Origin of the sequence: Aeribacillus pallidus (assembly GCF_050478865.1) — a bacterium.
Classification (GTDB): Bacteria; Bacillota; Bacilli; order Bacillales; family JACDOC01; genus JACDOC01.
In genome coordinates this window covers 1-57,671 of record NZ_JBCNBW010000041.1, presented here as the reverse complement: position 1 = coordinate 57,671, position 57,671 = coordinate 1, and the positions used below count along the sequence as shown (strand labels likewise).

Annotated in this window: 56 protein-coding genes and 3 pseudogenes (1 of these 59 running past the window's edge); 9 read left to right on the top strand and 50 right to left on the bottom strand. The window is 38.6% G+C overall.

Translation table 11 applies throughout. The features are described 5' to 3' along the window. The 3 genes in view from ABES52_RS10450 to ABES52_RS10440 are tightly spaced (at most 42 nt apart) and all read right to left on the bottom strand, a layout consistent with a single transcriptional unit that may run on beyond the window. On the bottom strand, positions 1-709 hold the 5' portion of the coding sequence (locus ABES52_RS10450) for a class II aldolase/adducin family protein (protein WP_429651102.1). It extends 383 nt beyond the left edge of the window; only the first 709 of its 1,092 coding nucleotides appear in the window; it begins with the start codon at positions 707-709; its stop codon lies off the left edge, out of view. 42 nt (positions 710-751) lie between these two features. Continuing rightward, positions 752-1,978, bottom strand: a complete 1,227-nt coding sequence (locus ABES52_RS10445) for a zinc-dependent alcohol dehydrogenase (RefSeq protein ID WP_429651101.1) — start codon at positions 1,976-1,978, stop codon at positions 752-754. Between the two features lie 33 nt (positions 1,979-2,011). Then, complete coding sequence (locus ABES52_RS10440; protein ID WP_429651100.1) at positions 2,012-2,254, bottom strand: hypothetical protein; 243 nt, start codon at positions 2,252-2,254, stop codon at positions 2,012-2,014. Positions 2,255-2,601: 347 nt separating this feature from the next. Between ABES52_RS10440 and ABES52_RS10435 the strand changes: the two genes are divergently transcribed. The 5 genes from ABES52_RS10435 (at position 2,602) to ABES52_RS10415 (ending at position 8,904) form a co-directional block, all read left to right on the top strand. After that, positions 2,602-3,696, top strand: a complete 1,095-nt coding sequence (locus tag ABES52_RS10435; RefSeq protein ID WP_429651099.1) for a CotS family spore coat protein — start codon at positions 2,602-2,604, stop codon at positions 3,694-3,696. Positions 3,697-3,698: 2 nt separating this feature from the next. Then, on the top strand, positions 3,699-5,390 hold the full coding sequence (locus ABES52_RS10430; protein WP_429651098.1) for a glycosyltransferase family 4 protein: 1,692 nt from the start codon (positions 3,699-3,701) through the stop codon (positions 5,388-5,390). 59 nt (positions 5,391-5,449) lie between these two features. Beyond that, a complete protein-coding gene (galU, locus tag ABES52_RS10425; RefSeq protein WP_429651097.1) occupies positions 5,450-6,337 on the top strand; it encodes a UTP--glucose-1-phosphate uridylyltransferase GalU in 888 nt (295 codons plus the stop codon). A 131-nt stretch (positions 6,338-6,468) separates the two neighbouring features. Next, positions 6,469-7,788: a UDP-glucose dehydrogenase family protein gene (locus tag ABES52_RS10420; protein ID WP_429651096.1), complete on the top strand. Its 1,320-nt coding sequence runs from the start codon at positions 6,469-6,471 to the stop codon at positions 7,786-7,788. A gap of 231 nt (positions 7,789-8,019) precedes the next feature. After that, a complete protein-coding gene (locus ABES52_RS10415) occupies positions 8,020-8,904 on the top strand; it encodes a diacylglycerol/lipid kinase family protein (protein WP_429651095.1) in 885 nt (294 codons plus the stop codon). Between the two features lie 113 nt (positions 8,905-9,017). Here ABES52_RS10415 and ABES52_RS10410 read toward each other — a convergent pair whose 3' ends face one another. From ABES52_RS10410 to ABES52_RS10200, 43 genes and pseudogenes are all read right to left on the bottom strand, one after another. After that, entirely contained in the window at positions 9,018-10,268 is a 1,251-nt protein-coding gene (locus tag ABES52_RS10410) for a murein hydrolase activator EnvC family protein (RefSeq protein ID WP_429651094.1), read from the bottom strand. A gap of 57 nt (positions 10,269-10,325) precedes the next feature. Next, on the bottom strand, positions 10,326-11,219 hold the full coding sequence (gene ftsX, locus ABES52_RS10405) for a permease-like cell division protein FtsX (RefSeq protein WP_429651093.1): 894 nt from the start codon (positions 11,217-11,219) through the stop codon (positions 10,326-10,328). Beyond that, positions 11,209-11,895, bottom strand: coding sequence for a cell division ATP-binding protein FtsE (gene ftsE, locus ABES52_RS10400; protein ID WP_429651092.1), 687 nt, complete (start codon positions 11,893-11,895; stop codon positions 11,209-11,211). The genes ftsX and ftsE overlap by 11 nt, the downstream gene beginning before the upstream one ends. A gap of 309 nt (positions 11,896-12,204) precedes the next feature. After that, positions 12,205-12,540, bottom strand: a complete 336-nt coding sequence (gene cccB / locus ABES52_RS10395; protein ID WP_429651091.1) for a cytochrome c551 — start codon at positions 12,538-12,540, stop codon at positions 12,205-12,207. 52 nt (positions 12,541-12,592) lie between these two features. Beyond that, positions 12,593-13,459 carry a YitT family protein gene (locus ABES52_RS10390; RefSeq protein WP_429651090.1) on the bottom strand — a complete coding sequence of 289 codons (867 nt, stop codon included), beginning with the start codon at positions 13,457-13,459 and terminating at the stop codon, positions 12,593-12,595. 286 nt (positions 13,460-13,745) lie between these two features. Further along, positions 13,746-14,018 carry a hypothetical protein gene (locus ABES52_RS10385; protein WP_429651089.1) on the bottom strand — a complete coding sequence of 91 codons (273 nt, stop codon included), beginning with the start codon at positions 14,016-14,018 and terminating at the stop codon, positions 13,746-13,748. Between the two features lie 228 nt (positions 14,019-14,246). Then, positions 14,247-15,348 (bottom strand): peptide chain release factor 2 gene (gene prfB / locus ABES52_RS10380; RefSeq protein WP_429651105.1). Its coding sequence is split into 2 segments (ribosomal slippage): positions 14,247-15,275 and positions 15,277-15,348, totalling 1,101 coding nucleotides; the frame shifts between segments, so codons are not numbered across the junction. 70 nt (positions 15,349-15,418) lie between these two features. Beyond that, positions 15,419-17,923: a preprotein translocase subunit SecA gene (secA, locus tag ABES52_RS10375; protein ID WP_429651088.1), complete on the bottom strand. Its 2,505-nt coding sequence runs from the start codon at positions 17,921-17,923 to the stop codon at positions 15,419-15,421. A gap of 782 nt (positions 17,924-18,705) precedes the next feature. Beyond that, on the bottom strand, positions 18,706-19,752 hold the full coding sequence (locus tag ABES52_RS10370) for an SEC-C metal-binding domain-containing protein (RefSeq protein WP_429651087.1): 1,047 nt from the start codon (positions 19,750-19,752) through the stop codon (positions 18,706-18,708). Between the two features lie 313 nt (positions 19,753-20,065). Next, positions 20,066-20,623: a ribosome hibernation-promoting factor, HPF/YfiA family gene (gene hpf, locus ABES52_RS10365; RefSeq protein WP_429651086.1), complete on the bottom strand. Its 558-nt coding sequence runs from the start codon at positions 20,621-20,623 to the stop codon at positions 20,066-20,068. 207 nt (positions 20,624-20,830) lie between these two features. Further along, entirely contained in the window at positions 20,831-21,004 is a 174-nt protein-coding gene (locus ABES52_RS10360) for a hypothetical protein (protein ID WP_429651085.1), read from the bottom strand. Continuing rightward, positions 20,979-21,230, bottom strand: coding sequence for a DUF8042 domain-containing protein (locus tag ABES52_RS10355; protein ID WP_429651084.1), 252 nt, complete (start codon positions 21,228-21,230; stop codon positions 20,979-20,981). The genes ABES52_RS10360 and ABES52_RS10355 overlap by 26 nt, the downstream gene beginning before the upstream one ends. Positions 21,231-21,240: 10 nt before the next feature. Continuing rightward, positions 21,241-21,588, bottom strand: coding sequence for a flagellar protein FliT (gene fliT, locus ABES52_RS10350; RefSeq protein ID WP_429651083.1), 348 nt, complete (start codon positions 21,586-21,588; stop codon positions 21,241-21,243). After that, positions 21,588-21,989: a flagellar export chaperone FliS gene (fliS, locus tag ABES52_RS10345; RefSeq protein WP_429651082.1), complete on the bottom strand. Its 402-nt coding sequence runs from the start codon at positions 21,987-21,989 to the stop codon at positions 21,588-21,590. Before fliS ends, fliT begins: the two co-directional genes overlap by 1 nt. Positions 21,990-22,012: 23 nt before the next feature. Beyond that, entirely contained in the window at positions 22,013-23,572 is a 1,560-nt protein-coding gene (locus ABES52_RS10340) for a flagellar hook-associated protein 2 (RefSeq protein WP_429651104.1), read from the bottom strand. A 24-nt stretch (positions 23,573-23,596) separates the two neighbouring features. Next, entirely contained in the window at positions 23,597-23,965 is a 369-nt protein-coding gene (flaG, locus tag ABES52_RS10335; protein WP_429651081.1) for a flagellar protein FlaG, read from the bottom strand. Positions 23,966-24,302: 337 nt separating this feature from the next. Beyond that, positions 24,303-24,836, bottom strand: a complete 534-nt coding sequence (locus ABES52_RS10330) for a hypothetical protein (protein ID WP_429651080.1) — start codon at positions 24,834-24,836, stop codon at positions 24,303-24,305. Between the two features lie 27 nt (positions 24,837-24,863). Continuing rightward, entirely contained in the window at positions 24,864-25,373 is a 510-nt protein-coding gene (gene darG / locus ABES52_RS10325) for a type II toxin-antitoxin system antitoxin DNA ADP-ribosyl glycohydrolase DarG (protein ID WP_429651079.1), read from the bottom strand. Continuing rightward, positions 25,348-26,955 (bottom strand): DUF4046 domain-containing protein, encoded by a 1,608-nt coding sequence (locus tag ABES52_RS10320; RefSeq protein ID WP_429651078.1) that lies wholly within the window; start codon positions 26,953-26,955, stop codon positions 25,348-25,350. Before ABES52_RS10320 ends, darG begins: the two co-directional genes overlap by 26 nt. A gap of 185 nt (positions 26,956-27,140) precedes the next feature. Further along, a complete protein-coding gene (locus ABES52_RS10315; RefSeq protein WP_429651077.1) occupies positions 27,141-28,208 on the bottom strand; it encodes a glycosyltransferase family 2 protein in 1,068 nt (355 codons plus the stop codon). Beyond that, on the bottom strand, positions 28,196-29,065 hold the full coding sequence (gene rfbD / locus ABES52_RS10310) for a dTDP-4-dehydrorhamnose reductase (RefSeq protein WP_429651076.1): 870 nt from the start codon (positions 29,063-29,065) through the stop codon (positions 28,196-28,198). Before rfbD ends, ABES52_RS10315 begins: the two co-directional genes overlap by 13 nt. Then, positions 29,062-30,075, bottom strand: coding sequence for a dTDP-glucose 4,6-dehydratase (gene rfbB, locus ABES52_RS10305; RefSeq protein ID WP_429651075.1), 1,014 nt, complete (start codon positions 30,073-30,075; stop codon positions 29,062-29,064). Before rfbB ends, rfbD begins: the two co-directional genes overlap by 4 nt. Further along, the gene (gene rfbC / locus ABES52_RS10300) at positions 30,072-30,635 is read right to left on the bottom strand and encodes a dTDP-4-dehydrorhamnose 3,5-epimerase (RefSeq protein WP_429651074.1); all 564 of its coding nucleotides are present in this window, start codon (positions 30,633-30,635) and stop codon (positions 30,072-30,074) included. The genes rfbB and rfbC overlap by 4 nt, the downstream gene beginning before the upstream one ends. A gap of 16 nt (positions 30,636-30,651) precedes the next feature. Beyond that, on the bottom strand, positions 30,652-31,395 hold the full coding sequence (locus tag ABES52_RS10295) for a sugar phosphate nucleotidyltransferase (RefSeq protein ID WP_429651073.1): 744 nt from the start codon (positions 31,393-31,395) through the stop codon (positions 30,652-30,654). Positions 31,396-31,444: 49 nt separating this feature from the next. Then, positions 31,445-31,739, bottom strand: a pseudogene (locus ABES52_RS10290) (ISNCY family transposase); the annotation flags it as partial. 249 nt (positions 31,740-31,988) lie between these two features. Further along, positions 31,989-32,524 (bottom strand): annotated as a pseudogene (locus ABES52_RS10285) (transposase); the annotation flags it as partial. Between the two features lie 129 nt (positions 32,525-32,653). Further along, positions 32,654-34,003 carry a glycosyltransferase gene (locus ABES52_RS10280; RefSeq protein ID WP_429651072.1) on the bottom strand — a complete coding sequence of 450 codons (1,350 nt, stop codon included), beginning with the start codon at positions 34,001-34,003 and terminating at the stop codon, positions 32,654-32,656. Further along, complete coding sequence (locus ABES52_RS10275) at positions 34,003-36,075, bottom strand: glycosyltransferase (RefSeq protein ID WP_429651071.1); 2,073 nt, start codon at positions 36,073-36,075, stop codon at positions 34,003-34,005. The genes ABES52_RS10280 and ABES52_RS10275 overlap by 1 nt, the downstream gene beginning before the upstream one ends. A gap of 13 nt (positions 36,076-36,088) precedes the next feature. After that, complete coding sequence (locus ABES52_RS10270) at positions 36,089-37,501, bottom strand: tetratricopeptide repeat protein (protein WP_429651070.1); 1,413 nt, start codon at positions 37,499-37,501, stop codon at positions 36,089-36,091. A 41-nt stretch (positions 37,502-37,542) separates the two neighbouring features. Further along, entirely contained in the window at positions 37,543-38,016 is a 474-nt protein-coding gene (locus tag ABES52_RS10265; RefSeq protein WP_429651069.1) for a glycosyltransferase family 2 protein, read from the bottom strand. 115 nt (positions 38,017-38,131) lie between these two features. Further along, the gene (locus tag ABES52_RS10260; protein ID WP_429651068.1) at positions 38,132-38,941 is read right to left on the bottom strand and encodes a flagellin N-terminal helical domain-containing protein; all 810 of its coding nucleotides are present in this window, start codon (positions 38,939-38,941) and stop codon (positions 38,132-38,134) included. 153 nt (positions 38,942-39,094) lie between these two features. Continuing rightward, positions 39,095-39,279 (bottom strand): annotated as a pseudogene (locus ABES52_RS10255) (hypothetical protein). A gap of 14 nt (positions 39,280-39,293) precedes the next feature. Further along, on the bottom strand, positions 39,294-39,524 hold the full coding sequence (csrA, locus tag ABES52_RS10250) for a carbon storage regulator CsrA (protein WP_429651067.1): 231 nt from the start codon (positions 39,522-39,524) through the stop codon (positions 39,294-39,296). A 16-nt stretch (positions 39,525-39,540) separates the two neighbouring features. Further along, positions 39,541-39,978, bottom strand: coding sequence for a flagellar assembly protein FliW (gene fliW, locus ABES52_RS10245; protein ID WP_429651066.1), 438 nt, complete (start codon positions 39,976-39,978; stop codon positions 39,541-39,543). An 18-nt stretch (positions 39,979-39,996) separates the two neighbouring features. Further along, entirely contained in the window at positions 39,997-40,587 is a 591-nt protein-coding gene (locus ABES52_RS10240; RefSeq protein ID WP_429651065.1) for a DUF6470 family protein, read from the bottom strand. A gap of 46 nt (positions 40,588-40,633) precedes the next feature. Beyond that, complete coding sequence (gene flgL, locus ABES52_RS10235; RefSeq protein ID WP_429651064.1) at positions 40,634-41,536, bottom strand: flagellar hook-associated protein FlgL; 903 nt, start codon at positions 41,534-41,536, stop codon at positions 40,634-40,636. A 15-nt stretch (positions 41,537-41,551) separates the two neighbouring features. Further along, positions 41,552-43,099 carry a flagellar hook-associated protein FlgK gene (gene flgK / locus ABES52_RS10230; RefSeq protein ID WP_429651063.1) on the bottom strand — a complete coding sequence of 516 codons (1,548 nt, stop codon included), beginning with the start codon at positions 43,097-43,099 and terminating at the stop codon, positions 41,552-41,554. 33 nt (positions 43,100-43,132) lie between these two features. Continuing rightward, on the bottom strand, positions 43,133-43,621 hold the full coding sequence (locus ABES52_RS10225) for a flagellar protein FlgN (RefSeq protein ID WP_429651062.1): 489 nt from the start codon (positions 43,619-43,621) through the stop codon (positions 43,133-43,135). Between the two features lie 15 nt (positions 43,622-43,636). After that, positions 43,637-43,912, bottom strand: a complete 276-nt coding sequence (gene flgM / locus ABES52_RS10220; RefSeq protein WP_429651061.1) for a flagellar biosynthesis anti-sigma factor FlgM — start codon at positions 43,910-43,912, stop codon at positions 43,637-43,639. Positions 43,913-44,047: 135 nt separating this feature from the next. Then, on the bottom strand, positions 44,048-44,461 hold the full coding sequence (locus ABES52_RS10215; RefSeq protein WP_429651060.1) for a TIGR03826 family flagellar region protein: 414 nt from the start codon (positions 44,459-44,461) through the stop codon (positions 44,048-44,050). A gap of 73 nt (positions 44,462-44,534) precedes the next feature. Continuing rightward, on the bottom strand, positions 44,535-45,233 hold the full coding sequence (locus ABES52_RS10210) for a ComF family protein (RefSeq protein WP_429651059.1): 699 nt from the start codon (positions 45,231-45,233) through the stop codon (positions 44,535-44,537). After that, positions 45,226-46,725: an ATP-dependent helicase ComFA gene (locus ABES52_RS10205; RefSeq protein WP_429651058.1), complete on the bottom strand. Its 1,500-nt coding sequence runs from the start codon at positions 46,723-46,725 to the stop codon at positions 45,226-45,228. The genes ABES52_RS10210 and ABES52_RS10205 overlap by 8 nt, the downstream gene beginning before the upstream one ends. A gap of 84 nt (positions 46,726-46,809) precedes the next feature. Beyond that, positions 46,810-47,667: a DegV family protein gene (locus ABES52_RS10200; RefSeq protein WP_429651057.1), complete on the bottom strand. Its 858-nt coding sequence runs from the start codon at positions 47,665-47,667 to the stop codon at positions 46,810-46,812. A 267-nt stretch (positions 47,668-47,934) separates the two neighbouring features. Between ABES52_RS10200 and treP the strand changes: the two genes are divergently transcribed. Then, the gene (gene treP, locus ABES52_RS10195; protein WP_429651056.1) at positions 47,935-49,356 is read left to right on the top strand and encodes a PTS system trehalose-specific EIIBC component; all 1,422 of its coding nucleotides are present in this window, start codon (positions 47,935-47,937) and stop codon (positions 49,354-49,356) included. Between the two features lie 89 nt (positions 49,357-49,445). After that, complete coding sequence (gene treC / locus ABES52_RS10190; RefSeq protein ID WP_429651055.1) at positions 49,446-51,131, top strand: alpha,alpha-phosphotrehalase; 1,686 nt, start codon at positions 49,446-49,448, stop codon at positions 51,129-51,131. Between the two features lie 415 nt (positions 51,132-51,546). On the opposite strand, the gene ABES52_RS10185 is transcribed toward treC, so the two are convergent. Beyond that, positions 51,547-52,059, bottom strand: a complete 513-nt coding sequence (locus ABES52_RS10185) for a YybH family protein (RefSeq protein WP_429651054.1) — start codon at positions 52,057-52,059, stop codon at positions 51,547-51,549. Positions 52,060-52,137: 78 nt separating this feature from the next. Between ABES52_RS10185 and treR the strand changes: the two genes are divergently transcribed. Further along, positions 52,138-52,854: a trehalose operon repressor gene (gene treR, locus ABES52_RS10180; protein WP_429651053.1), complete on the top strand. Its 717-nt coding sequence runs from the start codon at positions 52,138-52,140 to the stop codon at positions 52,852-52,854. 55 nt (positions 52,855-52,909) lie between these two features. Here the strand turns inward: treR and ABES52_RS10175 are convergent, their stop codons facing one another. Both ABES52_RS10175 and ABES52_RS10170 read right to left on the bottom strand, forming a co-directional pair. After that, on the bottom strand, positions 52,910-53,602 hold the full coding sequence (locus ABES52_RS10175; RefSeq protein WP_429651052.1) for a response regulator: 693 nt from the start codon (positions 53,600-53,602) through the stop codon (positions 52,910-52,912). 30 nt (positions 53,603-53,632) lie between these two features. Then, positions 53,633-54,775, bottom strand: a complete 1,143-nt coding sequence (locus tag ABES52_RS10170) for a sensor histidine kinase (RefSeq protein WP_429651051.1) — start codon at positions 54,773-54,775, stop codon at positions 53,633-53,635. Positions 54,776-55,223: 448 nt separating this feature from the next. On the opposite strand from ABES52_RS10170, the gene ABES52_RS10165 reads away from it, so the two are divergent. Beyond that, on the top strand, positions 55,224-55,862 hold the full coding sequence (locus ABES52_RS10165; RefSeq protein ID WP_429651050.1) for a YigZ family protein: 639 nt from the start codon (positions 55,224-55,226) through the stop codon (positions 55,860-55,862). A gap of 50 nt (positions 55,863-55,912) precedes the next feature. Here the strand turns inward: ABES52_RS10165 and ABES52_RS10160 are convergent. Then, on the bottom strand, positions 55,913-57,671 hold a 1,759-nt coding region (locus ABES52_RS10160; protein ID WP_429651049.1), incomplete at its 5' end, for a hypothetical protein.

The window sequence follows — 57,671 nt, the reverse complement described above, 5'->3', positions numbered from 1 at the left end:
TTTTCATATCTGCTTTGTTAATTCCGCTTGCACTCATCCAAAAGCTTTCACCGTCCCGTCTGGCACTGAGGTTTCCATAGCTAAGTCCTCCTATTCCGTAAAGTTTATTTAGATGACGCATATCACGAGGTGTAAGATATTCCTCTAATGGAAATGGAGCTGGGAGTAAATTCATTCGATCAAGCTTTTTCCCGGATTCGCTTAATGATTTTGTAATCTCATCGCCGTTCCACATCTCTTCAGGAAGATCGTCATAAAAATCATTGTCAATCACTAACTGTGAAGCGGCCAGCGGTTCTAATCTTTCATAAATACGTTCAAAAAATTTTCCTTCTTCTCCTTTTCGATACGTCAATTTGTAAAACCCTTGTTCAGGAGTAAGAAAATATATATCTGTTGTTTCATCATCATTATGTAGGATATACATCAAATGATTGGCTAAAGACCTGACTAAATATGGATAGGCTGATTTGTGAATATTTTCTGATTTTTCTGATGTTTCCATAACAGAAACGACAAACGTTGCCTGAGCCTGTCTCCGGTAAGGCCGCGGTTTTTCAGGATCAATATAATGAAACACAAGTTTAACATTTTCTTCAGGAACGTTATAAAACGTATAACCTCTTGATAAAAACTCCTCTTTTATTCCTTCAGCAAGCCAATTTAAAAAAGGAGTTTGTATGTTTCCATTCATGGTAAAAGTTTTCATCATATTTCCCTCCTAACTTGTGTTTTCGTAGTGAAAAAGGATTTAAGGTTCGAATACCACTTTCATGATGGAACCTTTTCCTTTGTTAACAACCGTTTGTAAGGCTTCACGATAATTTTCCAAAGGAAAACGATGTGTGACCAATGGGGATAAATCCACCTTTTCATTACGCATTAATTCGATAGCAATTTGTAATGTACGCATTTTCTTTCCTTGATATTCATCTGTACTGTAAGCAAAGCTTCCTTTAATATCTAACTCATTAAGCCAAACCGTCGTCCAATCCACACCGTCAATGATCCCTGCTAATCCCAATAGAACAACTTTTCCTCCATGTCTAGCAAAACGGAGTGCATCGTTTATGCTTTGTTTATTGCCGACACATTCAAAAATAAGATCGGCTCCACCTTGTATAACCGGATCACCAAAGAGTGGCTCTAACACGCTTGCATGAAGAGATTTGGCTGTTTGGTAAATATAGTCTTTATTTTTTGTCAGATAAATAATTTCATCTGCACCATAGTGGGAAGCAAGCTGTGCTTGAAAGGCGTGTTTGGCTAAAACGACTAAACGGCAAGGTATTTCCAGCGCTCGAATAGCAGCGACAACGCAAATTCCAATGGCACCGGCTCCAATGACCAATACCGTATCATCCTTTTTCGGACGATTTCGCAAAACCGCATGCAAGGCACAGCTAAAAGGTTCTACCAACACACCGTTTAAATCATTTACATGATCAGGAAGCTTCAATACTTGACTTTTATGTGCCACAAGATAAGGTCCCCAGCTTCCACCGGTGTCACGGCAAGTCCCTATTAACATTCCTGGTGAAATTTCCCCTTCGGTCATAAAATGACAAAGACTGTAATCCCCCTGTCGGCAATTTGGACAAGGATCTGCTATTCCTCTTGTTATACATGATAATATCGGGTCAATAACTACCCGGTCTCCCACATGAATGTTCTCTACCTTTGAACCAACTTCTTCAATCGTTCCTACCACTTCATGTCCAATCGTAAATGGAAAAGACGCAAACGGGGAAGTTGCTGGACTATCATTTAAAAGGATCAAATTTAAGTCACTTCCACAGATTCCTCCATACTTTACCTTTACTTTTACCCATTCATCGTTTGGAAGTTTCGGGACTTCTACACGGCGTAATCGAATGCATGAGAATCTGGAATCCCAATAAAAGGATTTTGAAAATTTACCCATCATTTTACTCAAAACATACCGCGGTACACTGTAGTCAAATTGAATGGAATTCATTTTTGCATGACCCCCTGATATGGAATATTTTTGTTAATTTGACCAAAAAATATACACAAAAACAACATTTTTTCTAATTATGTAATATGTTAGGAAAACATGTTCTAATACAAGCTGGTCAGCTAGGTAAACAACAATTAATGACCAATCAACAGAAAGACATATACAATGCTTAGAAAATTTAAAAACGAAAACTTGTTCACCATTTCCAATATCCCTTTCAAACAGCATTCCTCCTAAGAATCCCCAAATCTCCCACTCAACTAACCAAATCATCCAAAATCCACCTAAAAAAATTTACATTTCCTTATTAATCTGGTTGAGTTGTCCTATACAAATCTTTTTATTAAACATAGTTTAGTAAAAGGATGGAGAAAGACGAATGCCGATTAACGCCAATTGTTTATAAGAAATAAACACCTAATTCGGCAGAATGTAAGACCCATGGATGCTAAAAAAGATTTCAAATTCATAGGTGATACACTTTACAAGATATTGATACTAAGTAAACGATGTGGTAACCGAAATGTCTAGATTAAAAGATAAATAGCCTTTCGATAATTTAAATCCTCGGCCAGTTTATTCGAGAGGAAGATTCTTTTTTATTTTTTAGGAGGGATAGTGTGGAGAAAATTTTAATAGAACCATGGGAAGTGGATGAGTCCACTCATGAGTTTTTTATACCTGACTATATCAACAAGCTAGCAGATGAAGTTCTAAAGCATTATGATTTTTCAGTAAAGAACATTCAGGTAGTTACAACAAAACCTGATAAAGGGGGCGCTATTTGGAAGCTTGAAACAAGCACTGGGCCGAAAAGCTTAAAGCTGTTACACCGAAGACCAACTAGGAGTTTATTTAGCTTGGGAGCTCAGGAATATTTAGTTGATGTTCGGCAGGCAAGAGTACCACCTATTGTAAAGACAAAGGATGGAACAAATTATGTTGAGGCTGGTGGAAAGCTATGGTTTGTCGCAGAGTGGATTGAATCATTAACACCTGTAACAAAAGATTTAGAGGGAGCCAAACTGCTTTGTTCCGCCCTCGGCGAATTTCATCGATTAAGTAAGGGCTATGTCCCCCCTCACCAAGCGGAAACAGCCTCAAGATTGCACAAATGGCGAAGAAATTATGAAAAAATCATTCTAAAAATGGATTGGTTTCGAAACATTGCCAAAGCTTATAACGAGCTGCCTGCAAGTTCTTACTTATTAAATGTGGTAGATGAATTTGAAGCGCAAGCTCGAAAAAGTCTAGAACGACTGGATCAATCTAGCTATTTTGAATTAATTAAACATGGCAATGCCTATTGGGGCTTAGTTCACCAGGATTATGGCTGGTCTAACGGTCAAATGGGTTCTAATGGGATGTGGATTATAGACCTTGATGGTGTAGCATTTGATCTACCGATTCGTGATTTAAGAAAGCTAATTACTGGAACTATGGCAGATTTATATAGGTGGGATGCAAAGTGGATCAGGGAGATGATTAAGGCCTACCATAAAACAAATCCAATTTCTCCTCAATTATATGAGATTCTTATGATTGATTTATCACTTCCAAACGAATTTTATAAAAATATAAAAGAAGTCGTGTATGAGCCAGAATTATTTCTCAATGAACAAACTACACAATTAATTCAAACGATTGTCGAAACCGATCAGTCAAAGTGGCCTGTATTGGAAGAAATCCAAGACGACTGGAAGGGGATGGAATAAACATGAAGATTTTAATGATTTGTACTGAAAAACTCCCTGTTCCTCCCGTATTAGGAGGGGCAATCCAAACTTATATTTCTGGCATTCTTCCAGATTTAAGCAAATTTCATGAAATTACGGTTTTAGGAACTAGTGATCCATCACTTCCAGATGAAGAAACGATAGATGGAATTCATTATGTACGTGTACCGGGAAAAATTTTCGAAATATATCGAGAAGGTGTTGTTCGCTATATTGAATCAAACAACTCATTTGACCTCATCCACATTTTTAACCGTCCACGCCTTGTCATTCCTGTCCGAAAGGTAGCGCCTCATTCTAAAATTACCTTAAGCATGCACAATGATATGTTCAATGTTGAAAAAATCGATCCAGAGGAAGCAACAGCAGCCTTAGAAGAAGTTTCAAGTATTGTAACAGTCAGTGATTATGTAGGTAATGTCATACGTCAACTATATCCACAGGCTGCGTCAAAAATACGCACGATTTATTCTGGTGTAGATACCGAAAGATTTTTACCTGGAAGTCATCCAAATATGCAAGAAATTCGCCATGAACTTCGAAAAGCATATGGTTTAGAGAACAAAACGGTGATTTTATATGCAGGAAGGCTTTCGCGTAATAAAGGGGTCGATAAGTTAGTTCAAGCGTTACCGGAGCTTTCAAAAAAATTTAAAGATTTAGCTCTAGTTATTGTAGGAAGTAACTGGTTTAGCCAAAATCACATCACCGATTATGTTGCTTACGTACGGGCATTAGCAAAAAAACTGCCAGTGCCAGTTATAACAACAGGCTTTGTTGTACCAGATAAAATACAATATTGGTTTGCTGCAGCTGATTTATTTGTATGTACTTCACAATGGCAAGAACCACTTGCTCGGGTACATTATGAAGCAATGGCAGCAGGTCTTCCAATCGTAACAACAGCACGGGGTGGTAATCCAGAAGTCATTCAGTTAGGAGAAAACGGTTTTGTTGTAGAAAACCCTGAAGATCCCCGTAATTTTGCGGAAAAAATCTCCCAAATTTTATCTGACAAATCCTTGATGAAAAGAATGGGGGAAAAAGGAAGAGAACTTGCGATTTCCCAATATCAATGGAATCGAGTCGCATCCGAACTACTAGAAGTTTGGACTCAAGCGATTAATACGACCTCAACATCAGTAATTGAACAAGATGGTACTGAACAAATAAGTACAGATGAAATAAATAACACAACAGTAGAGGTACCAGATAATGTAATAGCGATTCCAACGACACAAGTGGACGAAAAGGGAGTTATTCAACAAGATCGTACTGAACAAATGGGTACAGATGAAATAAATACCACAGAAGAAAAAGAACTGGAAAATGTAGTAGCGATTAATTCCCCAACGACAGAAGAGGACGAAATCGAAGTTATGGAACAAGATCGTACTGAACAAATGGGTACAGATGAAGTGAATACCACAGAAGTAAAAGAACTGGAAAATGTAGTAGCGATTAATTACTCAATGACAGAAGAGGACGAAATCGAAGTTATGGAACAAGATCGTAATGAACAAATGGGTACAGATGAAATGAATACCACAGAAGAAAAAGAACTGGAAAATGTAGTAGCGATTAAATACACAATGGTAGAAGTGGACGAAGAAGCAGTTAGAAGATGCATATGGTATTCCAACATTTATGATGGGTGGAAATATGCACGATAGGTTTCCAACCTAATAGTGTATGTTTTGGTAAATAGATTAGGTTAAGAGGGGAGGTCGGGGTGATGATTCGAAAAGCTATCATACCAGCAGCAGGGCTGGGTACAAGGTTTCTTCCTGCAACAAAGGCATTACCAAAAGAAATGCTTCCAATTGTAGATAAGCCAACCATTCAATATATTGTCGAAGAGGCAGTTGCCTCTGGGATTGAAGACATTATTGTGATAAGTGGCCGCAGTAAGCGTTCGATTGAAGATCACTTTGATAAATCGTATGAGTTAGAAGAAACTCTTTTTAAGAAAAACAAACAAATGTTACTAAAAGAAGTACAAAAGATTTCAAATCTGGCTAATATTCATTATATCCGTCAAAAAGAACCGAAAGGCCTTGGGGATGCAATTTATTGTGCGAAAAGTTTCGTAGGCAATGAGCCATTTGCTGTATTGCTTGGCGATGATATCGTCAAGTCTTCGAAGCCTTGTTTAAAACAATTAATTGAAGTATTTAATCATTATCATTCATCAATAGTAGGCGTTCAGCAGGTTGAAGAGGATGAAGTTTCGAAATATGGAATTATAAAACCAAAAGGCAATGAGATAGAAGAAAATCTCATCAATATTGAGACGTTAGTGGAAAAACCCAAAAAAGAAGAGGCTCCTTCTCGCTTTGCCATTATGGGACGCTATATTTTAAGACCTGAGATTTTTGATATTTTGAAAGATTTACCACCAGATTCCAGCGGAGAAATTCAATTAACAGATGCAATTAAAATAATGAATCAGTCTCAAGCAGTTTTAGCCTATCATTTTCACGGCAGGCGCTATGATATCGGGGATAAGGTCGGCTTTATTCGTGCAACTATTGATTTTGCTTTGCAACGCCCAGACTTACAAGAAGACATTTTAAAGTATTTAAAAGAAGTGATTGTCCAAAAAGAAGCAAGCAGTTAGAACATAAGCCAACGGACATGAGATGCCCCAAAGAGTGATATATATCTTTTCATTCGATATAGGTTATTATCATTTCGGTTGATAAGTGTACACCACCAGAGGTACCAATTAGTAGAAAGCGAGGTGATCTTATGAATATAGCAGTAATTGGGGCAGGCTATGTAGGAACCACCACCGGTGTAGCTTTTGCTAACTATGGACACAAAGTATTCGTTATCGAGCAGGACCAGGAAAAATTAAAAAAGTTAAGAAAGTCAATTCTCCCTTTCTATGAAGAGGGGATGGAGGAGTTATTAAAAAAACTTATTGCCAATGGAAATCTTTTGTTTTCCCATCATTTAGAGGAAATTATCGATCAATGCGAAATTTTATTTATTACAGTTGGTACTCCTTCCTTACCGAACGGAGAAGCAGATTTATCCTATGTAGAAGAGGCGGCAAGACAGATTGGAAGATGGATGAACGAATATAAAGGAATCGTCATCAAGAGTACTGTTCCAATAGGCACGGGTGAAAAAATAAATAAGATTATAAAAGCTGAACTAAAAAAAAGAAACGAGGAGATTTCTTTCGATCTCATTTCGAACCCAGAATTTTTACGAGAAGGAAAGGCATTACAAGATGCTCTGTATCCTGAACGAATTGTAATCGGCTGTGAAACAGAGAAAGCCCAAAAGGTTATGAAAGAGTTGTATAAAGAGTTCAACTCACCAATTGTGTTTACAACAATAAAAGATGCTGAAATGATTAAGTACGCATCAAACGCATTTTTAGCTACGAAAATTTCGTTCATTAATGAGCTAGCCCGACTTTGCGATAAGATTGGGGTAAATGTTATTCAAGTAGCAAAAGGTATGGGGTTAGATAGTAGGATTGGTCCTCAATTTCTTCAGGCAGGAATTGGGTATGGAGGATCATGCTTTCCTAAAGATATAAAAGCATTGCTAGCATTGGCTACTGCAGAGAAAACCCCCTTGCAAATCCTTCAAGCAGTATCGGATGTGAACCAAACACAAACACAATGGTTTATGGAAAAAGTGAAGAAAGCATTGGGCACTCTAACCGATAAGCGTATTGCGGTACTAGGACTTACGTTCAAACCACAAACTGACGATATAAGAGAAGCATCCTCACTAAAAATCATTCATTACCTCCTTCAAAATAATGCTTATATTACTGCATACGATCCACAAGGAACAGAACATGTTAAAAAGATTTATCCTACCATTAGCTATGCCAAAACCCCACTTGAAGCATTAAAAGAAGCAGACGCTGTATTAATTGTAACGGAGTGGAAAGAAATCATTGAAATCGACTGGCAAAAGGCAAAAAACATATTATCTCAACCATTTGTATTCGATGGCAGAAATTGTCTAAATTCATCTGCTATGCATAAATTAGGTTACCATTATGAGGGAGTTGGTATTCCAAGCATTGATGAAAGTACTTAATGGGAAATATCCTGAAGCCAAGGCTTGGCTACTCGTGTATCTCATGAATTGCTGAATCGATCCTTCATTTATACTAAAGATCTTTCCTTTAACTTCACAAATGAAGCTGTTAGAATATTTTCCTTATCATAGGGAAAAATTGTTATTAAATACAGACCATGTTATAACCATGCTCCATAAAACGTTCTGTAAAACTTTCACCATATCTAATAAAAAGGAAAGATCGATTATATGTATTATTTTATCGTCAATAAAACCTCGGGTAACGGTAAAGGACTAAGAGTTTGGAAAAAGATCGAAAAATTGCTTCAAGAGAAACAGGTAGATTATCAAGTGCGGTTTACCGAGCGTCCAAAACATGCAGTAGAAATCGCTAAAATGGTATCCTCTGAAAAATGTGATGCTGTTGTTGCTGTAGGCGGAGATGGTACAGTCCATGATGTTGCAAACGGGTTAATTGATTCCAATATTCCTTTAGGTGTTATTCCCGCAGGATCAGGAAATGATTTTGCAAGAGCCCTAGAGATACCAATGGACTATAATAAGGCATTAGAACGTATTTTAATGGGAAAGCAAAGAAAAATAGATATCGGAAGAATTGGTAGCGAATACTGCATCACTGTAACGGGGATTGGTTTTGACGGTAACGTCGCCCATGTAAATAATACTGCTAAATATAAAAAGTGGTTGAATTCCATTCGATTAGGTGAGCTTTCGTACGGTCTTAGTTTCTTGCATGTTTTATTAAAATATCGTCCTGTTAACATTGAATTAAAGATTGATGGGAAAAGCCTAGTATTTTTTAATGTATGGTTAATTGCCATTGCCAATATCCCTAATTACGGCGGAGGCATTAGAATATGCCCAGATGCTTGTTATCATGATGGGCTTTTTGACATTTGTATTGTACACAACATGACGAAATGGAATCTGTTACGTACTTTTCCAAGAGCGTTTAAAGGCAAACATGTTTTACATCCTGGTGTAACAATGATCAAAGGAAAACATGTAGAAGTTACGTCTAAATTACCGGTGATTGTACAAAGCGACGGAGAGCCCCTTACGGAAACACCAGTGAATATAACCATTCAGAAAGAGGCATTACTGATTATTTAAAATAGTCAAGGCCTTCTTTTAATTACTTTTTGATTGTCAAGCGTCCCATTAAAGTTAGCCATAAAAATACACAACTTGCAATGTTGGCAAGTTGTGTATTTTTCATTTTATGATTAGAAATTAATATATTTCCGCGGATCTACCGCATTTGATTTCGAAGCGTTCCATTCACCTTCGTGAAGCTCAAAGTGTAAGTGTTGGCCAAAGGAATGGCCGGAGTTACCCATGTACCCAATTTTTTGCCCTTTAGATACGACGGCTCCTGTTCCGACGAGACGGCTAGATAGGTGTGCATAGACCGTTGTATAAATTTTTCCATTAATCGAATGCGTGATAAAAATAACCTCTCCGTAGCTACTAGAATAATAGGAACGAAGCACAACCCCATCTGCTGCCGCTACAATTGGAACAGTACCACTTTTCGCAATATCAACCCCATAGTGGAAGCTTCCCCAACGGTGACCAAAGTTAGAAGAAACGTACCCTTCTGATGGACGCATAAACAAGCCAGGCGTAACTGGTGGTGTTCCACTGGTTCCACTAGATCCACTGGATTGCTGTTGTTGTTTAGCTAATTCTTCAAGGCGTTTCTTTTCTAACTCAATCGCTTTTTGGACAGCCGATTTTTGAGCAGCTAATATTTCTTTTTCTTCTTCAAGTTCCATTTTTTGATGCTCTAGTTGTTGTTCTTCTTTTTGAAGCTGTTTTACTAGCTTGTCCTTTTCGGCTTTTTGCGTCTCGAATTGAGCTTTCATATTTTCTAATTCGGCACGCATGTTTTCAAGTTCATTTAATTTGTTCGTTACTTCTGCTTTCTTCGCTTCTAAATCCGCTTTATCTTGTTTATGCTGTTCAATAATCTGATTGTCAGCTTCCATAATGGTAGCAATCGCACTAACGCGGTCAATAAAATCACTAAAGCTCTCTGCACCTAAAAGTACATCTATGTAACTAATTAAACCACCTGATTCTTGCATTGAACGAGCACGGTTTTTTAACAAGTCGTTTCGTTCATTTATCCGATTCTTTAATACTTCAATTTCTTGCTTTAACCGTTCAATTTCTGCTTTTGTTTCATCGATTTGAACTTCTTTTTCATGGATCTTTTTAGTCGTATCCGAGATTGCTAGGTCAATACGTTTAATTTCTGCTTCAAGCTGTTGTTGTTCTTGTTGAAGGTGGGAAATTTGAGCATCTTTTTCTTTAATATTTTTCTCGACTTCTGATTCTTTACTTTCGATTTGCTTCTTTTGAGATTTTAAGTCTGATAGTTTAGAGGCAAAAACCTCCTGATGACTAGCCATCATCGTTCCAAAAGCTAGAACTGTTGCTAAAGACACCGACAGAATTGAACGCTTCTTCAACGGTTAAACCCCTTTCTACTACTCTCCCTTTTTTCTAAAGCGAGAACTCGTTCGCTTCTATATTTTTAAGAATTTACGAATGGACATCATACTGCCCCATGCACCGATTAAAGCCCCCATTGCGATCAGTAAACCAGCAAGTTGGAACACAAATGGGGAGAATTCTAATATTTGAATAAAGTGATTTTCGAGTCGTGGTGATAAATAGTCATAGACGTAATGGTACGCCGTTGTAACGACCACGATTGGGATAATGGACCCTAATATTCCCAACCAAAGACCTTCAAGGAAAAATGGCCAACGAATAAACCAGTTCGTTGCCCCTACCAGTTTCATAATTTCAATTTCTTTACGACGCGCAAAAATCGTAATTTTAATGGTATTAGAAATTAAGAACATGGCAGTAAATAAGAGTCCGATAATTAACCCTAAGCCAACGTTACGACCGATTTTTAATGCGCTAAAAAGGCGTTCAATTTTTCCTTCGCCATATCGTGCTGAATCGACAAAATCGAACGTCTCTATTTGCTTGGCCACAACTGGTGTATCAGTCGGATTTTTCGTTTTAACGATAAATACATCGTAAAGAGGGTTTTCTTGTTCAAATAAACGGAAAATTTCTCCGTCTTCCCCAAGGTTTTTAATTAAGTTATTTAACTCGTCTTCTTTTGACGAGTAGGTCACCGATTTCACTTTTGGAATTTGTTCTATTTGATTTCGTAGCTTGGCTTGGTCTTCTTCCGTTGCGGTTAAATCAATGTGTACACGAATTTCAACATCTTTTTCAATATCGGAAGCGATTTTATTCATATTCATCATTAGGACGAAAAACACACCAACAAGTAAAAGCGTCACGGTTACGGCACTGATGGATGCGAACGTCATCCAAGCGTTTCGTCCTAAGCTTTTAAAGCTTTCTCGAAAATGGCGCTTAAACGTTCTAATTTTCATAGCCGTAATCCCCCCGCTGCTCATCGCGAACAATGCGCCCGTTTTCTATGGCAATAACCCGATGACGAATCGTGTTCACGATTTCTTTGTTGTGTGTGGCCATGACAATGGTTGTTCCGCGGTCATTAATTTCTTGAAAAATGTTCATGATTTCCCATGATGTTTCCGGGTCTAAGTTCCCGGTAGGCTCGTCCGCGATGACCACCTTCGGCATATTGACAATCGAACGAGCAATTGACACCCGTTGTTGCTCACCACCGGATAGCTCTGATGGCAACATACGCGCTTTATGCTTTAAACCGACTAAATCAAGAACTTCTAAGACACGTTTTTTAATATTCTTTGGATTTTCTTCAATAACTTCCATGGCAAACGCGACATTTTCAAACACCGTCAATGTCGGCAATAGTTTAAAGTCTTGGAAAACAACCCCTATATTCCGACGGAAAAATGGAACACGGTTTTCTTTTAGCTTGGTCAAATTGACACCATTCACCATAATGGTGCCTCTTGTTGGTTTTTCTTCACGATACATCATTTTGATAAACGTTGACTTTCCCGCACCACTGGGGCCAACGACATAAACAAATTCCCCTTGTTTAATGGATACATTAAAGCCATTTGCAGCCATAATTCCATTAGGGTATTGTTTATATACATCTTGCATTTCTATCATTGTTTAATCACCTTAATCTTTTCTATGTATCTATATAAAATGAATGGTTACGTCAAAATTCGTCAACTTTAGACGTCATTCTTATTATAACATTGGAATCGCGTATTTTAATGAAAATTTATATTACAGTTTCTTTTCAAATTTCATCATAAAATGAAATCTTTCGTACCGAAATTCCCTTATTACTCGGGAAATATCGACAGGAAGGAAAAAATGTGAAAATTAAAAAAATCGACACGAACCATCGTATCGATAGAAAAAAGCGGGCTGGTGTAATTTTTATCCAGCCCATCTTTATAAATCACGATATTATTTATTATTCGCTAACCATTCCGCCACAGCTTCAGCTTCATCGTCATTAATAATTCCTGGTGGCATAGACCCTTTACCGTTATTAATAACGTTTAAAATTTCATCTTTACTTAATTTTGCTCCAATTTTTTCAAGAGCTGGGCCGAAACCACCTTCTAGGTTTCCACCGTGACAGCTGGAACATTTTTGATTATAAATTTTTTGAGCATCCCCCACACTTGTAGTTTCAGTGGTTCCATCGGATGTTGTTCCTTCGTCTTGACCCCCACCACATGCAGCAAGACCGAAGACAAGGGATGTACCTAACATGAATCCTAGTAGCTTTTTCTTCATCACTTTCTCCCCCATTTTTTAAAGATAGTAGCTCATATAAATTATAGCAATTCTACGCCCGCTTGAAACCCTCGCCAAGAACCTCGGAAGCGTCCATAACTACAACAAATGCAGTCGAGTCAATGCTTTTCACCACTTGTTTCAATTTTGTGAATTCTGTTTGATCGACCACACAGAGTAATACTGGGCGTTCATGGTCCGTATATCCGCCGTATGCTGATAGTTTTGTCACACCTCGGTCAATTTTATGCAAAATTTCTTGGCGAACTTCCTTTTCTTTATTCGTAATAATCATCGCCATTTTGGATCGCCCGAAACCGACTTGAACAAAATCAATCGTTTTACTTGTCACGTATAAACCTATTAGTGCGTATAACCCACCTTCGATATCAAAGACGATAGCTGCTGAAAGGACAATTAATCCATCAATAATCGCCACCGATGTTCCTAAAGAGAGCCCTGTAAATTTTGTAATAATTTGGGCCGCTAAATCCGTTCCTCCAGTGGATGCTTTTCCACGAAACGTTATGCCTAAGCCAAGGCCAACACCGATGCCCCCAAACAAAGCACCAAGCAGCTGATTTGTTGTCCACGGTTCCCAATCGTTCGTTAAAAAGACGACAAACGGTAAAAAGAGCGTCCCTACAAGTGTTTTTACACCAAACTGCAAACCTAAAATAAGCAGGCCTGCAATAAACAACGGAATATTGAGCGACCATTGGACGAAAGCTGGCTCCCATCCAAATAACGCATCTAAAATCGTACTAATTCCACTTACTCCACCGGAAGCCACGCGGTTAGGAAGTAAAAAGACGTTAAACGCAATGGCTACAATAGCTGAACCAATAAGGACGTATATGTATTCAATCAATTTTTCCATCTTCGGTGATAATGTGATTGGTTCCCTTCTACGATTCATAGCTTCTCCTCTTTCCCTGTCAAATCATGCCGATTGAGAGTATAGCATGAGGGCTCTTGGTTGTAAATGACAGCTAGATAACGCATTAACGTGATGAACGGCTAAAAATGAAATTCGTTTTGGTCCCTTAGACGAAAATGTACTATTTATTATTATTGGTGATGTTCATACGGAACATGCGTGGGGAAGTCGGGGTTCATATTTTGGAGGTCCCATTGCGGTATTTATGTTTCTGTTGGACCGGTTTTACATTCATTTATCGTATTATACTTTCTGTTTCATCAATTTACTTTACGTTCCTGCTGATTACTTTCTGTTGGTTTGATTTTACTTTCCGTTCGGTGCCGAATACTTTCTGTTGAGCCGATTTTTCTTTACGTTCGGTGCTCAATACTTTCTGTTGAGCCAATTTTACTTTACGTTCGGTGCTCAATACTTTCTGTTGAGCCGATTTTTCTTTACGTTCGGTGCTCAATTCTTTCTGTTGAGCCGATTTTTCTTTACGGTCCGTGACGATTTCTTTCTGTTGAGCCAATTTTACTTTACGTTCAGTGCTCAATACTTTCTGTTGAGCCGATTTTTCTTTACGGTCCGTGACGATACTTTCTGTTTATCCATTCTACTTTACGTTCCGAACCGATTACTTTCTGTTGAGCCGATTTTTCTTTACGGTCCGAACTAATTACTTTCCGTTTAACCGATTTTACTTTCTGTTTAACTGAAATGATGTTCTGCTGCGAACAAAAATTAAAGCTACCTATCTCCTAACGATAGGTAGCTTCTTAGTTTACTTTAAGCGAGAACGTAAATAAGCATCAATAAAGATGTCGATTTCACCGTCCATCACGGCTTGAACGTTTCCGACTTCCGTATTCGTACGATGGTCTTTTACTAGAGAATACGGATGGAAGACGTACGAACGGATTTGGTTTCCCCAACCGATCTCTTTTTGTTCACCGCGAAGTTCAGCCAGTTCTTTTTCTTGCTCTTCAATTTTCTTTTGGTAAAGTTTCGCTTTTAACATATTCATCGCTTTTTCGCGGTTTTTAATTTGCGAACGTTCGGACTGACATGTCACGACAATACCCGTTGGAATGTGGGTAATTCGAACAGCAGAGTCCGTCGTGTTGACGTGCTGACCACCGGCACCAGAAGAACGATACGTATCGACTTTAATATCTTCCGCGCGAACTTCGATTTCGATCTCTTCGTTGAACTCTGGCATAACTTCACATGATACGAAAGATGTATGGCGACGGCCTGAAGCGTCAAACGGTGAAATGCGTACGAGGCGGTGTACCCCTTTTTCTGCTTTCAAATATCCGTACGCATTGTGCCCTTTAATTAAAAGCGTCACGCTTTTAATACCCGCTTCCTCACCAGGTAAATAATCGAGCGTTTCGACTTTGAATCCTTTTTTCTCCGCCCAACGCGTATACATCCGAAGCAGCATGGAGGCCCAGTCTTGTGACTCCGTACCACCCGCACCTGGATGAAGCTCTAAAATCGCGTTATTTTTATCATACGGTTCGCTTAATAAAAGCTGTAGCTCAAATTTATTCAAACGTTTGATTAATTCTTTTAATTCGCTTTCAAGCTCCGCTTTTAACTCTTCATCGCTTTCTTCTTTTACTAATTCGTACGTGAGCTCTAAGTTTTCTTGTGTTTCCGATAAGTCTTTGTATTCGTTCACTAAATCTTTTAATCCATTCGCTTCACTAATAATGGATTGCGCTTTTTGTTGATCGTTCCAAAAGTCCGGAGCGACCATGATTTGCTCGAGTTCAGCTATTCGAGCTTCTTTTGTATCGAGGTCAAAGAGACCCCCTAAAATCCGCTAATCGCTTAGCTGTTTTCTCAAGTTCGTTCTTAATTTCGAACAGTTCCATGCTGATCACCTCTAAAAAATGTATTTTCATCATAAAGAGAGGCTGACCCCTGAGGAGTCAGTCCTCTCCATTACGCTAGTTTACCATGACAATGTTTGTACTTTTTCCCGCTTCCGCACGGGCAAGGGTCGTTGCGTCCAACGTTCGTTTGTTTTCGAATTGGCTTCCGTTTCACATTACCGTCTTCTTTCGGATTCACCGCATGCCCTTTCGCGACTTCTTGGCGTTTTAAGTTATTTTGGATTTCAGCTTTCATTACGTATTTTGCCACATCTTCTTCAATAGCAGCAACCATATTTTCGAACATGGCAAAACCTTCGTTTTGGTATTCACGAAGCGGATCGATTTGACCGTACGCGCGCAGGTGAATACCTTGACGTAAGTGATCCATCGCATCGATATGGTCAATCCATTTCGTATCGACCGCTCGAAGAACGATGACTTTTTCAAACTCGCGCATTCTTTCGCCTAAAATTTCTTCTTTTTCATCGTAACGAACTTTTACTTTTTCTAAAATGAGGTCAATGATTTCCTCCGCATCTTTTCCTTCAAGGTCTTGGACGGTAATGTCTCCTTCAGGAAGTAGGTTCGCGTTGACGTAATCGATAATTCCTTGAAGATTTACTTCCTCATCGTCTTGCGTCGCCATATGCGAATGAACCGTACGCTCCACGACCGATTTAATCATATTTTCTACGATGTCGCGAAGGTTTTCCGCTTCTAATACTTCGTCGCGCTGTTTATAAATGATTTCACGCTGCTGACGAAGGACATCGTCGTATTGGAGCAGCTGCTTCCGGGCGTCGAAGTTGTTACCTTCTACCCGTTTTTGCGCTGATTCCACCGCGCGTGTTACCATTTTACTTTGGATTGGCTGGGAGTCATCCATACCAAGACGTTGCATCATCGCTTTCATATTGTCAGAACCGAAGCGGCGCATTAACTCGTCTTCCATGGACAAGTAAAATTGTGTCACACCCGGATCTCCTTGACGACCCGAACGACCGCGCAACTGATTATCAATACGGCGAGACTCGTGGCGTTCCGTACCAATGACGGCTAATCCGCCGAGTTCTTTTACACCTTCACCTAATTTAATATCCGTACCACGACCAGCCATGTTAGTTGCAATGGTCACCGCACCTTTTTGACCAGCTTGGGCGATAATTTCCGCCTCACGCTCGTGGTTTTTCGCATTTAATACATTATGCCGGATACCACGTTTCGTTAACATTTTCGAGAGTAATTCCGACGTTTCAATCGAAACCGTACCAACGAGCACCGGTTGTCCTTTTTTATGACGCTCAACGATATCTTCCACGACCGCTTTAAACTTACCTTCCATTGTCGCGTATATTAAATCCGGACGGTCGTCACGAATGACTGGTTTGTTAGTTGGAATGACGACAACTTTCATGTTGTAAATGTTCCGGAACTCTTCTTCTTCCGTTTTGGCCGTACCTGTCATACCGGCTAGTTTTTCATACATACGGAAGTAGTTTTGGAACGTAATCGTCGCCATCGTCATGCTTTCGTTTTGGATTTCTAATCCTTCTTTAGCTTCAATCGCTTGATGAAGACCGTCGCTATAACGACGCCCTTTCATTAAGCGACCTGTAAATTGGTCAACAATGACGATTTCGCCGTCTTGGACAACGTAATCGACATCGCGATGCATACTTACATGGGCTTTTAACGCTTGGTTAATATGATGGTTGATCGTAACATGCGTGATGTCAAACAAGTTGTCGATACCGAAGTATTTTTCTGCTTTATTAATCCCTTCTTCGGTCAGCTGAACACCTTTTGTTTTCTCATCGTACGTGTAATCGACGTCTTTTTTCAGCGTGCGTACAAACGCATTTGCCTGTAGATAAAGCTGTGTCGATTTTTGCGCCGTACCAGAAATAATGAGCGGTGTACGCGCTTCGTCGATAAGGATGGAGTCAACCTCGTCAATGATAGCAAAATGAAGCGGACGCTGTACTTTATGTTCTTTATAAAGCACCATGTTGTCCCGTAAATAGTCGAAGCCAAATTCGTTATTCGTTCCGTAGGTAATATCCGCTTCGTATGCTTTTTTCTTTTCTTCTTTAGATAAGCCACTAGCATTGAGGCCAACGGTTAAGCCTAAAAATTCGTACAGACGGCCCATTTCAGTTGCGTCACGGCTCGCTAAGTATTCGTTCACCGTCACGACGTGAACCCCTTTTCCAGTAAGGGCGTTCAAGTACACCGGCATCGTCGCTGTAAGAGTTTTACCTTCACCCGTTTTCATTTCGGCGATATTTCCTTCATGAAGGGCAATACCACCCATCAGCTGCACTTTATATGGATACAAGCCTAACACCCGACGAGACGCTTCCCGAACAACAGCAAACGCTTCAACGAGCAAATCATCAAGCGATTCACCTTGCTCGTAACGCTTTTTAAATTCTGTCGTTTTTTCGCGAAGCTGCTCATCCGTCAAGCGTTCCATGTCGGACGATAACGCATCGATTTGATTCGCAATTTTTTCTAAACGATTGATTTCCCGCTTATTGGGGTCAAACACTTTATTTAATATACCAAGCATGAAAGACGCTCCTTTATTCCTTCTTCGTACGAACTATTCGTAAAAATATCGATTCCTTACCTATTTAATAATACCACTTCTCACGGAAAAGTGACAACTTATGGGATATCCGGGCTAGAGATAAGGTGCGAGCAAAAAAAATGAATTCTATAACGTGAAATAACTAAAGGAGCAGCAGCTTACTTGGTAGGCCGTTTTCTGAAATAGGTCCTGTTTTGCAGTTGTGATAATACCTTTTGCAGTTTACAATTGTTCTTTTGCACTTAATATAAAATCTTTTGCAGTTTGCATCAGTTGTTTTGCACTTGTCATAATATCTTTTGCAGTTTACGCCGATTGTTTTGCACTTGTCACATTCTTTTGCACTTTCCGCCACTTGGTTTGCACTTGGCACAACATCTTTTACAGTTTACGCCGATTGTTTTGAACTTGTCATATTATCTTTTGCAGTTTACGCCGACTGTTTTGCACTTGTCATAATATCTTTTGCAGTTTACGCCGATTGTTTTGCACTTGTCACAATATCTTTTGCAGTTTGCGCCGATTGTTTTGCACTTGTCACAATTTCTTTTGTACTTTCCGCTACTTGTTTTGAACTTGGCGCAACATCTTTTACAGTTTACGCCGACTGTTTTGCACTTGTCACAATTTCTTTTGCACTTTCCGCCACTTGGTTTGCACTTGTCACAATTTCTTTTGCACTTTCCGCCACTTGGTTTGCACTTGTCACAATTTTTATTAAAAAAACAGCCTTTCATCATGAAAAGCTGTTTACCAATTGATTATGAAGATAACGAAGCGACTTGTTCCGCAACAGCTGCGTCCATTTCTTTACGACGCTGTGAGATACTATTCGGTGATACCCCAAATCGTTCCGCGAGTTCTTTTTGCGTAAAGGTAGGCAAGTCAAATGCTAATGATTGCAGGAGATAGTACGTGGCTGCGACATACAGTTTCGGGTTGCGAATAGTTGGTTGAACTTTTTTACTGAACACGTTCCATAAAAGCACACCGAAATCGGACGCATCTTTGGAGCCACCTACTTCTTGTATGAATGCTTGCAGGTCGTCCCCAATTTCTCTATAAATCTCTTTTTCCCACTCGTACGTTGGCTGCTCTTCTTCTTGAGAAGCATTTTCTTTTTCTGCTAATTTCGTAAACACATCGTCGATAAACGTTAAATAATGCTCACGGAAATACGATTGAACGTCTCCTTCATACGCAGAGATCTGTTCTTTTAAGTATGGCACCGCCACATCAGCCACTTCTTTAGGGAAGTCGTAGCCGAAGATATAGAATTTATATGTCTCTTCGTACGGTAAAAGTACCCCTGTTACAAACGTATGTGGCTGGAACGAACGATTTTTATATTGTACTTGATACGTTTCGTTCGATAACTCATCTACCATCGTAATATGAGTATCGGTCACTTCTTGAATCATCCCGGCTACAAAGAGCGCTTCTTTCCACGATTCGACAATCGCCTTCGTGCGCGGACGGTGGATCGTTGGAAGTTGATGCTCGACAAAGGATTCCAAAATCGTCGTTCCCTTAGATTCATACGCCGTTGTAAACCAAATATCAAACAACATCACCGAGTTCATTTCGTTTTCGCGAAAGACACTCGTTTTTCCTTCCACTTCCCGGAACAGTTTCTCCCGCTCGTTACGGTAATGGGTGTACATGTAACGATATAACTGTTCCTCTTGCTTTTCGATTTCTTCATAAATGACGTCCATGATCGAAACGACGCCGTTTTTCCCACAACATTTTTTATATTTTTTTCCGCTCCCACAAGGGCACGATTCATTCCGACCAATTTTTGACATATATATCCCTCCTCATCGTTCACTCTGTATGTAAACTCCAACGGTTTGGGGCATACAGGAAAACTTCCATCAGTGGTCTTCAACGGATGGTTAGTTGAACCAATCGGACCTTTATGGACTTTTTTCCCCACCTTGAGGTGAGGGTTATTGCCCGTTAAGTATGGGATAAAAAAAGACCATTTTCCATCTTAACACGAAATGGCCAGGACGAATAGTACGGAATTTTTTAACGGTACAAAAAAGACCCCATAGCCAATAGCTACGGGGCCAACGAGAGGATATGGTGATTCGTAAAGTTAGACTTGGTTAAAGGTTAATTTGTTTCAATTAACCCATATTTTCCATCTTTACGACGGTAAACGATGTTCGTTTGGTTCGTTTCCGCATCCGTGTAAACAAAGAAGTTATGGCCAAGGAGGTTCATTTGTAAAATTGCTTCTTCGCTATCCATCGGCTTCAAATCAAATTGTTTCGTACGAACGACTTCTAGCTTGTCTTCTTCCTTCTCCTGATGGTTGGCGGAAACATCATCGACATTGGTAAATAGTTCTTTCGGACTGCCTTTTTCACGAAACTTACGATTCACTTTTGTTTTATGCTTACGAATTTGACGTTCTAATTTATCCGTAATTAAATCAACCGCTGCATACATATCTTCATGTCGCTCTTCCGCCCGTAAAACGAGGTGAGGAAGAGGAATTGTAACTTCCACTTTAGATGTTTTATCTGGATACACTTTCAAGTTCACGTGTACGTTGGCATCTGGAGCATGAGAGAAATAGCGTTCTAACTTTTTGATCTTCTTCTCTACGTAATCACGAATAGCTGGAGTTACTTCAAGGTTTTCACCACGAATGTTGTTATTCATCATGCGAACTCCCCCTTTTGTAAAAGCTATGTTATTATATTTCTCTTTTTCTTAAAATAATCCTGCTTAATCTTTCAAAAAATTTTGTCAATTTTTTGACCAATTTGTGGAGAAATGGTGAAACCCGTTATATTAACTGCACTTTAGAAGGGGATACTTAAGAAAGGAATAATAAAAGAGGCTACTGAATCAGTCAGTAGCCGTGAAGGATTAATGTTGAATATACGGTTGAAAGGATTCTTTGATTTGGTTGGACCATTGTTGAAACGTCGGAACCAGTTTCTGTTGAAAGTAGTCTTGTTTGAAACGGGAATCTCCTACAAGTTCATTAAATAAAATCGTTTCTTTTAACACCGTATCAAACGCTTGGAACGGCTTGAACAACGGCCTCGTCTTTGTCGGAAAAAATTTGACGGAGCACGCCATTCGTTTCGCCAATTTGTACAAACGCCTTAAAAATGTCCGCTTTTAGTCGTTCTGCTTCGGTTTTTTTTAGGTTCGTGAAGCTTTCATCAATATATAGAAGGGCTTCTTCAATTGAATGAAGAAGTTCCACATACTGTTGGCAAAGGGTTACATGTTGCTCGGTTAATGAGAACGTTGATTTCATAGTGCGTCACCTATTTTCTTTTATCGTAAAACATTCCATCAAATTGGAGCGATTCGTACGGATTCCGATATTTTTTGACGGATTGTTTTCGTTTTTCAAACGAATTCCGGTCTTTTTGAATGTCCATTTGCAATTGTTTCAGGAGTGGTTCGATTTGTTGATTGATACGAACTAACTCTTGCCCAAGCTCTATTTCCTCTTCGGAAAAAGGCGGTTGAATGGACGGAAGGAGTGCTTGCCGCTTGTTCAACAACTTTTGTATCGACTGGATGACTTCATCACGGTCCTTTCCTTCCATCGTTTGGAGCACGTGTAAAAGCTGTTTCGTCACCTCTAGGCTTTGCTGAACGACCGACATTACACGTGACCACCTTGTCCGTGCTGTTGCTGACGGTTCAGTTGAATCACTTGTTTCCACGTATCGCGGAATTCTGTAACATAGCCTTCGACTTCGTCTAAAATCGCAACATCGTTTTTAATATTCGCCTCGACAAGGCGGTGGTAAATGTAATCGTACATGACCATCATATTTTTGGCGACTTCATAGTCCATATTCAGCGTGACCATTAATTCTTGGATAATTTTTTGTGCTTTTAAGAGATTCGTATTTTTCTCCTCAATATTTTTTTCTTCCATTGCTTTGCAAGCGAGTTTAATAAACTTTAAGCATCCGTTATATAACATCAACGTCAACTCACCAGGCGACGCTGTTTGCACGGCATTTGCCTGATAAGATTGATACGGATTGTTCGTTGCCATTCGTTAAAACACTCCTTTAGGAATTATTGCATACCGCCACCAAAGGCATTCATAAGATACATGGCTTGAGAATTATATTGGTTAATCGCCTTTTCCATCGCTGTAAATTGACGCCAATAGCGGTCTTCGATTTCAACGAGACGGTCTTCAAAACGATCGATTTGATCGTCAATTTGATTTAAGTTTCGACCGATCGCAAATTGTTGGTTTGTCCAAAGTGTCTTACCCGCTTTTTGTTCAATTTTGCCGATGGTGTCTTTAATCGTATCTCTTAATCGACGGGCAATGCCTTTTTCTGAGTAATTGGTGCTATCGTTATTAAACAAACGATAAATCGCATCTGGGTTTTCTTGGATTTTCTCGCGCAGCTTTATCTCATCAATAATGAGTCTACCACCATCTAAATAGTTGGAGGAAGTCGTAATACCGATTTCTGCCAACTGAGAAAATCCGCTCGTAATATTAGAACCTTCTACTTTCATATAAAGAGCCATCCGCATCTTACTTAGACCGCTCGATAAAATCGAATCGTTTCGCAACATCCCGCTCCGCGCTTTTTCCTCCCAAAGCTCCACTTGCTTTTCCGTCATCGCTTCTTTTTGCTCATCAGTGAGTGGTGGGTAATCTCGGTAGCGTTCTTCTTTAAGCTCGGCGTTAATTTTGCTGATGACTTCGTTGTATTTATCAACGAATGCTTTGATAGAGTTGAAAATTGAGTCCGTATCTGTTGCAGTAGAAATCGTTACAGTTCCTGTTGTTTTTGTGTTCTTTAACGTATAAGTCATTCCATTAATTGTAAATGTATTGGTCGTACGCTCTGTCGCTAATCCGTTAATAGTAAACTTAGCATTTTGTCCATTTGTTTTTCCTGTTAATTCTGCCCCGTCAGAAGCGGACGTAAATCCAAGCTCTTTTAAAAAGTTAGCACCTGATACAACTTTAATCGATGCCCCGCTGCCTGTTTCATTTTTCGTAATAACAAGTTTTTGTGTTACTTCGTCATAAAACGCGCTAACACCTAATTTTGTGTTTTGATTAATTTTAGTAATGACAGAGTTTAACGTATCGGTAGACGGGTCAATTGTAATCTCGGCTGTTTCTACTGTTGTGCTTCCAGGATTCATTATATCAAACTTTAATGTCACGGAGCCCGCAAACTGAACGCTACCGCCGCTTGTCGTAAACGTAACCGTGTTTAACTTTGCGTTTGGATCAATTTTATTATCTGCCGCTGTTGTTTTAATCGCTGTCTCAGATGTCCATCTTGCTGCTGAAGCCAGCTGCGTAATATCCTTTAACTCAACAGTTTGATTAGCAGTCACGTTTGTCGCTACGGCAGTAACAACACTCTCATCCGAACTTGTAACCGCTTTTTTCAAAAATGTACTTTGCTTGAATACACCATCGAAAATAAACGTATCCAGTTCTTGTAATAATTTATTCATCTCACGATAATCATCACGCTGCCATTCAAGAATTTGCTTTTTTTGATATAGTTTATCCAATGGCATACGCTCTGCTCTCATTAAATCTTTTACAAGCTGATCAATATCCATACCACTCGCCAAACCGCCAATGCGCATCGTGCTCACCGAAACTCACCATCCTTAAATTTTTTTATCAACAATTAAGCCGACAAACTGCATCATCGTCGCATACATGTCAAGAAGTTTTTTCGGAGGAATTTCACGAACCACTTCATTCGTCCGTTCGTCAATGATTTTCACGTAATATTCCTTTAACTTATCGTGAAGTTCAAATTTTAATGATGTATGGCTCGGCTGAAGGAACTCATTCATTCCCTTCACAATTTCCTCAAGTTGTTCTTTTGATACTCCTTGTGTTTCTTTTTTCTCTTCTATTACGCTAGAGATATCCATTTTTTGCGAATCTACAATACTTGCTGTTTTTTCATTAAGAACATTTTCATACAAGTAAGAGGAAGAAGATAGTGAAGAAATACGCTCAATCGTCATAATCCGCCCGCTCCTTTGTATAAACGCTATCTATTATTTATATCGGTTAGGAAAGAGAAAATGTGAAGTCATTTTGCACATAAACAAACGATATTATTATGAATAAAATAGAGGAATAAAAAGGTTAATACTCTATTAACTGGCATAAAAAGAGGCGCTAGCCAAGCTAATGCCTTGTTTTTTCTGTTGCGCTTGAGCATACAGTTATTAACGATATGTGTAGGTCTTTTGAACTGAAGCAGGTGAGTAAATATCCTTTCATTTAATCTAAGATTTATACTGACAATAAAAGCCCCACTCCCTGAATTGAGTGAGGCATGATCTACAAGCATTTTTATTAATTAAGCATTCCTATTCCTTTCAAATGCTGCCAAACTTTTGTAATATGCTTCTCTTTAAATATCTTCTGCTTCCGTTCGTTCCAGTTATGAACTTCTTCAACGATTGATTGAATATCATCCTTTATATCTGGATTTTCTTTAACAATCCAATGTACGGTTGAAAGCAATTCTAGCCCGTATGGAGTTTCAAACCCTTGAATAATATCCCGTACTCTTCCTAAATGTTCATGGGCTTCGGAATCTCCCTTCAAATACTGCTCAGCTTTTTGGGCTACATCCGATATTAAGTAAATTTCCGCATCTCTGCTACGGTCAACAAAACCACGAATAAAATGACCATCAAGACGTAATAACACATGGTTTAAGTTTTCAGCATATGGACCGTATTTACTTTTTTCAAATCTTAGTTTAAGAGGTTCCCCTACTGCTTGAAGAAAATACGCTAACTTTTGCACTTCAAGCAAAGATAGACGATAACCTGGAATTGTGTAATCATACATTAGCAGAAATAATGTTCTTGCTCTTGTCATTTTCAGTTGTTCCGTACGTATTTTTATTTAGTCAGGCTTCGGGCTTCCTACCAGCTCGTATAAATGCACTTCTACATCTTTTAAATTTTCAAAAGCCGCTTCAATTTTAGGGCGTACTTCATCCCAGCTAAGTCCGCCATTTCCACAGCCAAGCGGTGGGATAGCAATAGATTTTATATCAAGATCCTTAACGACCTTTACCAAATCGATCAACCCTGATTCGATATCTTCCATTCGGGATTTATTTTTCCAATGGCGTTTTGTCGGAAAATTGATAATATACTTCGGATTAAAAAGTGATTCTCTAGAAACAACATGCATTTTACCCGGTCGAACTTCTTCACGACGACAAGCTTTTTCATATTCAGAAAACACTTCTGGGTAAGCTTGGTTAAATTGCAACGCAATTCCTTTCCCCATCACACCAACACAATTGACCGTATTCACTAAGGCTTCTGCTTCATCTTCCAAGAGATTGCCTTGTTTTAGAATGATCATTGTATCACCTTCTTCAGTAACAATGAGAACAGCTAACATTAAGCTGTATCCCATTACTAATCAAAAGGGACGCAATTGTGCGAAACCCTTTTTCCTTAAAATCATCAGGCATAATTGCGATTAACTTATAGTCCTTTAATGATTGAAAAAATTCAATTTTTCTATCCGCTTTTTCGGTATATGCTTTATAACGACTCGAACCATACAAACCAAAATACTCTATTATGAATTTTCGGTCATTTTGATAAATAATCCAATCGGGGATATACACTTCCTCGTATCGATAGTTCACAAAGCGCTGACTTTCTCTAATTACTTTTGTAGATACGAATGTCTGAATTAAAAAATTATGGATGGTCAGTTCCTCTTTTGAATCACACAATTGTCCGTCAATCCCGACTAACAAATTAAATTCCTCAGGCTGAAATGTATATTCGGGGAATGACTCAATAATCCAACGGTAAAATTTACTATCATAATGCCGATCGACCATACTGATAAATCTGGGGAAATGTTTTTGGAAGTATGCACGATTTAAAAGCGGCAACGACTCTCTACTAATCTTTCTCTTTTCACAAAAAGTTCTTAATGCTTGCACTCTATTTTTTTGAGAATACCAATATTGATTAGGTACCCGCTGGAACTCTGTAATCTCATATTTTCCCGGAAAGACAGCGTTCACAATTTCAATTGGAGAGCCGTTATATTCATGTAACAGTCCACCTAATCCCTCTTGCATTAACCTTTTTTTCGTAAAAAACTTTGGAACATCCTCTTCCGCTATTCCTTCCTTTTCAATCAAGTCCATGATAGCACGTTTCACATTCGAAATATCTTTCCAGTAACCATTTGGTTTCATATGAAAGCTATCAGCAGAAAATAAGCCTGGAAAAAGATATGACATCAATTTCGATGGGGAACCTTGATGCTTTTTTAAAACACCACTAAAGCGGTATTTAATCAGCATCTGTTGAGTTACTTTCTTTGAGGCATCTTCAAGGGAGATGTTTTCTTTCGTCAACATATCTAGGAATTGTTCCCTCAAAAAATTGCTATTGTTTGCATAGCGATGGGGAATTTTTTTAAAATCTGTTTCTTTAAATACACCGGGGTATAAAGTATCGATCAAGCGAAACGGAGAATCACCATATCGCTTTAGCGGGTTAGAAATTCCCCATTTAATTAACAAATCATAATTCACTTTTTGCGGTATCTCCTCTATCCTTACCCCCTCTCTTCGCAAATACCATTCCAATCGATCTCGTATATTTTGAGTATCGCTCCAGTAATTAATTGGCACTCGACTGAAATCAAACTCATTATATCGGCCGGGATATACAAATTGAATTAATTTAGGAATAGATTTAAAACGGTTTAAAGCTCCCCAAAGCTTCTGTTCCTTTATGATGGCTCTGTTGATCTTGGGGATTTGTTCCTTCTTCAAACCAAGATTCACTTCTAATGCATAACGAACAAGAATGATCACATTTTCGTCTTTTTCCCACGTGCCTGAAGGAAGGACCTTTCTTTTTCCAATGCTAACTTCCTTATAGAGATTCACAAGCGGTAGTTGAGATAACTCGGAATGGCAAATGCTTCTATAATAATTTAGATCATCCATATGATCACCTCTATTTCATTATAACATAAATACGAATATATGTTCTGTTCAATCCTAAAAAATAGAGCCTACTAATGGTAGACTCTCTGATTGGTTATTCGTTATTTTCTAAGAACCAAATTAGCAAAAGTAACTTTGAAGCTGCTTGTGGCATTATAATTAGATTAAGCCAATCTCTATAAGAACTACCTTAAAAGTTCTAAGCGTTTTATAGCTCTTTCATATTGTTCTTTGGCTGCTTGTTGATAGAATGAAATGGCTTTATCAGTATTACCAAGAACCTCATGGAATACTCCTAAATTGTAAGAAGCAAGGAAACTTCCTGTACCTTTCACACTGTCATACTTATCCGTATCCCCTATTTCTAAACAGCGAAGAAAAGATTTTTCAATGAACGGAAATAAATGAATATATTTATTAACATTGCTAAAAATTAAGTCCATATAAAATAAACCACATGCGAAATAGAAATCTGGAGAATCGGCAAATCTGTCACGCTCGTTTTCAATCAATTTTAAGCCTTTCTCGAACGATTTATTTCCTATACTCGTATATAAATAATCAATAACTAGACTATGGCGGTACCATGATTGGAATGGAGCAAGATGATAACTCTTTTCAAAATATAATTCCGCTTGTTGCAGTTGTTGCTGCAACTTATATTGTTTTCCTACTTGATACAAAATATAATCATCAAGCGGTCGTCTCTCAGCTTCTAGCAACAACAACTTGAGGTTTCGATCCGTTTTATCTGTATGAATATATCCGTCATGATACACTTCTATATCCAAGTTTTTCCTTGGTAAATCAGACTCTACCTGTTCGTGAATGCTTCCGACATATTTTACCCCTTTAGGCAGTAATCGAGATAGATAAGACTGTGCATACCTCTTCTCGCCATCTTGAATAAATTCATCAATCCTTTTAATCCGACCAATTACTCTGTCGTTTTTTTCTATAAAGTTACGTATAATGCTTCCGCAATCATTAATAATATATTCATCTGCATCCAATACTAAGTTCCAATCACTTGTAGATTTTTCAAGTGCGTAATTCCGAGCAGCGGAAAAATCATTAATCCATTCAAAATCGAATACTTTAGCACCAAATGAATAAGCTATTTCCTTTGTGCGATCCGTAGATCCTGTATCGACAATAACTATCTCATCGACAATATCTTTGACACTTTGCAAACAACGGCTAAGATGCCGTTCTTCATTCTTTACAATCATGACTAATGCTAATGTTGACAAGGTTTCACCCCATAAATTTTAATAAATTCCTTTAATGCCTCTCGCCAATGCCTTAATTCCTTAAAGCCATTTAATCGTAAAGCCACATGATCCAATACAGAATACGCAGGGCGTTGAGCCGATCTTGGATAATCTTTTGTTTTACATGGATTAACTACTATGTTAACATTAGCCTCTTCGAAAATAGCTTTTGCAAATTCATACCAAGAGCAATGGCCTGAATTAGAAATATGGTAGACTCCATATTTTTCAGTCTGAATAAGTTGAAAAATGCAGCTAACTAAATCAACTGCATAAGTTGGACATCCAATCTGGTCATCAACCACGAACAATTCTTTTTGTTCCTGTGCAAGCTTTAACATTGTTTTCACAAAATTATTTCCGTGTTCTCCGTAAACCCAAGATGTTCGAATAATAAAAAATTTAGAGTGAAGGTCTCTTACAAACTGTTCACCGGCTAGTTTACTTTTTCCATATACGCTTATCGGATTCGTAAAAGCAAACTCGTTATAAGGCACATTCGCGGTGCCGTCAAACACATAATCGGTGCTTATATAAACAAACTTAGCGCCTATATGTTCTGACGCTACGACTATGTTTCTTGTTCCGTATGCATTAACTAAAAATGCTTGATCTGGTTCGGATTCTGCTGTATCTACTTTTGTATAAGCAGCAGCGTGGATAACGACATTAGGTTGGATATGGTCAATAACATTTTTAACTTGCTTAAAATCAGTTATATCGAGTTCTTCTCGGCCATATCCATATACTTCATATTCCATGTCTTTTAGCAATTTGACCGTATCTGTACCGAGTTGTCCTTTGGCGCCAGTAACTAATATTTTTTGTTTACTCATTCTCTTTCACCATATTGCTTTTGATAATAAGTCATGTACTCTCCGGATTTAATACGTTTCCACCAATCTGGATTATTGATGTACCATTGAATAGTTTCCTCAATTCCCTTGTCAAACGTATATTGTGGTTTCCAACCAAGTTCTGTCATAATTTTCGTAGGATCGATTGCATAGCGGCGATCATGCCCTGGACGATCCGCTACATATTTAATTAACGACTTTGAAACTCCAAGTTTTTCAACAATTAAATGGACTATTTCGTTATTTGTCCGTTCATTATGTCCGCCGATATTATATACTTCTCCTGACTTGCCCTTATGAATAACTAAATCAATAGCGGCACAGTGATCTTTAACATGAAGCCAATCGCGAATATTTTGACCATCACCATAAATAGGAAGATCTTTACCTTCTAATGCATTTGTTATCATTAATGGAATTAGCTTTTCTGGAAAATGATATGGTCCATAGTTATTCGAGCAACGTGTAATATTCACGTTTAATCCATATGTTTCATGATATGCTCTTACAAGTAAATCCGCACTGGCCTTACTTGCTGAGTAAGGGCTATTTGGAGCAAGCGGAGTTTCTTCCGTAAAATACCCTGTATCTCCTAAACTGCCGTACACTTCATCCGTAGAAATTTGGACATACTTTTGAATATTGTTCGCCTTCGCTACATCTAACAATACCTGAGTCCCCAATACGTTTGTTTTAACAAAAACACTTGGGTCAGAAATACTGCGGTCAACATGCGATTCAGCAGCGAAATTAACAATTACATCAATATGATGAGACTTTATAATATAATCAACAAGTTGATAATTTCTAATATCACCTTTAACAAAGACATACTGTGGATTTTCTTGAATATCTTTTAAATTTTCTAAATTACCAGCATAAGTTAATAAGTCGTAATTAACGATTTTATATTGAGGATATTTATTCAACATATAACGCACAAAATTGCTACCGATAAAGCCTGCTCCACCGGTTACTAGAAGATTCATAGAGTTCTCTCCCACACAAAATTAATTTCTGCATCCGCTAACAGTGGATGATTTGCATCTTTTTCCGAAAGAACAGGATCAGTTACTGGCCAATCAATCCCTAACGCTGGATCATTCCAAAGAATCCCTCGATCATGCTCAGGTGAATAATATTCGTCAACTTTATATTGAACTTCTGTGTTCTCTACCAATGTACAAAAACCATGTGCGAACCCTTTAGGAACTAACAATTGTCGTTTATTGTCCGTACTCAAAATAAAGCCTTGCCATTTCCCAAACGTCGGTGAACCTTTACGAATATCAACGATCACATCATAAATAGCACCGCGAGTAACACGAACTAGTTTTGTTTGGGCTTTTGGATTTAGTTGATAGTGTAACCCACGAATCGTTCCTGTTTTTACGGAAAGAGAATGGTTATCTTGCACAAATCGAAGGTCGAAACCTAATTTACGAAATGTTTGTTCATTATAACTTTCCATAAAAAAACCACGCTCATCTTTGTAAACGGTAGGCTCAAATACAAACACACCGTCAAATTTTGTTTGAATAACTCTCATCCCATTCATCCTTCGATTATTTCATGTTTTTATTAAACAAACCACCAAAATTTACATCTTTCGCAAGTTCATTAGCCCGCAAATAGGATGTATGCGTACCGGCATCCGTCCACCATCCATCCAAAATATCATACATCAGTTCATTCCGTTCAATGTAAGCGTTATTCACATCGGTAATTTCTAACTCGCCTCGTGCAGACGGCTTTAACGTTTTAATAATGTCAAATACTTTAGCATCATACATATAAATTCCTGTAACCGCATAACGGCTTTTCGGCTTCTTTGGTTTTTCTTCAATACTCTTAATTCGATCACCTTCAAGTTCAGGTACCCCAAATCGCTCAGGGTCCTCAACTTCTTTAATTAAAATTTTCGCTCCCGTTCCTTGTTCTTTAAAATCTTTAACATATTGAACAATACTATCGGAAAATACATTATCTCCCAAAATAACCGTCATTAAATCATTGCCTACAAACGCTTCGCATAATCCTAGCGCTTGCGCAATTCCACCAGCTTGATCCTGTACTTTATATGTAAACTGAACATCAAATTCAGAACCGCTGCCTAACAGATTAACAACGTCCCCCATATGTTCGCGTCCAGTCACAATTAAAATGTCAGTAATATCAGCCTCTTTCAATTTATAAATTGCATGGTAAATCATCGGATATTTGCCGACTGGCAGCAAGTGTTTGTTTGTTACTTTCGTAAGTGGATAAAGGCGAGAACCTGTTCCACCTGCGAGGATGATGCCTTTCATTTAGTAATCCTCCTGCAAATGATTTAAGAAATTAATAGATGTTGCAAAACTAGAGTAAAAACTCAAAATTGTGCATGAGTATGCATAATTGTACATTCAACAGATAGCGATGAAACCCATACCACCATGGTTGTTCTAACTCCTTGATCATCAATTAGTTCAATACTTGTTCGATGACACTGCGAAGACCAAACAGCCACTTCCAAAGTCTTGTTTTCAAAAAAACAGGAATGAACCGACCATAGGCATCTTTTCGCTCATCACCAATTGCGGCGGTTAATCGGAGAGACGAAAAAGATTTCGACTTGTTCCGCCGTTTTACGGATGTGCTCGCTGTCATACATGTTTTTGGCAATTAAAAAATGTATTAAATAGCAAATAAGTATATACAATTATCTGTATAAAATTTCATACCTCTTGTCGCTTGACATGGAGCCTCTGCGGGCATGCTTTCTGGCAAAGGAGGCAAGCCACAGGACTTTGCAAGGCATACCAGCCTATCATGCCCGCCACTCCATGTAAAGCGGTAAATATGCAATAATTCATGCATATGCTTAATTGCCAAACACTACAATTCTTAATTGCCATCAACAATACACGACATCACCAAGCGCAATCTCGATGTTCCATTCTTACAAAGACTACAAAGACTAAAATAATTCCGATGCCACTGTTGCATCAGATTAGCAGTCGTGAAGACATGAGATAAAATGATTCCTTCTGCTGTTGTACGAAGATGTAATTTAAAACCATTGATATCGAATCGATATTTCCCATCTTACTTGAGAACCACAAAGACTGCTTAGGGGTACCATACTGTAAATGATAACCACTTTTGGATGTCAATTTCCTAAATCTTTCAGAAGTTGGGTGTTAAAACAGAAAAAAATTCCTGTTCTTGAAACCACTTGCCTGCACGTGAAAACGTAGAAAGCTACGGAACCTCTTTGAGTCCACAAATACGCTGAAAGTAGCCAAATCTATCGAGTGTTTCAACCAACTGACGTAAAGAATCAATGGAAAAATAGCTTTTTAAAAAGAAACATTTTAACAATGATTTTTTCGGAATCAGTGGTCAACCTGTCGCATAAGGATCTGTTTCGCTATCGATTGCATGTCCATAACAAAATTGGAAATCATGAAAGTGTCCACCTTTTGGGATTAAGTATTTGGTCACTGTATATTATTTCTAAAAAAAGTGGGTTTTTTGCGTACATTTATGCATAGGTTATGTGTTTTGCAACACGTTCAAATAGAACTAAAAATTTTTTAATTTTTTGTCGAGAAACTCTCTTACTTTATCAATATTTTCCAAACTTGGATTTCCTAATCTTTTATTAATTTCTGAAACAAACCTTTCAGGTTTTTCAATAAGCTCTTCAAAATTAACGCTAATTACATCTTCATTATTTTTGGTAAGAGTTTCTTTATATTCATAATAATTTTGTAAATAAGGTGCCAGAATCTTTACTGCATCACTCAAACTAATGTTCTCTCTTTTTGCAAGAGAACGAACACATTGTTCGAATGGACGTGAAACGAATACATAGGTGATATCAGAAATTTCTTTTAAATAAGGAAGCCATAGATCCAATGTTAATAATGTTCTTGGATCTTTTAATCCCCAAAAAGGTTTTACTTGTTTGGATAAAAAATACCTTATTTCCTGTGGATTAATCATAACAGCTAATAATCTTTTTTTATTTGGAGGATTATACCAACTTGCACCAATACTATTAAGAATTTGCTCGTTTTTAATGACAAAATCTCTATTTTCAAAGTGCCCTTTCTTATTAGATTCACTTGCAGGAAGCAAATTTTTGCCCATATCTATCCCTAGTAAATTCATAACACCAGCTGTTGCACTAGAACCAGAGCGATGTAAGGTTAAAACTAGAAAAAGTTTGTTGTTTTTTGTGGGGGAAAATTTCTTGTTTAAACTCTGAACATTTTCCCCATAAACATCAATAAATTTTTTTCGATAATCATCAAATCCATTTTTCACATTCACTATACCACAGTCATGAACACACCACGGCTCGTTTTGGCGCACAACTCCTACATCATAACCGGCTAATAAAAATTCTTGACATTGGGAGAGATCATAAAAATGCCAACCCGTAAACAAATCTTCTCTCCACGGGGTATCATACTGGGTAATCATTATTAATCCATCGATAGCTTGAACGGGTTCATAATCTAGTTCGGTATCCTTAAAGCTTAATAACTTCATTTCTCCTGTATGACTGTCATAAACCTTTCCAAATCGTTGAGTGCTCTCCCACCAAACTCCATTTTTCGGAACTGTTTTAGCTCCTGCTACTCCAATCATCCCTAATTTAGGATACTTTTCAAAAAGAGCAATAATATCATATAAGAAATTTTTATTAACTATAAACACATCCTGATGCAAATACACTTTATACTTTGCATCTGTCTGCCTCATTCCTTGGTTGTACCCTGAAGCAATACTTGAAGCACTCTCGATAGCAATAAATTCAATTTCATATCCCTCTGGAACATGAAGAGATTTCACATACCGTACAGATTCTTCATATAAAGCTCGATTATTAACACAATAAATAAACGCAATTTTTTTGTCATTCATCACAAAGACTCTCCTCTTGCAGCCCTTAATAAATCTAATACTGCTTCGTCAGGCTGCTGAATTTGCTGTAAAAATTGTTCTGCCAATTCGTTTTCTCCATAATAGAGCAACACATAACCGAGGTTATAGAGAGTGTCCTCGTTCGTTTGATCAAGTTCATAAGCCGTTTGTAAATACGGTAATACTTGTTCATGAAGTCCCTGTTCAAAACAGATAATAGCTATCGATTGTAATACATTGATTTTGTCAATGATACTTGTATTTATCACTTCTTTAACTAATGGTTCATCTATTTGCCCCTGTTCAAATTTTTGTATGACGCTTTGTTTAGTTTCTTCTACATCTATACCAAACTCTAATCGACGCAATAAAAATGTTAACTCTTGAATTCTTTTTAAAGGCTCTTCATTCATTTCTTCGAATAATTTCCGAACTTCCTCATCTGGATTTTTAATACGAGATAAATAATCGTTCGCTAACTCTTTCTCCCCATATGAATGTAACACGAACGCTAAGTTATAAAGAGTATCCGTATTATCTGGTTCTTTCTCAAAAGCAGTTTGCAGATAAGGAAGAACGTGTTCATGATATCCTGCCGCAAAATTTTCAATAGCAATTTGGTTAAGTATCGTAACAGATGAATGATAATTTTCTTTAATCGTTGCGATAATACTTTCAGTTGGATAATGATTTAACTCTTCTAATACTTTTTGTCCCGAAACGAATTTATCTAATAAATCCAAAAGTTGTCCGTTCTCTAATTGACCAGAGACTAAAAAGTAGCTTGATTCTAACATCGGGCGAATACCATCTCCTCGCACAGCAATGATTTGATTAATAACTTGCTTTTGATTATCACTAATAAAAGGTTTTAATCCAGATATTGAAATTTTAAAGCCAGCATCCTTTAGTAAATGTTCAATTTGTGAAAAACTATACATGTTACGATTTACAACAGGATTACCGCCATTTAGTAGCTCTTGTATCACTAGATAATGACCAATATTAGGAATTTTGGCAATAAAGATTCCATTTTTATTAAGGTGTTCTGCAACAAATTTTAATAACGATTCATCTAACTTAAAGTTGCCATCACTAAATAAAATGACATCAAACTTTCTTTCTTGTATTTCTTCGTCCTCAAAACTGTTCATAACATTAGCAAATCGGCTTGCTTCTTCAACTGAAAATGAATTGTTCTCTATACCGTATAATTGTGCCAAAGGATACTCATGTTTCACTTTCAGCAAAGTTCCACCAGACCCGCAACCAATGTGAAGAACTTGAATGGCTTTTTCTTTAGAAGCAGTAATCAATTCAACCATTTCATAATCAATTCTGTATGAATTTGAATCTGTCCCCCATTTTTCCTTAAATTTCTTTTCATTTTCAGTCAAAACCCTAGAATATGTATTTACGTCTTTTTTCCAAGATATACTCCCATAATGATGAATAAACGTATCTTTACAAAGTAGCAAACGGTATCCTGCTTTACGCAATCGGACAGAGTAGTCATCATCTTCAAAATTCCCCGGTGTAAACCGCTCATCGAGCAAACCGACTTTATCAAATGCTTCCTTTTTAATTAGCATACAAAAACCTATGAGTTTTAGCCGTTCTTCCCATTTATCAGGATTTGGTACATTATAGCTTGCAGCAAATTGGTGCATTTCATCAATAGAAGTATAGTTTACAGGAATGGTTGAATAATAAGCCGCTGAATTCGTTACTGGGCCAACTGCTCCAATATCATCAGAGCTATATAAACATGTCAATAAATTATCCAACCAATTTTTCGTTACTATCGTATCATTGTTTAAAAGAAGAATGTTTTCCCCCGTTGCCATCTCAATTCCTTGATTACATCCTTTTGGAAAACCTAGATTTTCATTATTAAAGATTACCTTTATGTTATTTTGTTGTTTTAACCACTCTACCGTACCATCAGTAGAGTGGTTATCAACAATAATAATTTCGTAACTGCCTTCTTTTGTATATTTAGTAATACTTTCTATACACTGTTTTGTATAATCCAATTGATTATGAGTGAGAATGATAATACTAGTTTTCATGTAAGTCTCCCTCTTAATTTCCCTGTTGCATCAACCATTTACTATCAGGGTAAATATTTCTTGCTTTTTTCAATATATTATCTCTTTCTGCTGACAATCCGTTTAGTTTCATTAACTCTAATACATATTTATATAATCGGAAATCGTTATGACCGAGTTTGATTCCTAATAGTCCGTATTGAATTGCCTCTGTAATTTGATTTCTGATTGCTAGTCCTTCAATAATATTGGCAAAACCTTGTACGTCTAAATCATTAAAATCCTCAATGCTTTGATAAAAATCTAGAGCGACCTCAATAAATTCGTAACGATGGAGCAGATGACCGAGATAAAGATTGATTTTATTTTCAAACTTATCTCTTAGAGATATTAATTGTTCAAATAAGTCATATTTTTTAAGCTGGATCGTTCGTTCGATCAAATGCAGATAAAAAGTCTGTTCTGGAATATGATCGGTTTCGTTTATGATAAATAGTAAAAATTCTTTTTCCTTATCATCACTCACAATATTGCTCAACAATCGGATAACTTCTGGCTCGTCAACACTTAGCGAAGCAATTAAAACATCATATAAATCTAGGCAACCATTTTTTATATAAGTTTCTAACGAATATAAAGAACTACTCATTAATTGTTTAATTGCTTCTTCGTATTCTCCTTTTATAATATTTAGTTTAATTTGAAATCCTTTTCTAAGTGTTTCTTCTTTTAACTTTGAAATATAATATTCAGCAATCGTTTCCAAACCTAGGCTAAGAACAATTCTTAATAGTAAAGATATATCCCTTTCATTAGTAAACCAATTTCTTTTTTCTAAAAATTGAATAATCTCATCCTCAGAGTGAAATTTAACTAATAATCCTAGCACATTGTATAGTGCCTCATAACTTTTATTATTTATAGATAGCGCACTAACATAATGGTGAACAGCCTCTTGAATATTTCCTTTATATTTATGAATATGCCCAAGTAAAATGTGAGGATCATACTCTAAATATTCGATACTCTTTATAAATCTTTGATATTTATGTTTATTGTTCACTAGCTCAGTTAAAACTTCTAAAGCGTCATCGTATCTATGCTGTAAATAATAAATTTCTCCTCTTAAATATTTGAAATCAGGAGTTTCACTGTAAATATGCTCGGCATCGCTTATAACGTTTAACGCATCATTAAATCTCTCTAAATATTTCAAACATAAAATAATTTGAACAACACAAATTGAAACCCAGCTGAATCTAAAATCTGGTTTCAGCTTGTAAGCTTTTAAATAGTATTTTAGTGCCTCTTCCACCTCTGCTTTAGAAAGATATTCGTTAGCTAAATTAAAGTAATCAAATCCTTTACTATTAGAAGAATTCAATTCCTTTTCAATTAATTCCGCATTACGCTCATTCTTATTCTTTTCTTTGACTATTTGAGTCATATACCCTGAATGATAAATAATAAAAGGAATCGTTTCTCTTGTTAACTCTTGATTTTCATTTTTTTTAGTTGCTCATGAATGGCGCGATAATAGTGAATATTAGGGTCATTTCGATATATCCTTGTGCTTTTATGTTGAAGAACGCGCTCTCCATACGTCCCCATGAAGTTATAGATTGTTACATCAAAACCATCTATATCTTCTTTTGAATTTTTTAATATCGTTACTAATTGTTGCAGACTTTCCCTATCAACATACTCATCTGCATCAAGAACTAAGATCCATTCTCCGTTTGCTTGCTTCTGTGCGTAATTTCGGGCATCCGCAAAGCTATTTGTCCACTCAAATTCATATATTTTATCTACATACTTTAGAGCAATTTCTTTTGTGGAATCAGTTGACCCAGTATCAACAATAATAATTTCATCAACAATGCCATGTACAGAATCAAGACAACGTTTTAATACTTTTTCTTCATTTTTCACAATTATACATAACGATAATAACGGTTTCATGGTACACATCCTTTTTAATTAATTCGCTTAAAAAAATATCGTGTCATTCTTATCGTAGGAAAGACACGATACTTTTTTAAACGTCCCTCTTCTAAGAAGAGGGACTCTGATTATATTAGCGAAGTAATTGAAGAACACCCTGCGGTTGTTGGTTAGCTTGCGCAAGCATTGCTTGTGCTGCTTGAGTAAGGATGTTATTCTTCGTGAATGCCATCATTTCTTTCGCCATATCTACATCACGAATACGAGATTCAGCAGCAGTTAGGTTTTCAGCTGAAGTTTCTAAGTTATTAATAGTATGTTCTAGGCGATTTTGATATGCACCAAGTTTAGAACGTTCTTGAGATACCAAGCTAATTGCGTTATCAATAGATGCGATAGCTACGCTCGCTTGTGAGTTTGAACCAACAGAAATACTAGCCACGTCAAGAGCGCCTGTGCTCATTGAGTTAATAGACAATGAAATAATTTGATTACTGTTTGCACCTACTTGGAATGTGCCTGTAAATGAACCGTCTAATAAGTTTTTAGTGTTGAATTGTGTCGTTGTAGAAATACGGTCAATTTCAGACAGCAATTGGTTTAACTCGTCCTGAATGTTGTTGCGGTCTGCAGTAGTGTTTGTGTCGTTAGCACCTTGAACGGCTAACTCACGCATACGTTGTAGAATTGAATGAGTTTCGTTTAATGCACCTTCTGCTGTTTGGATTAAAGAGATCGCGTCTTGTGAGTTTTTAGCAGCCATCTCTAACCCACGAATTTGTCCACGCATTTTTTCAGAAATCGCAAGACCTGCTGCGTCATCGCCAGCGCGGTTAATGCGAAGACCTGAAGATAATTTCTCCATGTTTTTTGATGCAGCATTCGTACCAGACGTTAATTGACGATACGTGTTCAATGCAGCAATGTTGTGGTTAATTCTCATATTCTCTTCCTCCTTGAAATTTTTTATTCCACGTCCTTGTGGAATGGTAGATTCACGGATAGGAAGAAAGTCGGCCGCCTTTCTTCGCTATGCCGCGTTCATTTTTTATATCGGTTTGTTTTTTGGAAGTTAAATAGGTTGGCGCAAATTTTTTTAGATTTTGATGTCGAGAAATTGGGAAAATGCGAAGGCTGCTGGATTTCTTTGATGATGTGCGCTGTGTCGTCTTTATGTTTGTTAATCATTTCATTTAAGGCTTGTTCGGCAATGGCCTTATTATCTTGAACAATGCGTGCGACGACGCCTTAGACCGGCACTCCGCCGATGCTGACGCTCATGCTTTTTTCCCCTCTTACAAGTGTTTCAATTGCTCGTTCAACCGCTCGAGCGATGATTTGGAGGCGAGAGACGCTTCGCTGTTTTCGGCTTGGATGGCGAGATAGATTTCTTTCCGGTGAATTTCTACATGTTTCGGTGCGTTAATGCCAAGCTTCACTTGATCGCCTTGGATGGCGAGAACGATAATCTCGATGTCGTCGCCAATTTGAATCGCTTCTTTGATTTTGCGTGTTAACACTAGCATCTTGTTCTCGCCCCCTTTATTTCGTCTCGACTTTGTTCGGAAATAGCCTATGTTTAGTTATATACGATGTATTCGTTAAAATAACCTGTTTCCCTAGTTTCTTTTTACAGTTTAACACAATAGGCGCTTGCAAGTTCGCGGTTGTGTTGTCAAACGGGTTAGCAACGGTGAGAATCACATATACCGCTACTTCTTTTTCAGAAGACAGTTGCAGTTGGGCAACTGACTGCTCATCAAGCTCAAAATTATAGTCTTTAAAATAAATAAACGGATCAATCAACGCAAATCCGAGCTCTGGTGTTTTGACTGACTGTAAAATGACAAACGGGGTATCCTCAAACGGCAATAGGACAAATTGTTTTTCATCCAAAAAACCCGGAATACCGAACTCGAAATGAAAAATATCCTTTTCGTTAATTTCAATTTCACCATGATATTTTGTACGAAGTTTCATCGTTTCACACCTTTATTATCAAATAGAAATTTCAAAATTAATTCCAACAAACTTTAAATTGACGAAATCTATTTTTAATGAATTGCGTTGAGGAAGATCTATCGTCACTTTCCCCGGTGTATAGTGGATCATCGGCTTGTTTATTTTTGTGTTATTAATCGGTTTATTGACTTTTACATCAATGTGCACTTTCGCTGGTTCATAGTTTGTTTTGACGCTAAAGTGAGAGGGAACCCAGCCAACGTTTAATTCATACATTGGGTCTTCGCTGTTTTCTTTCGCCTGCTCAGCAAGCGGATTGCCGCCATCTTCAATTCTCATCAACTCATCTCCTTGCCGAGACAGACGAGCCATTCCTTCCAGCCAATCTTCATACCCTTGTTGCGCAAATTCTTCAATACGGCGGAAAATATGCTTAAGATCCATATCTTCCCATGCTTTTGTTTGGTCAATGGTTAGTTTGGCTGGTGTTGTTTCAATCTTCATTTCCGCTGGAGGCTGCTGCAGGTCAAGATCTGCTGGCGGTTGTTCAATTTCCTGAACAGGCGGAGTTGTCACAATAGCGATTTTTGCAAATGTAGATTCTAATCTAATTTGCGGCAAATTCATGTTCTATGCCCTCCTAAAAAAAGCTATCTCGCTTTCACAAGATAGCTTAACGTAAAAAGTCAAGAAGCGTTGGTTGTATGATGCGTGCACCGACACCTAACGCAGCACGATGAACACTTTCTTGCGTTTTTAAATCGGTAATAACCCGTTCAATATCCGCATCCTCATTATCGGACAAAATTCGGTTAGCAACCACTTCTTGTTGCGCTAACCGGTCATCCACTAATTCCAATCGATTGTAACGGGCACCAAGTTCAGAACGTTCAGCCGAGAGCGTGTCCATGACATCGTCCAAGTCACTTAATAAGTTATTTAAATTCGATTGGTCTCCGGAATCAAGGGCATCTTGAATCCCTTGTACCGTATCCCAAAGCTTCTGGCTAAACACGTTTGCTGGATTGACGTTTGCTTGTAAATAAACGCCTCTTGAGACTTCAATGTTATAACTATTAATTTTAGCCAGTTGCACAGGGTCCGTAATGTTGTCCGCTGCCTGCGGCGGATTGAGATTTTTTAGCGGGGAATTATTTACATCCGTTCCATGGAAAATATATCTTCCTGATACTTTTGTATTGGCCACACTAATTAAGTCTTCTTTAATTTGGGCAATTTCTTTAGCAATCGATTGTAAATCCTCAGGAGATAACGTTCCGTTCGAACCTTGGATCACCAGCTCCCGTACCCGTTGTAAACCGCTATTCGCTTGCTCAATCCCCGCTTCAGAGTTTTCCATCCACAAGTACAACTCAGAAAGGTTGCGTTTATATTGTTCAATCTCTTGTAAGTTCGAACGATAATACATCCCTTTCATTGCTACGACAGGATCATCAGAGGGACGGGTAATTTTTTTCCCAGTCGCCAATTGGTCCTGCAATTTTCCAAGGCGTTCATAGCTTTTGGAAAGGTGTTTTAACGAGTTCGAAGTTAACATACTTTGGGTTACACGCATCACTTTTCACCTACCTTAACGTCCTACAGTCCCCATGCCGTTAATAATTCGGTCGAGCAATTCGTCTTGTAACGTAATCATGCGAGCCGCTGCATTATACGCATGCTGGAACTGAATCATATTCGTCATTTCTTCATCAAGAGAAACCGAACTCATCGACATCCTGCGTTGTTCCACTGCTTCGCGTAATACATTACTATTAGAAGATAATCGTACCGCCTCTTGCGATTGCACCGCCATATCGCCAATGACGGATTCATAATAATCTTTAAACGTTGAAGGATACGTTCTGTAATTTAATTTTTCACTTACGATAATATTGGCTAGTTTTATAATATTTTGGGCATCTCCGTGTACTGGATTCGATGCATCTGCGTTCGCAATGTTGTTCAGATCAGCTAAAATTTCATCCGCAATAGCCATTCGTCTCGCAAATCCTTCTTTTGGCGTTGTTCCATCAATCGTTCCATTTTCTTTGTCTTTAAAAAATGGAGGGACTGATGTGGATGTACCGTCGATCACATTTGGAGACTTTCCATCTTCATGTTGTTCATTAAAGCGAACAGCAAACGTATATGCTAAACTATCTAATTCAGCGAGCATGTTCGGATAAATACCTTTTACATTTCCACTTCCGTCCTCAAACCCATATGAATCGATTAAGCCTCTTAATTTCCCACTATACGTAAAATTGTCCGCACGAATCACCGTACTTCCAACCGAAATTTCGTTTACCGTATCTGAACTTCCGCTAAAATTAATAGTTACCTTGTTGTAACCTAGGGCATCCACAAGAGTAGCTCCTGGCATTCCATCCGTAACGAGCTTAACAATCGCTTTTCCTTCGGCAATGGCTTTCGAGTTTCCATCATTTTTTTTATAGGTTACTTGGATATTCACTAGTTGCGAAAGCTCATCAAGAAGGCGATCTCGTTCATCATACAGGTCATTGGGCAAATACCCATGTGGCTCGACATCGCTAATTTGGTTATTAATTTGGTGAATTTGCTGTAACAACGAGTTAATTTGTTTTTCTGTTACTTCAATTTCATTTTTTAAATCTTGGCGTACACCGTTTAACGAAGAAGATAAATAATTAAACGTCTCAGCAACGGCAATTCCCCGTTGGCGGACAACCGACCGAGCCCCTGGGTTCATCGGGTTTACGGCCAAATCTTGCAATGACTGCCAAAATAAATCCATCGTTTGGGACAATCCGGATTCAGAAGGCTCATTCATAATTTCTTCCATTTTCTTTAACGCTTCTTGTTTCGTTTGCCAATAGCCTAATTTATTATTTTCCCCACGATATTGAACGTCTAAAAAGTGATCCCGAACACGTTCAATGGAACCGGCCTCTACCCCTGTCCCCATCTGACCAGGAATTTGCGGTCGGTTTAACGACGCCGCTGGATATGGTTCCGTTTGGACAAAGTTCACTCGTTGACGTGAATATCCCGGTGTATTGGCATTAGCAATATTGTGGCTTACCGTTTGTAAAGCGGTTTGTTGAGTCATCAACCCTCTGCGGGCGATTTCCAATCCAAAAAATGTGGATTTCATTGGTTATTTCCTCCGTTCTTCCGTTCGAGTGCCTTATGCTTTCGAATCAAACATCGATGTAGAATGATTGTTGTTTCGTTTCATCGGATGCGAATACGTTGTTTGTTCCGGTTGTGGCCTTAGCAAATGCAAACTTATATTCACGTACTGAAGGGATTGGTATAAAAGTTGTTGATTAAGTTCGTTCCGTTCTTTTAATTGTTCGATCACTTGAAGAAGCTGTTGCTGCTTTTCACTCAATCGTGTTCGCTCTTCTTCACGGCAGAAGGGAAGGCAATTGGAGATGGTTTGCTCTTTGTCTAATACCCCATGCTGATGGAAAAATGCTTGAACAAGCTGTTGGCGTTCGTTTTCTTTTTTTTGAATGGTCGCTAACAGGGCTTGTTCATGTTTCATCATCTCTTGTAGCTGATCAGATTGTCCCTTTTTAATAACCTCTGTTTTTTGAATGCCCAGCTCTAATAACTGATTGTGAAGTTCATATAAATCTTGTAAATTCTCAACAATGTTCGTAATCGTCATACCGATCCCTTCTTTCTATGACCGCTCACCATTCGAATAAAAGTTCACCATACTTTTAGCCACTGCTTTCGCATCTACTTTGTACGTACCGTTCTGTACTTGAATTTTTAGCTCGTTCACTTTCGCTTGGCGTTCGTTGATGAGTTGGGACGCCTGCTGCATTTGTTTAGCCGCTTTAGAAATTTCTACTTGATCGCTTACCTTCGACCCTTTTTTAACGTTTGCTGCTGATGGCTGGAAGTTCCGTTGATACGGGTTTACTCCCATGGGACCGAAACGATGGATTTTCATACAATTTCCCTCCTTTTTTCCGTCCTTATCTCTTCTAATCTATATATCGACACGAATGGTTCATCATTTAGGAAAGCAATTGAATCTATCTATATTATAAAAGAAAAATCGATAAACACACTCGCCTTTGTTAAGTCAATCGTATCGTTTGTCTAATGTATAATACGTTTTATTTTTCTCCTTCATTTCTTTTTGACGTTCCTGCTCCGCTTGAAATTGTTCAAGGTCGCTCTTAATCTCTTGGGCGCACACGTCACAAATCCGACCTTCTCGAATGAGCTTCCCGCAGCGATCACACGGGTAGCCTAAATTCGGGAACTGTGTCAGTTTTAAACGTCCTTTACGAATAAACTTATAAAGAAGGTCTTCTTCAACCCCTGTCGCTTCTACGACTTGACTTATGGTTGCTGCCCGATTTTCCCGTTTCCGTAAAAATTGGTACACCGTTTCGTATGCTTTTTCTTCTTCGCGAAAACATTTTTCACATACATCTCGGAATTTATTTTTTACGAAAATCGCGTTACATGTTGGACAGTTTAGTAATTCCATGTTCGTTTTTCCTCCTAATCATACACCCTCTTACCACTTATATCGGCACATTTTTTAAATCTATAAGTCCTTTTTATCCCCGAGCTAACGTGAGGGAGGAAACGCTTTTTGCCCCATGGCCTCGAAGAAGTTTGGCTGCATAATGGAGAGTTGCCCCGGTTGTATAAATATCATCAATTAATAAGATACGTTTGGACGCGATTGTTTCTTTAGACACCAGATGAAAAATCGGAGCATAATCCATTCGCTCCGCCCGTGATTTTTTCGATTGCTTTTCAGAATGCGTCCTTTTCAGAACATTTCTGATGGTAAGTTCTGAAACTAACGCTTCCGCTTGGTTAAATCCACGCTCGTATAATCGTTCGGCACTTAGCGGAATCGGAATGAGTACATCAAAAGATATCGATTTAAGTTTCTTAGTAATCAATGGTTGAAAAACAGAGGCAAGAGCATAGTCTCCGCGAAACTTCCAGCGGGCGATGACGTCTTTTAAAAAATCGTTGTAGACGAAAAGAGACGTGTTTTTCTCCAATACTCCTTGCCATGTAGGGTCTGATTCCCACCGGACGCAATCATAGCAGTACTTATCCTTCCAATAAGAGGATGAGACTAATTCTTTTGGTCGAGAACATTTTTGACATACTTCACCTTGGATTCGTTCCAGTTTTTCCTGACAATCAGTGCAAATCTGCTCTTGATGAAACGCAAATAAATCCTTCCATGTAAAAGACGTGCCGAGGTCTCCTTCACAAATGAGACACCGCTCACCCATTGATTAACCCCCGCTTTCTCGCTTCCGTGTTCATTCGTTGAATGTGACGGACAGCGCGGACCATTTCGTTCGTTAAGCCATAATGAAAAAAGGTTACGTTTCCGGTTGGGTATTGCGGACTGCGGCCGACGCGGCCAGCCATTTGGACAAGGGCGCTTTCGGTAAAAATGGAGTGGTCGGCACCGATGACGGCCACATCGAGGTTCGGAATCGTGACACCCCGCTCTAAAATCGTGGTCGTAAGTAGAATTGGAATCTCGCCCTTTCGCATCCGTTCGACTTTTTCAGAGCGGTCAGGATCGTCCGCATGTACTGCTTCAATATTTGGATTCAATCGCTGAAAAAGTGGCAACGCTTGTTTCATTAAGTCAATATCCGGGAAAAAGAGGAGGGTTTGCTTTTGTTGGTGAAGTCGTTCGTTGCCCCAGCGGAGAATCGGGGAAGGGATACGGCCTTTAGCCATTTGTTTTTTCCAGTTGCCACACCATTGAAGCTGAGGAACAGGAAGAGGATGGCGATGGAATCGAGCCGGAATCATAACATGCCGCCTTTTTCCAATCTTACATTCTTTTTGCCATTGGGCCGTTGGGGTAGCGGTTAATAAAATCAGTGAGGACTTTGGCTTCCGTGCTTTTTGAACAGCCCATTGCAACGTTTTATCATAGCTATATGGAAACGCATCTACTTCATCGACGATCATACAATCGAACGCTTCGTAAAAGCGATACAGTTGATGCGTCGTCGCGACAACTAGCGGAGAAAATGTATGTCGTTCTTCACTTCCCCCGTACAAGGAAACGACTTTTACGTTCGGAAATACGCGCTGCAATCGAGGAGTGAGCTCTTGGACGACATCGCGTCTCGGAATCGCAATACATACTCGCTTGTTTTGTCGAAGGGCTTCGGAAATGCCTTGAAACACAACTTCCGTTTTTCCAGCTCCACATACCGCCCATACGAGAAGGTCGGAATTAGTTCGGACTGCTTCCACCACCGCATCGGAAGCTATCTGTTGCCCCGGTGACAAGTGGCCGTCCCATACTAGCACATCCCGGTCTATTTGAAACGTTACGTCCGGGCCAGTCCAGCGAACAAGCGGAGTACACGTAGACACCCGTCCCATTTGAATGCACCTACGACAATACGTGCATGTTTCCTGACAACGCGCACACGGAAACGAAGCAATGTAAAACGGATCATCGTTTCCACACCGCCCACATACCCATTTGTTGTTCCTTTTTATGATCCCTTTCATATAGGTGACATACCCATGTTCGTAGTGGCAGTGAATCTGTTCGATAGAAAACGGAAGTTCGTCTAGCAGGAGTGCGCGTCCAACGAGGAATTGTTGCAGTTCTGAGAAGTAAGAGAAGGTGGAATTGATCGGAATGGATGCTAGCGAGGAAAAAGAGGAAATCGGTTGCCACTCAGTAATGCCCTTTGACCCAAGCACTTCTGGTAATAAGCGTTGATTCACGATAGAAAAACGCAAATAGAATTCTCCTCCTTTAATTTATAATGATAAAACAAGCGCCACTCTTCCTTAGAAGAAATGGCGCTGTTCGTGTTGTTTCCTTTATTCATATTTCGTATCAGAGCGCACCCAGCCGAGCCCCATGGCTCCTTCACCGAGATGGGTACCGATGACTGGACCAAAATAACTTAAATAAAACTCAACGTGTGGATATTTTTCCTCAAGTTCCTGTTTAAAGGCAAGCGCCTCTTCTTCACGGTTGCCGTGAATGACACACGCTTTAAGCGGCTCCCCTTTGCTAGCCACTTCATCAAACAATTCCACAATACGCTTAAGTGCTTTTTTACGCGTACGAATTTTTTCAAACGGGACGATTTTTTTGTTTTCAAAATGAAGGAGTGGCTTTACTTGTAGCAAGCTTCCAATAATCGCTTGAGCGCTTGATAAACGACCGCCGCGTTGTAGATGGGATAAATCATCGACCATAAAGTACGCATCGCTACGTGACTTAATTTTGTCTAAATGAGCCATAATATCTTCAGGAGATTTTCCTTGTTTGGCAAGAACCGCCGCTTCAAGCGCATAAAATCCTTGAATCATACAGCTAATTTCGGAGTCGAACGGGTATACTTGAATCCCTTCGACCATTTGACCAGCTGTAACAGCTCCTTGATAGGTACCGCTAATACCGCTTGATAAATGAATGCTAATCACCGCTTCGTATTCTTGAGCGAGTTTTTCAAACAATTCGACGAACAAGCCTACAGCCGGCTGGGAAGTCGTCGGTAAATCTTCGCGTGCCTTTACTTCTTCATAAAATTGGTCAACCGTAAGTTCGACTTCTTCCTGGTACGCTTCATGACCAAATATGACGTTTAGCGGAATCATATGAATATCGAGTTGTTCACGCAATTCTTTCGGAATATAAGCTGTACTATCCGTGACAATTGCTATTTTCATTGAAATACCATCCTTATTTTATTTTTCTACACTCCATTTTATAAAAAAAACAGTGACAAATGCACCATATTTTAAGGAATCAATTGATTTATTTTCCTTTTTTTGCAAACGCTATCTTTCCTGATGTGTCAATTTTGAAAACGTTTTAATTTTTTTGTTGACAACTTGTATATACAGGTGTACGATAGTTATGCAACTTGTATATACAACCAAAGAACTAGTTTTGTAACCGCTTTTTATATAACAGAACTTATAGGAGGGAATAACATGAGCGTCAATAAAGAAAGCGTTCGTCAAATTGTTGACGCAATTGGTGGTAAAGACAATATTGCCGCAGCTAGTCATTGCGTCACCCGTCTTCGTTTTGCTTTAAAAGACGAAGGAAAAGTCGATAAAGAAAAATTAGAGTCCATTGACATCGTGAAAGGTTCGTTCTCAACAAACGGACAATTCCAAGTCGTTATTGGACAAGGACTTGTTGACAAAGTATACAACGAACTTGTGGAACAAACAGGAATCGCGCGAGCAACGAAACAAGACATTAAAAACGAAACAGAGAAAAAGCTTAATCCGGTTCAACGTATCATTAAAACATTAGCGGATATTTTCATTCCGATTTTGCCAGCAATCGTTACAGCCGGTCTATTAATGGGTATTAACAATATTCTTACCGGAAAAGACATTTTCTATGATGGCCAATCTTTTATTGAAGTGCATCAAAACTGGGCTGACTTCGCAAGCATTATTAACTTAATTGCGAATACAGCATTCGTCTTCTTACCGGGTCTTATTGGTTGGTCAGCCGTGAAAAAATTTGGAGGTAGCCCATTACTTGGTATCGTACTCGGACTTATGCTCGTACACCCTGACCTGTTAAACGCATGGGCGTACTCTTCCGCTAAGACAGAAGGTACGATTCCGTACTGGAACATTTTCGGTTTAGAAATTCAAAAGGTTGGTTACCAAGGACAAGTGTTACCAATCCTAGTCGCATCCTATTTACTTGCAAAAATTGAAATCTTTTTAAACAAACGCGTACACGACACGATTAAATTGCTTGTTGTGGCTCCAGTCGCACTTCTTGTCACTGGTTTTGCATCATTCCTAGTTATCGGACCGGTTACCTTCTGGTTAGGAAACTTATTAACTGATGGCGTTGTTGCGATTTTCGATCAGTTCGCCGCACTTGGTGGACTCATTTACGGTGGTTTATACGCGGTACTCGTTGTCACAGGTATGCACCATACGTTCTTAGCGGTCGATATTCAATTAGTGACAACGGCTGGCGGTACGTTCTTATGGCCGATGCTCGCGTTATCTAACATCGCTCAAGGTTCGGCTGCCTTTGCAATGATGTTTGTAGAGAAAGGAAACGAAAAACTAAAAGGCCTGTCTTTAACATCAGCGATTTCCGCGTTTTTAGGAATTACCGAGCCAGCGATGTTCGGTGTGAACCTACGTTATCGCTACCCATTCATTAGCGCCCTCATCGGTTCTGCGATTGCCGGTGTGCTATTGTCTATCAATCATGTAAAGGCGTTCTCCATTGGTGTTGGAGGTTTACCAGGATTCTTATCCATTATTCACGAATACTGGGGCGTCTTCTTCGTCGGCATGGCGATTGTGTTAATTGTTCCATTTACGCTTACCTTTATTTGGGCAAAAGTAAAAGGAAACAAAACTGCATAATTCATTGAAAGGGGAAGCCATACGCTCTCCCCTTTTGCCATTTTCATATTTGCTCAATGTATCACAAAACTAAATAGAAGGTGATGAACATGAAACAACCTTGGTGGAAAAAAGCAGTTGTGTACCAAATTTATCCGAAAAGCTTTAACGATACAACCGGAAATGGTGTCGGTGATTTAAGAGGGATTACAGAAAAGTTAGATTACTTAAAAGAATTAGGCGTCGACGTAATCTGGCTCACACCGATTTACAAGTCTCCACAACGAGATAACGGCTATGATATTAGCGATTATTACGCGATTCATGAAGAATACGGAACGATGGAAGATTTTGACGAACTATTGGATGAAGCGCATAAGCGTGGCATCAAAATTATTATGGATATCGTGGTGAACCATACGTCAACGGATCACGAATGGTTCCAGCAAGCAAAATCGTCAAAAGATAATCCGTACCGCGATTTTTACATTTGGAAAGATCCGAAAGAAGACGGTTCTGAACCAACGAACTGGCAATCCAAATTCGGTGGTTCCTCTTGGGAATACGATGAAAAAACGGGACAATATTATTTACACTTATTTGACGTCACCCAAGCGGACTTAAACTGGGAAAACGAAGAAGTTCGTAAAAAAGTGTACGAGATGATGCACTTCTGGCTTCAAAAAGGTGTGGATGGCTTCCGTCTCGACGTCATTAACTTAATTTCAAAAGACCAACGTTTCCTTGATGACGACGGCTCAGTACCTCCTGGAGATGGCCGTAAATTTTACACGGACGGTCCTCGAGTTCACGACTTTATGCACGAAATGAACCAAGAAGTGTTTTCGAAATATGACATGATGACCGTTGGTGAAATGTCATCGACAACGATTGACCATTGCATTAAGTACACGAATCCAGAGCGTCAAGAGTTAAATATGACGTTTAACTTCCACCACTTAAAAGTCGATTATCCTAACGGTGACAAATGGACAGTCGCTGATTTCGATTTCTTAAAACTGAAGGACATTTTAGCGACATGGCAAGTGGAAATGGATAAAGGCGGTGGCTGGAACGCTCTGTTCTGGTGCAACCATGACCAACCGCGCATTGTCTCTCGTTATGGTGACGATGAAAAGTATCACAAAGAATCTGCCAAAATGCTTGCTACAACGATTCATATGATGAAAGGAACCCCATACATTTACCAAGGGGAAGAAATCGGAATGACGAATCCAAAGTTTACGTCCATTGACGAGTATCGCGATGTCGAGTCGCATAACATGTATAAAATTTTACGCGAACAAGGAAAGAGCGAAGAAGAAGTGCTCGCTATTTTACAACAAAAATCGCGTGACAACTCACGCACACCGGTACAATGGAACAGTTCAAAACATGGAGGATTTACAACAGGAACACCTTGGATTGACGTCGCGAAAAACTATCAAACAATTAACGTAGAAGAAGCGTTAAAAGACCGAGACTCCGTCTTCTATCATTATCAAAAACTCATCCAATTACGGAAAACGTATGACATCATTACGGACGGAACGTTCGAATTAATTTTAAAAGACCATCCAGACATTTTCGCGTACTTCCGTCACGGAGATAACGAAAAGCTACTCGTTGTCAACAACTTCTACGGTAAAGAAACAGTATTCGAACTGCCAAACGACTACGACGTAAGTGACTATCAAGCAGAAATTTTACTTTCTAACTACAAAGACTCTTCTCTCGATTTTAAGCGCGTGAACTTACGTCCGTACGAATCCATTATTTATCGTTTAACGAAATAAGAAAGAAAGGAGCAGACTCCCTATCGGAGCTGCTCCTTTTTCATTTAGATGAACGTATACGGCACAATTAACTTAAATAACGCATCCTGGGTACATAGATGGCTAAAATGGGCTTATAGGAGTTGAAGTTTGGTACATAGATTACTAGATTTGGCTTATAGGTGTTGGAATTCGGCACATAGACAACTCGATTTGGCTCATAGGTGTTAGAGTTTGGCTCATAGCACCTCAATTTGGCTCATAGGTGTTAGAGTTTGGCTCATAGCACCTCAATTTGGCTCATAGGTGTTGGAATTTGGCTCATAGGTGTTGGAATTTGGCACATAGACAGCCGTATGACTCATAGAAAGCTATTTGGGGCTCATAAAAGTTGATTCAGCCCATAGGTTTCGGCTCATATCACCACTACGATCTTCTATTTATTCTCTCCCGCATCCATCGCAAATGTCGCGACAATTTTCCATTGCCCGTCGTCTTTACGAAACATGGTGACTTGGCGGGCGACGTCTTCGATTTCGTTTCCAGCATCGTCTTTTGAGACCGTATGCATTTCAGCAAAAATACTTGCTTTATTGTTCGTATACTCAATAATCGTTACGTGTTGTGGATTGAGTGTAATATCATAGTCGTCAAACACGTTTTGAACATACACCTTCTCTTCGTCATAATCGAACGATAATGGCTTTTTCGAAATAGTGTCCATATATCGCTCTACATCTTCGGCATTAAAGGCGTCTATATGCTGTTGAAATACGGCTAAAAGAGCCGTTTTCTCTTCTTCCGGAATATCAGCTTCCTCAATCGGTGGGGCTGGTAACGTCGTTTTTGCTTTATCGGTCTCTTTAACGGAAGGTTCCGTTCCTTCATTATTACATGCCGTTAGCAGCGTCATGCCAACAAGAACCGGCACGATATATTTTCGAACCATCGAATCATCTTCCTTTCTTCCACTTAGTCCTTCACATTTTACCATGGGGATTATGATAAAATAAGAGTGGTGATTGAAATGACTGTGAAAAAATATTTAACGATTTATCAAGATTTAGCCGACCAAATACAAAAAGGCACGTATCAACCAATGGACATCTTGCCATCGGAAAATGAATTAGCCGACCTTTACGACACATCCCGTGAAACAATTCGGAAGGCATTACATTTACTCTCACAAAACGGGTATATTCAAAAAGTGCGTGGAAAAGGGTCCATTGTCCTTGATGTATCAAAGTTTAGTTTTCCCATATCGGGACTGGTAAGCTTTAAAGAATTACAAAAATCGCTCGGACGACAATCTCGAACGATTGTGTATGAATTTGGTCTCCAACAGCCTGACACTTGGCTTCAAAATCAATTACAAGCGTCTCCAGACGATGAAGTATGGAAAGTCATTCGGGCACGTGAAATTCAAGGAGAGCGGATTATTTTAGACAAAGACTTCTTCTTGAAAAAGCACGTTCCTTATTTGTCCAAAGAAATATGTGAACAATCGATTTACGAATACTTGGAAAACGATCTCGGTTTGACTATTAGCTTTGCCAAAAAAGAAATTGTCGTGGAACGCTGTACAGATGAGGACCGCCAATATTTAGATATCGGAAATGATACACATATTGTTGTCGTAAAAAACTACGTGTATTTAGAAGACGTGACGCTGTTTCAATATACCGAATCACGCCACCGGTTGGATAAATTTCGTTTCGTTGATTTTGCTCGCAGACGGCCGTAAATTTTCCCACATAAAAAAACGCCCTTTCCAATTTTGGAAATAGGGCGTATTGTTTTTACCGAACCTCCACCCAACCGTTTTTAATGGCCATAACAACCGCTTGAGTACGGTCGTTCACATTCATTTTTTGTAAAATATTACTAACGTGGTTTTTCACCGTTTTTTCACTGATATATAACGCTTCACCGATAGCACGATTACTTTTTCCATCCGCTAACAGTTGCAATACTTCACATTCCCGACGCGTTAATAGGTGAAGCGGACGACGAACTTCCGTTTGGTGAAATTGCGTGTTTTGTTTCTTTTCTTCCCCATGAGCCACCAGGCGTCGAAATTCGTTCAGTAAGTTTCTCGTCACTTTCGGATGTAAATAGGATCCACCTTCTGATACAACTTTCACCGCTTCAATTAACGTTTCAGAATCCATTTCTTTTAGTAAATAACCCATCGCACCAGTTTTTAAGGCGTGCGTTACATAGTTTTCATCGTCATGAATCGATAAAATAATAATCACTTTCGTTTCTGGAAATTTTTCAATCAGCTGTCTTGTCGCTTCAATGCCATTCATATCAGGCATGTTAATATCCATTAGCACAACATCTGGTTGGTATGTTTCAACGAGTTGAACCGCTTCGGTACCATCATTTCCTTCCGCAACAACGGTAAACTCTTCTTCAAATTCTAAGATACGTTTCATTCCTTCACGGAACAATTGATGATCATCGATAATGACAATGTTAATTGCCATTGTTTTCGCCTCCCTACGTTTGAACAACGATCATTTCTTTAATGGTACTTGGATATATACAACCGTTCCTACGCCTATATTTGAACGAATGGACAATTCCCCTTCTAACAAATCGACCCGTTCTTTCATTCCCATAATGCCGAACGAACCCGGTTGTTTCACAGAAGGGTCAAATCCTTTGCCATCATCTTTCACAACGGCGGTCACTTGATGGTTTTGAATATCGACTTTTACTTGGATCTCATGCGCTTGGGCGTGTTTAAGGGCATTTTGTACAGACTCTTGAATCAAGCGAAAGAGTGCTACTTCATAATTTGGAGGAAGTCTTGTTTCTAAGCCATAATTCGTAAAATGGATTTTTGTCCCTTTATGATATTCTTCGATCGTTTGTAAATATTTTTTGAGGGTAGGAATTAAGCCTAAGTCATCCAGTGCCATCGGGCGCAAATCATAGATAATTCGTCGCACCTCATATAATGCCGATCGAACCATCTGTTTTAAGCTCCGAATTTCTTTTAACGCTTCTTCTGGACTCCGCTCCCGATACACTCGATCAATTAAATCTGAGCGCATAAGAACATTCGCTAACATTTGCGCTGGACCATCATGAATTTCCCTCGACAGACGTTTTCTTTCTTCTTCTTGAGCTTCAATGATGCGTAAACCAAAATCTTTTTTCTCCTTCGCATCTTTGATCATTTCACCAACTTGTTTAAAGTCCGTCTGTAAATAATTTAATACAACCGATACTTGAGATACTAAATGTTCGGCCCGTTCGATTGTATGCTCAAGTGACCGTAAACGACGTTCCAATTCATCACGCCGATCGCGCAGCTGTTTTTCTACTTGATGATTAATCTGAAGCTTCGTATGAAATTCGTGTGCTTTCTCATATGCTTCACGTACTTGTTCTTCGGTATATTGGTGAAAATTTTTGTTCACTTCAGATAAGCGATTTCGTGCTAATCGAGACTTTACTTCCAGCTCTTCTCCTTCTGCAATCACCTGTTCGAACATTTTCTTAACTTCTTCTAGCTCTAATGAGATCGCTTCGTAATCTTGTCGACAACGTTCCCCTATATTAAAAATTTCATCTTTACTTTGGTCGACAGTTTGAATCATTTTATCGACTACTTTATCTAATGCCTTCACATCGACATTATCCACTTTCATTCTTTTCCCTCCGATGAACCCCATCGCCTGATGCTACAAATATTGTACATGGAAAAAAAAGAGGAAACTATTCTTTCCTATGGAAATTGAACCAAAAAGACCAAATTTCGGTAAAAAGAAGTAGTTTTGCTCTATGTACATATGCTATTTGGACTAACTGATATAGGAATAATGTCCGTCATCCGTGAGAACTTTTACCTGCAACCTGTTTGCGGATCCTTCTAGCTCCTATTATAACATGTCTATTTTTGTCGAATATTAAAGTTTATTTACAATACAGGGCAATTTTATGTTATGATGAAATGATGATGTTAATATTTGTATAGGAATGTATTAATTTTTAAAATTTTTGTATTAATTTTGACGGTTTCTTCATCGAATGACTTTTGTTGTCGAAAAATAAAATCTCGTTTACAATGGCAAAAGAATAGTTGAGGAGTGAACAGACATGCTACCTCGTTACTATACGGTAAAAGGTTATGGTGAACATGAAATTGTTATTCAAAAGTCCCGGTTTATTGCCTATGTAAACCGTGTACAAACCGAAGAGGAAGCTCAAGCATTTATTCAAGAAATCAAAAAGAAACACTGGGACGCAACTCACAATTGTTCTGCGTATATGATCGGAGAAAACAATCAAATTCAAAAAGCGAATGATGATGGAGAACCAAGCGGCACCGCCGGAGTTCCCATGTTAGAAGTACTGAAAAAGAAAGATTTAAAAGATACCGTCGTTGTGGTTACTCGCTACTTCGGAGGTATTAAACTCGGTGCCGGCGGCCTCATTCGGGCATATGGAAAAGCAACCTCCGAAGGAATCAAAGCAACCGGTGTTGTCGAACGAAAACTCATGCGGGTTATGCATACAAAAATTGATTACACATGGCTTGGAAAAGTCGAAAACGAGCTTCGTTCATCGATTTATCAAATAAAAGACATCCACTACCTCGACCAAGTCGAAATCGAAACATATGTCGAAGAAAACCAAACTGCTTCCTTCACCGACTGGATGACCGAACTCACAAACGGACAAGCGGTGATTACGGAAGGGGAGACGGTGTATTTGGAGACGGAAGTAGAAAGATAAATGTTTCAAAAAAAAGGACTCATTGCTCCAGGCAAATGAGTCCTTTTTCATTATTCTTCTTTTAATATATCTCCAAATCCTTGATTAACTAGCATCTCTTTTACATAGTCATACATTTCCTTCTCTTCACGAACTAAATAACTCGCTTTCGATCGAATGAATCGATCAAGCATTTGATTACGTTCCAATTGAATCTCTTCCAGTTTTTCTTGAGTCGTTAATAAATCAATAAGCGTTAATAATTCATAATCATTACCAGTAAACGTCAAATCTGGATTAACTTGATACCAAAGATCTCCAGAATCACGAATCCATTGTTCTCCTAACTCTTCTACTCCCTTTATAATATGGAGAGCCACATCTAAATACTTTTCATTACCCGTAGCTGAGTAACAATCTAACAATAAGTTAACGCCGCCTAGAATATGATTTAAAGATGCATGCGTTTTCTGTGATTGATCATAAGGCGAGAAGTAATCGGCAATTAAATACCCCTCACCCACTTGAATAGTATTACCAATTTCCACCTGTTCAATTAAATAATCCCCATAAATAGTGATTGCATTTTTCAGTTCTTCAATATTTAATAAATTTCCTACTCTTGTCAAAAATAGGGCAATATTTTCATTATGTCGAGTATCAATGTATGGTGCTGTTGTTCCGTACGCTTTCTTTAACCATGTACTCGTATACTCTGTTTCCCAAATAGCTGTTCCTTTTTCGTTTTTAAATGCAAGTAAATCGGCCATTGAATTTAATACTAAATCATAGTAATAACGCTCTCTGTATTGTTCAAAACTATCTAAAGCCGTTTTATCTTGTATTAAGCCAAGATTTCGACCATAACCAAGCTTGGTTCCAGGCTCAATGGACCATGGAAGCTTCTTATATGGACCTTCTGCGGTTAACCACGATTTGGCTGCTTTATAATTATCAAGGTGAAAATCAATCCATTTTTGGAGGTTTTCTTCCTTTTCAAACAACCGATCAGAGGAAAGTAAAAGCCAGCTTTCTGAAATATCTTTTCCTGATGAAGCCATCGGTAACGAAATGACTAATTGATCATTATTTAAATATGTATAAAAACGCTTTTCTTCTTTAATTAGTTCACGAACAATACTTTTCCGTCCATCTTCATATTTTTTCGTTAGTTTTCGAGATTGGTAGTTTTTACTTAAAACAAGTTCAAACTTTTCCTCATCATAGTTAAATACTTTCATTAAACCAATAGGTCCAGTTGTTTCATCAACCCCTGTTGTCTTGTCATGTTGATGCTCTACGTGTCGTTGGTCCCAATCATTTACTTCGTATCGATTGACGTCGTTCAACGGAATATTGAGATATACTTTTAAAGGCTCTTCCATGTTATTTTCTAGTTTCGTAAAAACAAATACGTCCCCATTATCTAATTCTCTCGTTGTAACATGGATCGTTCCTATTTGTTCACCATCTGATTCCACACGAAAAGAATATCGTGTATCTGTTACTCGATTGACATATGTTTCCGTACGAACATCGTCTTTCATTAGTTTTTTCCCTTCAACAGACAATTGGATTTTCGCATTTTCGTGGGCCGGAATTTCAATAGAAGGTGTTCCATCTTCCTCTGAGCACCCTATCAACAAAAAACTGCAAATGAATAAAAGATGTAACGCTCGTTTCACAACGGCCACCCCCAACTCATATATTACAAAACATATAAACCACTTACTTAATTTTACATTCCACATATTGAAAATCAAGCGATTGGAACCTACTTTTCTACTATTCGTTTCCTTTTTACAACCTGATTCATCACCACATTTTGTG

What these genes read in the sequence shown, in the direction of transcription:
- secA (WP_429651088.1), bottom strand. Translation starts at nt 17,923, where the DNA reads ATGCTTGGTATATTAAATAAAGTGTTTGACCCCAATAAGCGGGAAATC.
- ABES52_RS10170 (WP_429651051.1), bottom strand. Translation starts at nt 54,775, where the DNA reads ATGAAAGTGGATAATGTCGATGTGAAGGCATTAGATAAAGTAGTCGAT.
- flgL (WP_429651064.1), bottom strand. Translation starts at nt 41,536, where the DNA reads ATGCGTGTAACCCAAAGTATGTTAACTTCGAACTCGTTAAAACACCTT.
- csrA (WP_429651067.1), bottom strand. Translation starts at nt 39,524, where the DNA reads ATGCTAGTGTTAACACGCAAAATCAAAGAAGCGATTCAAATTGGCGAC.
- ABES52_RS10415 (WP_429651095.1), top strand. Translation starts at nt 8,020, where the DNA reads ATGTATTATTTTATCGTCAATAAAACCTCGGGTAACGGTAAAGGACTA.
- rfbC (WP_429651074.1), bottom strand. Translation starts at nt 30,635, where the DNA reads ATGAGAGTTATTCAAACAAAATTTGACGGTGTGTTTGTATTTGAGCCT.
- fliT (WP_429651083.1), bottom strand. Translation starts at nt 21,588, where the DNA reads ATGTCGGTCGTTCAGCAAAGCCTAGAGGTGACGAAACAGCTTTTACAC.
- ABES52_RS10340 (WP_429651104.1), bottom strand. Translation starts at nt 23,572, where the DNA reads ATGCGCATTGGCGGTTTGGCGAGTGGTATGGATATTGATCAGCTTGTA.
- rfbB (WP_429651075.1), bottom strand. Translation starts at nt 30,075, where the DNA reads ATGAATCTTCTAGTAACCGGTGGAGCAGGCTTTATCGGTAGCAATTTT.
- treP (WP_429651056.1), top strand. Translation starts at nt 47,935, where the DNA reads ATGAGCGTCAATAAAGAAAGCGTTCGTCAAATTGTTGACGCAATTGGT.
- treC (WP_429651055.1), top strand. Translation starts at nt 49,446, where the DNA reads ATGAAACAACCTTGGTGGAAAAAAGCAGTTGTGTACCAAATTTATCCG.
- ABES52_RS10240 (WP_429651065.1), bottom strand. Translation starts at nt 40,587, where the DNA reads ATGAATTTGCCGCAAATTAGATTAGAATCTACATTTGCAAAAATCGCT.
- fliS (WP_429651082.1), bottom strand. Translation starts at nt 21,989, where the DNA reads ATGGCAACGAACAATCCGTATCAATCTTATCAGGCAAATGCCGTGCAA.
- treR (WP_429651053.1), top strand. Translation starts at nt 52,138, where the DNA reads ATGACTGTGAAAAAATATTTAACGATTTATCAAGATTTAGCCGACCAA.
- ABES52_RS10225 (WP_429651062.1), bottom strand. Translation starts at nt 43,621, where the DNA reads ATGACGATTACGAACATTGTTGAGAATTTACAAGATTTATATGAACTT.
- darG (WP_429651079.1), bottom strand. Translation starts at nt 25,373, where the DNA reads ATGTTAGCTGTTCTCATTGTTACTGAAGAAGGTGATACAATGATCATT.
- ABES52_RS10295 (WP_429651073.1), bottom strand. Translation starts at nt 31,395, where the DNA reads ATGAAAGGCATCATCCTCGCAGGTGGAACAGGTTCTCGCCTTTATCCA.
- ABES52_RS10270 (WP_429651070.1), bottom strand. Translation starts at nt 37,501, where the DNA reads ATGACTCAAATAGTCAAAGAAAAGAATAAGAATGAGCGTAATGCGGAA.
- flaG (WP_429651081.1), bottom strand. Translation starts at nt 23,965, where the DNA reads ATGACGATTGAGCGTATTTCTTCACTATCTTCTTCCTCTTACTTGTAT.
- ABES52_RS10420 (WP_429651096.1), top strand. Translation starts at nt 6,469, where the DNA reads ATGAATATAGCAGTAATTGGGGCAGGCTATGTAGGAACCACCACCGGT.
- ABES52_RS10320 (WP_429651078.1), bottom strand. Translation starts at nt 26,955, where the DNA reads ATGGATGATCTAAATTATTATAGAAGCATTTGCCATTCCGAGTTATCT.
- ftsE (WP_429651092.1), bottom strand. Translation starts at nt 11,895, where the DNA reads ATGATAGAAATGCAAGATGTATATAAACAATACCCTAATGGAATTATG.
- ftsX (WP_429651093.1), bottom strand. Translation starts at nt 11,219, where the DNA reads ATGAAAATTAGAACGTTTAAGCGCCATTTTCGAGAAAGCTTTAAAAGC.
- rfbD (WP_429651076.1), bottom strand. Translation starts at nt 29,065, where the DNA reads ATGAGTAAACAAAAAATATTAGTTACTGGCGCCAAAGGACAACTCGGT.
- hpf (WP_429651086.1), bottom strand. Translation starts at nt 20,623, where the DNA reads ATGATGAATAACAACATTCGTGGTGAAAACCTTGAAGTAACTCCAGCT.
- ABES52_RS10185 (WP_429651054.1), bottom strand. Translation starts at nt 52,059, where the DNA reads ATGGTTCGAAAATATATCGTGCCGGTTCTTGTTGGCATGACGCTGCTA.
- ABES52_RS10355 (WP_429651084.1), bottom strand. Translation starts at nt 21,230, where the DNA reads ATGAAATCAACGTTCTCATTAACCGAGCAACATGTAACCCTTTGCCAA.
- ABES52_RS10445 (WP_429651101.1), bottom strand. Translation starts at nt 1,978, where the DNA reads ATGAATTCCATTCAATTTGACTACAGTGTACCGCGGTATGTTTTGAGT.
- ABES52_RS10265 (WP_429651069.1), bottom strand. Translation starts at nt 38,016, where the DNA reads ATGAAACCGTTATTATCGTTATGTATAATTGTGAAAAATGAAGAAAAA.
- ABES52_RS10390 (WP_429651090.1), bottom strand. Translation starts at nt 13,459, where the DNA reads ATGAATCGTAGAAGGGAACCAATCACATTATCACCGAAGATGGAAAAA.
- ABES52_RS10330 (WP_429651080.1), bottom strand. Translation starts at nt 24,836, where the DNA reads ATGACAAGAGCAAGAACATTATTTCTGCTAATGTATGATTACACAATT.
- ABES52_RS10430 (WP_429651098.1), top strand. Translation starts at nt 3,699, where the DNA reads ATGAAGATTTTAATGATTTGTACTGAAAAACTCCCTGTTCCTCCCGTA.
- flgK (WP_429651063.1), bottom strand. Translation starts at nt 43,099, where the DNA reads ATGAAATCCACATTTTTTGGATTGGAAATCGCCCGCAGAGGGTTGATG.
- fliW (WP_429651066.1), bottom strand. Translation starts at nt 39,978, where the DNA reads ATGAAACTTCGTACAAAATATCATGGTGAAATTGAAATTAACGAAAAG.
- ABES52_RS10370 (WP_429651087.1), bottom strand. Translation starts at nt 19,752, where the DNA reads ATGTCAAAAATTGGTCGGAATGAATCGTGCCCTTGTGGGAGCGGAAAA.
- ABES52_RS10175 (WP_429651052.1), bottom strand. Translation starts at nt 53,602, where the DNA reads ATGGCAATTAACATTGTCATTATCGATGATCATCAATTGTTCCGTGAA.
- ABES52_RS10280 (WP_429651072.1), bottom strand. Translation starts at nt 34,003, where the DNA reads ATGAATGACAAAAAAATTGCGTTTATTTATTGTGTTAATAATCGAGCT.
- flgM (WP_429651061.1), bottom strand. Translation starts at nt 43,912, where the DNA reads ATGAAAATCCATCGTTTCGGTCCCATGGGAGTAAACCCGTATCAACGG.
- ABES52_RS10275 (WP_429651071.1), bottom strand. Translation starts at nt 36,075, where the DNA reads ATGAAAACTAGTATTATCATTCTCACTCATAATCAATTGGATTATACA.
- ABES52_RS10165 (WP_429651050.1), top strand. Translation starts at nt 55,224, where the DNA reads ATGCTACCTCGTTACTATACGGTAAAAGGTTATGGTGAACATGAAATT.
- ABES52_RS10260 (WP_429651068.1), bottom strand. Translation starts at nt 38,941, where the DNA reads ATGAGAATTAACCACAACATTGCTGCATTGAACACGTATCGTCAATTA.
- ABES52_RS10215 (WP_429651060.1), bottom strand. Translation starts at nt 44,461, where the DNA reads ATGGAATTACTAAACTGTCCAACATGTAACGCGATTTTCGTAAAAAAT.
- ABES52_RS10200 (WP_429651057.1), bottom strand. Translation starts at nt 47,667, where the DNA reads ATGAAAATAGCAATTGTCACGGATAGTACAGCTTATATTCCGAAAGAA.
- cccB (WP_429651091.1), bottom strand. Translation starts at nt 12,540, where the DNA reads ATGAAGAAAAAGCTACTAGGATTCATGTTAGGTACATCCCTTGTCTTC.
- ABES52_RS10440 (WP_429651100.1), bottom strand. Translation starts at nt 2,254, where the DNA reads ATGATTTGGTTAGTTGAGTGGGAGATTTGGGGATTCTTAGGAGGAATG.
- ABES52_RS10210 (WP_429651059.1), bottom strand. Translation starts at nt 45,233, where the DNA reads ATGGGTGAGCGGTGTCTCATTTGTGAAGGAGACCTCGGCACGTCTTTT.